This is a genomic window from Kitasatospora sp. NPDC002543, from assembly GCF_053594915.1.
Genome location: NZ_JBSFWR010000061.1, coordinates 1 through 50101, shown reverse-complemented (window position 1 = coordinate 50101; position 50101 = coordinate 1). Strand labels below are relative to the sequence as shown.

19 protein-coding genes and 1 pseudogene are annotated in these 50101 nt (G+C 76.0%); 16 read left to right on the top strand and 4 right to left on the bottom strand.

The genetic code is table 11. The annotated features are described in order from the left end of the window. Window positions 1-18 precede the first annotated feature (18 nt). Both ACWD4P_RS23960 and ACWD4P_RS23955 read left to right on the top strand, forming a co-directional pair. Window positions 19-3651 (top strand): SDR family NAD(P)-dependent oxidoreductase, encoded by a 3633-nt coding sequence (locus ACWD4P_RS23960; protein ID WP_449780989.1) that lies wholly within the window; start codon window positions 19-21, stop codon window positions 3649-3651. Continuing rightward, window positions 3648-9851, top strand: coding sequence for a type I polyketide synthase (locus ACWD4P_RS23955; RefSeq protein WP_449780988.1), 6204 nt, complete (start codon window positions 3648-3650; stop codon window positions 9849-9851). The genes ACWD4P_RS23960 and ACWD4P_RS23955 overlap by 4 nt, the downstream gene beginning before the upstream one ends. Here ACWD4P_RS23955 and ACWD4P_RS23950 read toward each other — a convergent pair. Then, window positions 9835-10629, bottom strand: a complete 795-nt coding sequence (locus tag ACWD4P_RS23950) for a TetR/AcrR family transcriptional regulator (RefSeq protein ID WP_449780987.1) — start codon at window positions 10627-10629, stop codon at window positions 9835-9837. The genes ACWD4P_RS23955 and ACWD4P_RS23950 overlap by 17 nt on opposite strands. 196 nt (window positions 10630-10825) lie before the next feature. Here ACWD4P_RS23950 and ACWD4P_RS23945 point away from each other — a divergent pair, with 196 nt between their 5' ends. The 7 genes and pseudogenes from ACWD4P_RS23945 (at window position 10826) to mftD (ending at window position 21442) form a co-directional block, all read left to right on the top strand. After that, window positions 10826-12406 carry an MFS transporter gene (locus ACWD4P_RS23945; RefSeq protein WP_449780986.1) on the top strand — a complete coding sequence of 527 codons (1581 nt, stop codon included), beginning with the start codon at window positions 10826-10828 and terminating at the stop codon, window positions 12404-12406. A gap of 926 nt (window positions 12407-13332) precedes the next feature. Next, window positions 13333-16119, top strand: coding sequence for a helix-turn-helix transcriptional regulator (locus ACWD4P_RS23940; protein WP_359830462.1), 2787 nt, complete (start codon window positions 13333-13335; stop codon window positions 16117-16119). A gap of 316 nt (window positions 16120-16435) precedes the next feature. Beyond that, window positions 16436-17176, top strand: a pseudogene (locus ACWD4P_RS23935) (thioesterase II family protein); the annotation flags it as partial. Further along, the gene (gene mftE, locus ACWD4P_RS23930) at window positions 17150-17974 is read left to right on the top strand and encodes a mycofactocin biosynthesis peptidyl-dipeptidase MftE (RefSeq protein ID WP_449780990.1); all 825 of its coding nucleotides are present in this window, start codon (window positions 17150-17152) and stop codon (window positions 17972-17974) included. The pseudogene ACWD4P_RS23935 and the gene mftE, both read left to right, overlap by 27 nt. Next, window positions 17971-18768 (top strand): mycofactocin-coupled SDR family oxidoreductase, encoded by a 798-nt coding sequence (locus tag ACWD4P_RS23925; RefSeq protein ID WP_449780985.1) that lies wholly within the window; start codon window positions 17971-17973, stop codon window positions 18766-18768. The genes mftE and ACWD4P_RS23925 overlap by 4 nt, the downstream gene beginning before the upstream one ends. Beyond that, window positions 18765-20258 carry a mycofactocin biosynthesis glycosyltransferase MftF gene (gene mftF / locus ACWD4P_RS23920; RefSeq protein ID WP_449780984.1) on the top strand — a complete coding sequence of 498 codons (1494 nt, stop codon included), beginning with the start codon at window positions 18765-18767 and terminating at the stop codon, window positions 20256-20258. The genes ACWD4P_RS23925 and mftF overlap by 4 nt, the downstream gene beginning before the upstream one ends. Beyond that, the gene (mftD, locus tag ACWD4P_RS23915) at window positions 20255-21442 is read left to right on the top strand and encodes a pre-mycofactocin synthase MftD (RefSeq protein ID WP_449780983.1); all 1188 of its coding nucleotides are present in this window, start codon (window positions 20255-20257) and stop codon (window positions 21440-21442) included. The genes mftF and mftD overlap by 4 nt, the downstream gene beginning before the upstream one ends. Window positions 21443-21550: 108 nt before the next feature. Here mftD and ACWD4P_RS23910 read toward each other — a convergent pair whose 3' ends face one another. Next, window positions 21551-21799: an acyl carrier protein gene (locus ACWD4P_RS23910; protein WP_359831129.1), complete on the bottom strand. Its 249-nt coding sequence runs from the start codon at window positions 21797-21799 to the stop codon at window positions 21551-21553. Between the two features lie 39 nt (window positions 21800-21838). Then, entirely contained in the window at window positions 21839-22684 is an 846-nt protein-coding gene (locus ACWD4P_RS23905; protein ID WP_359831131.1) for a mycofactocin-coupled SDR family oxidoreductase, read from the bottom strand. Window positions 22685-23012: 328 nt separating this feature from the next. Between ACWD4P_RS23905 and ACWD4P_RS23900 the strand changes: the two genes are divergently transcribed. From ACWD4P_RS23900 to ACWD4P_RS23880, 5 genes are all read left to right on the top strand, one after another. Then, a complete protein-coding gene (locus ACWD4P_RS23900; protein ID WP_359831133.1) occupies window positions 23013-24308 on the top strand; it encodes an LLM class flavin-dependent oxidoreductase in 1296 nt (431 codons plus the stop codon). A 193-nt stretch (window positions 24309-24501) separates the two neighbouring features. Continuing rightward, window positions 24502-25839 (top strand): KamA family radical SAM protein, encoded by a 1338-nt coding sequence (locus tag ACWD4P_RS23895; protein WP_449780982.1) that lies wholly within the window; start codon window positions 24502-24504, stop codon window positions 25837-25839. Window positions 25840-25951: 112 nt separating this feature from the next. Beyond that, window positions 25952-27217: a pyridoxal phosphate-dependent aminotransferase gene (locus ACWD4P_RS23890; RefSeq protein ID WP_359829177.1), complete on the top strand. Its 1266-nt coding sequence runs from the start codon at window positions 25952-25954 to the stop codon at window positions 27215-27217. Between the two features lie 28 nt (window positions 27218-27245). Then, window positions 27246-28193 (top strand): ACP S-malonyltransferase, encoded by a 948-nt coding sequence (locus tag ACWD4P_RS23885; RefSeq protein WP_359829178.1) that lies wholly within the window; start codon window positions 27246-27248, stop codon window positions 28191-28193. Beyond that, complete coding sequence (locus ACWD4P_RS23880; protein WP_359829179.1) at window positions 28190-29695, top strand: AMP-binding protein; 1506 nt, start codon at window positions 28190-28192, stop codon at window positions 29693-29695. The genes ACWD4P_RS23885 and ACWD4P_RS23880 overlap by 4 nt, the downstream gene beginning before the upstream one ends. Before the next feature lie 101 nt (window positions 29696-29796). Here ACWD4P_RS23880 and ACWD4P_RS23875 read toward each other — a convergent pair whose 3' ends face one another. Beyond that, window positions 29797-31383, bottom strand: coding sequence for an AMP-binding protein (locus ACWD4P_RS23875; RefSeq protein ID WP_359829180.1), 1587 nt, complete (start codon window positions 31381-31383; stop codon window positions 29797-29799). Between the two features lie 253 nt (window positions 31384-31636). Here ACWD4P_RS23875 and ACWD4P_RS23870 point away from each other — a divergent pair, with 253 nt between their 5' ends. Beyond that, window positions 31637-48157 (top strand): type I polyketide synthase, encoded by a 16521-nt coding sequence (locus tag ACWD4P_RS23870; RefSeq protein WP_449780981.1) that lies wholly within the window; start codon window positions 31637-31639, stop codon window positions 48155-48157. A 16-nt stretch (window positions 48158-48173) separates the two neighbouring features. After that, window positions 48174-50101: type I polyketide synthase (locus ACWD4P_RS23865; protein WP_449780980.1), on the top strand; the 1928-nt coding region annotated here is incomplete at its 3' end.

Genomic DNA, 50101 nt, shown 5'->3' with positions numbered 1-50101 from the left:
CTGCCGGGCGGCGGCGCCATGACCGCCATCGAGGCCACCGAGGACGAGGTCACCCCGCACCTGACCGACGGCGTCGACATCGCCGCCCTCAACGGCCCCCGCTCCGTGGTCATCTCGGGCGAGACCGCCGCCGTGGAGGCACTCGCCGAGCGCTTCGCCACCCAGGGCCGCCGCACCTCGCGCCTGCGCGTCTCCCACGCCTTCCACAGCGCCCTCATGGAGCCCATGCTCGCCGAGTACGCCACCGTGGCACGGGAGTTGGCCTACAAGGAACCCACCATCCCGCTCGTCTCCACCGTCACCGGCACCCTCACCACCACCGAACTCACCGACCCGCAGTACTGGGTCAACCAGGTCCGCGCCGCCGTCCGCTTCACCGACGCCGTCCGCACCCTGACCGGCAACGGAGTCACCACCCTGCTCGAGGTCGGCCCCGACGCCGTCCTCACCGCCATGGCCCAGCAGACCCTCGACGACACCACCGTCATCCCCACCCAGCGCCGCGACCGCGACGAGACCCGAACCCTCCTCACCGCCCTCGGCACCCTCCACACCCACGGCACCGCCGTGAACTGGACGAAGGCCTTCACCGGCCTCGACGCCCGCCACACCGACCTGCCCACCTACCCCTTCCAGCACGAACGCTTCTGGGTCAACGCCGTCAGCACCACCACCGACGTCTCCGCCGCCGGCCTCGACACCGCCGACCACCCGCTGCTCGGCGCGGCCGTCGCGCTCGCCGACAGCGACGGCGTCGTCCTCACCGGCCGTCTCTCCGTGGCCTCCCAGCCCTGGCTGGCCGATCACCGGCTCGGGGACACGATCCTCTTCCCGGGCACCGGCTTCGTCGAGCTGGCCCTGCGGGCCGGGCAGCAGGTGGACTGTGACGTCCTCGCCGAGCTTGCTCTCCAGGCACCCCTCGTGCTCCCCGAGCACGGCGGTGTCGCCGTCCAGGTCGCCGTCACCGGCGCCGACGACAACGGCGACCGCACGGTGACGATCCACTCCCGCACCGACGACGCCACCACCTGGACCCAGCACGCGGAGGGCCTGCTCTCCGGCAAGCCGTCGGTCGCCGCGACCTCCGGGGCCGGGCTGGCCCAGTGGCCGCCGGCCGGCGCCGAGCAGATCGACGTCACCGACGCCTACACCGTCCTCACCGAGGTCGGCTACGGCTACGGCCCGGTCTTCCAGGGGCTCAAGGCCGCCTGGCAGCGCGGCGACGAGACCTTCGCCGAGGTCGTGCTCCCCGAGGACGCCCACGCCGACGCCGCGCGTTTCGGTGTGCACCCCGCGCTCCTCGACGCGTCCCTGCACGCCCGCCTCCTCGCGGGCGGCGGGTCGGAGGAGGCCGACGGACGGGCGGTGCTGCCCTTCCTCTGGAACGGTGTGTCCATCCACGCCGTCGGCGCCACCGCGCTTCGGATCCGGATCGCCTCCACCGGCCAGGACAGCATCGCGCTGACGGTGGCGGACGGCGGCGGCTCGCCGGTGCTGACGGTGGACGCGCTGGTGTCCCGTCCGGTGGACCTCGCCGCGCTGGCGCCGGCCGCCGGGGCGGGGACGGACTCGCTCTTCCGGGTGGAGTGGGCCGAGGTGTCCCGGCCGACCGCCGAGCCGGTGCCGTGGGTGGAGTGGGCCGAGGTGGCGCGGCCGGGCGCTGCGGCCGTTCCGCCGGTCGTGGTCCTGCCCTGCTTCGGGACGGACCCGGCCGCCGGTCAGCCGGCCACCGGTCGCGTCGCCGATCCGGCAGCCGGGGCCCACGCCCTGACGCGGCGGTTGCTCACCGTCCTGCAGGACTGGTCGGCGGATTCCCGGTTCGGCCGTGCTCGTCTGGTCGTGGTGACCCGGACCGGTGACCTGGCCGGCGCCGCCGTGCGCGGCCTGGTCCGTGCGGCGCAGGCCGAGCAGCCGGACCGCTTCGTCCTGGTGGAGTCCCCCGCCGTCACCGACCCCGTCACCGAGCCCGTCACCAACCCCGTCACCGAGCCCGTCGACGCGGTCGTCACCGACGTCCTGCGCTCCGCCCTGGGCGCGGTGCTCGCGCTGGAGGAGCCGGAGGTCCGGCTGGCCGCCGACGGCGGGCTCGCCGTCCGCCGGGTGGTCCGGGCGGGCGCGGCGCCGGTGGCCGAGCGGCCGCTGGGCGACGGCGCCGGGACGGTGCTGGTCACCGGTGGTACCGGTGCGCTGGGCGCGGCGGTGGCCCGTCATCTGGCGGCCGAGCACGGCGTGCGCCGGCTGGTGCTCGCCAGCCGCCGGGGCCCGGATGCCCCCGGCGCGAGCGAACTCGTGGCCGAGCTCGCCGCGTTGGGAGCCGAGGCGACCGTCACCGCCTGCGACGCCGCGGACCGCGAGCGGCTGGCGCAGGTGCTTGCCGAGGTCCCGGCCGAGTGGCCGCTGATCGGTGTGGTGCACACTGCGGGTGTGTTGGACGACGCCCTGGTGACGGCACTGACGCCGGAGCGGCTGGACGCGGTGCTCGCGCCGAAGGCGACCGCCGCCTGGCACCTGCACGAGCTGACCGCCGGGCTGGACCTGCGCCTGTTCGTGCTGTTCTCCTCGGTCGCGGGTGTCTTCGGGAACCCGGGCCAGGGCAACTACGCGGCGGCCAACGCGTTCCTGGACGAGCTGGCCGCCCGGCGCCGGGCGGACGGTCTGGCGGGCCACTCGCTGGCGTGGGGCCTGTGGGACGGCGCCGGCATGGGGACCGGCCTGGGCGACGCGGAGCGGCAGCGGATGCTGCGTTCCGGCATCGGGGCGTTCTCTGTGGCGCAGGGCCTGGCGGCCCTGGACGCGGCGGTCCGCCGACCGGAGGCGGCGCAGGTCGTGGTCCGGTTGGACGTGCGGGCGCTGGCTTCGGCCGGTGCGGCGCTGCCGCCGGTGCTGCGGGCGCTGGCCCCGGCCGGGCGGCGGCAGGCGGCGGGTGCCGCCGACGCGGGGGCCCTGAAGCGCCGACTGCTCGGCCTGTCCGGGGAGGAGCGCCGCGAGGAGCTGCTGGAGCTGGTGCGTACGCAGGTGGCCGCGGTGCTGGGGCACGCCTCGGCGGACGCGGTGGCGGCGGAGCGGCCGTTCCAGGAGCTGGGCTTCGACTCGCTCTCGGCGGTCGAGCTGCGCAACCGTCTGAACGCCGTCTCCGGTCTGCGCCTGCCCGCGACGCTGGTCTTCGACTACCCGACGGCGCAGGCCGTCGCGGACCAGATCGAGGAGGAGCTGCTGCCCGAGCTGGGCGCGGACGGGGCCGCGGAGGCGGAGTCCCAGGTGCGCCGGGCGCTGCAGGAGATCCCGCTGGCCCGTCTGCGGGACGCCGGGCTGCTGGACGTGCTGCTGGAGCTGAGCGGGGTGCGGCTGCCGCAGGCCGCCGACGCCTCGGCGGGTGCGGCCGGGACCGCCGCGGGTGGCGCGTCGGCCGGCGGGAGCGCGGCCGGCGCCCCGGGCGCGATCGACGACGCGATCGACGCGATGGACGCCGACAGCCTGATCAGCATGGCGCTCGACGGGCTGGACCTCGGCGGCCTGGGCCTCGACGGTTCCGACGGCGCCGGGGAGCTCGACGACCCGGACGGCCTCGGCGGCCTGGACGACTTCGACGGCCTGGACGGCCTGGACGACCTCGGCGCCTACGGCGACGACACCGCAACGGAGACTGAGTGATGAGTACGACCGATCAGAAGCTGGTCGACGCCCTGCGCGCGTCGCTGAAGGAGACCGAGCGGCTGCGCGGCCAGAACCGGAAGCTGGTCGCGGCCGGCCGGGAGCCGATCGCCATCGTCGGCATGAGCTGCCGCTACCCGGGCGGGGTGGACTCGCCGGAGGGCCTGTGGCGGACCGTCACCGACCGGGTGGACGCGATCTCGCGGTTCCCGGCCGACCGGGGCTGGGACGTCGACGCGTTGTACGCGCAGGAGCCGGGGACGCCGGGCCGGACGTACACCCGGGAGGGGGGCTTCCTGGACCGGGCCGGGGACTTCGATCCGGCGTTCTTCTCGATCGGCCCGAACGAGGCGATGGGCATGGACCCCCAGCAGCGCCTGCTGCTGGAGACCTCCTGGGAGGCGCTGGAGCGGGCCGGCATCGACCCCACCACCCTCAAGGGCTCGGCGACGGGGGTGTTCGCGGGCCTGATGTACCACGACTACCCGTTCAACACGAGCTCCGGTTCGTTCGCCTCGGGCCGGCTGTCGTACTTCCTCGGGCTGGAGGGGCCGTCGGTCACCCTCGACACCGCCTGTTCGTCGTCGCTGGTGACCATGCACCTGGCGGTGCAGGCGCTGCGCAACGGTGAGTGCTCGCTGGCGCTGGCCGGCGGGGTGACGGTGATGGCGAGCCCGGACGTCTTCGTCTACTTCGGCAGCCAGCGCGGGCTGGCCCCGAACGGGCGGTGCAAGGCGTTCTCGGACGACGCCGACGGGTTCGGCTGCGCGGAGGGCGTCGGCCTGGTGGTGCTGGAGCGGCTCTCCGACGCCCGGCGCAACGGGCACCGGGTGCTGGCCGTCATCCGGGGGTCCGCGGTCAACCAGGACGGCGCGTCCAACGGCCTCACCGCCCCCAACGGTCCTTCCCAGCGGCGGGTGATCCGGCAGGCGCTGGCCAACGCGCAGGTGTCCGCGGACCAGGTCGACGTGGTGGAGGCGCACGGGACGGGCACCACGCTGGGCGACCCGATCGAGGCGCAGGCGCTGCTCGCGACGTACGGCAAGGACCGGCCGGCGGGCCGCCCGCTCTGGCTGGGTTCGGTGAAGTCGAACATCGGCCACACCCAGGCGGCCGCCGGGGTGGCGGGTGTGATCAAGATGGTCGAGGCGATGCGGCACGGGGTGCTGCCGCCGACCCTGCACGCGGGGCGGCGCTCCTCGAAGGTGGACTGGTCGGCGGGCTCGGTGGAGCTGCTGACCGAGGCCAGGGAGTGGGTGCGGGGCGACCATCCGCGCCGGGCCGGGGTGTCCTCGTTCGGGATCAGCGGGACCAACGCCCACCTGATCCTGGAGGAGGCCCCGCAGTCGCCGGCCGCCGAGCCGCCCGCGCCCGCCGCCGAGCCGTCGGCGGTGCCGTGGCTGCTGTCCGCGCGTTCGCCGGAGGCGCTGCGCGCCCAGGCCCGCCGGCTGGCCCTGTTCGCCACGGAGGAGTCCCGGGACACCCAGGACTCGCCGGGGACGCCGGAGACGCCGCGGTCGCACGGGCTCCCCGTGCCGCGTCCGGCGGACGTGGGAGTCTCGCTGTGGCGCCACCGGGCCGCGCTGGAGCACCGCGCGGTGGTCGCCGGCGGCACCCCGCGGGAGCTGGCGGACGCGCTGCTCGCGCTGGCCGACGGCGTCCCCTCGGCGCGGGCCGTGCAGGGCCGGGCCGACGTGACCGGCCGGACGGTCTTCGTCTTCCCCGGCCAGGGTTCGCAGTGGCAGGGCATGGCGGCCGAACTGCTGGTCTCCTCGCCGGTGTTCGCCGCGGAGGTCGGGGCGTGCGCGGAGGCCGTCGACGCGCTGACCGACTGGTCGCTGCTGGACGTGCTGCGCGGGGCGCCGGGCGCGGCCTCGCTGGAGCGCACCGATGTGGTGCAGCCCGCGCTGTTCGCGGTGATGGTGGGCCTGGCCGCGCTGTGGCGCGGGCACGGGGTGGAGCCGGACGCCGTGGTCGGCCACTCGCAGGGCGAGATCGCCGCCGCGTACGTGGCCGGGGTGCTGTCGCTGCCGGAGGCGGCCCGGCTGGTGGTGCGGCGCAGCCAGGCGATGGCCACCCTGAAGGGCACCGGCGGGATGGCCTCGGTGTCGCTGCCGGTGGAGCGGGCGCTGGAGCTGATCGCCCCGTTCGGGGACCGGCTGGGCGTGGCGGCGGTGAACGGGCCGCACGCGACCATCGTCTCGGGGGACCTGGACGCGGTCGACGAGCTGCTGGCGGGCTGCGCGGCCGACGGGGTGCACGCCCGGCGGGTGCCGGTGGACGCGGCGAGCCACAGCCCGCACGTGGAGGCGCTGCGCGGGTGGGTCGAGGAGGCGGTGGCGGGGTTCGAACCGCCGCGGGCCGCCACGACGGCGTTCTGCTCGACGGTCACCGGGGGCCTGCTGGACACCGCGGCGATGCCGGCCGACTACTGGTACCGCAACCTGCGCGAGCCGGTGCGGTTCGCGGACGCCGTACGGGAGTTGCACGGGCAGGGGTTCCGCTGGTTCGTGGAGATGAGCCCGCACGCGGTGCTGGTCTCCAGCGTGCAGGGCACCCTGGAGGCGCTGGCGGAGTCGGCGGCGCCGGGCGCCGCGGTGGGGGCCGGCGCGGCCGTCGGGTCGCTGCAGCGCGACGACGGTTCGTTGGCGCGGTTCCTGGTGTCGCTGGGCGAGTACCACGCGCGCGGCGGGTCGGTGGACTGGTCGGTGCCGTTCGAGGGTTCGGGCGGCCGGTTCACGGAGCTGCCGACGTACCCGTTCCAGCGGCAGCGGTTCTGGCTGCTGGAGGAGTCGTCGGCGGGCGATCCGGCGGGGTTGGGGCATCCGCTGCTGGCGTCGGCGGTGCCGTCGCCGGAGTCGGCGGGGTTCACCCTGACCGGTCGGCTGGCGCTGGGCCGGCAGGCCTGGCTCGGGGACCACGCGTTGCTGGGCACCGTTCTGCTGCCGGGGACGGCGTTCGTGGAGCTGGCGCTGCGGGCGGCGGACCACGCGGGCTGCGACCGGGTCGAGGAGTTGGTGCTGCACGCGCCGCTGGTGCTGCCCGACCGGGGCGCGGTCTCGGTGCAGGTGCTGGTCGGCGAGCCGGACGCGGCGGGCGGGCGGCCGGTGTCGGTGTACGCGCGGGCGGAGGACGCGGAGCCGGCGGCGCCGGGCGCGGACGAGCCGTGGACGCTGCACGCCGAGGGGCTCCTGGCGGTCTCGTCGGGTGCTCCGTCGGTGGACCTGTCGCAGTGGCCGCCGGCCGGGGCGCAGGCGGTGCCGCTGGACGGCGCCTACGAGGCGATGCGCGAGCACGGCTACGAGTACGGGCCGTCGTTCCGCAATCTGACGGGCGTGTGGCGGCGCGACGGCGAGCTGTTCGCCGAGGTGGTGCTGCGCGAGGACGCGCCGACCCAGGTGGACGGCTTCGGCCTGCACCCGGCGCTGCTGGACGCCTGTCTGCACGCGCTGGCCTTCGACGGGCGGGAGCGGGCCGGGGCGGAACTGCCGTTCGCCTGGAACGGGGTGGAGCTGCACGCGGTCGGCGCCGGGGCGCTGCGGGTGCGGATCGCCCGGACCGGGGAGGACACGGTGGCGCTGGAGCTGGCGGACCGTTCGGGCGCCCCGGTGGCCACGGTGGACGCGCTGACCCTGCGGACGGTGTCGCCGGAGCAGCTGGCGACGGCCCGTTCGCCGCGCCGGGACCAGGTGTTCGAGGTGGTCTGGGAGCCGGTGGCGCCGGCTGCCGCGGCCGGTGCTCCGGACTGGCTGGACTGGTCGGCCGTCGGGGCGGCGTCGACCGTCCCGGAGGTGCTGGTGCACCACGCCGTTCGCGGGGAGTCCGCACCGGCGGTGCGGGCCTCGGTCGCCGGGACGCTGGCGGCGGTGCGGGAGTTCCTGGCCGAGGAGCGGTTCGCGGCCTCGCGGCTGCTCGTGGTGACCAGGGGCGCCGTGTCGGCGGCCGGTGAGGAGCTGACGGATCCGGCGGGCGCCGCGGTCTGGGGTCTGGTGCGCTCGGCGCAGTCGGAGAACCCGGACCGGATCGTGCTGGCGGACGTCGCGGACTCGCTGGACGTGGGCGCCGTGCTGGCGGCGGGCCGGGCGCAGCTCGTGGTCCGGCCGGGCGCGCTGTACGCGGCCCGGCTGGAGCGGGTGGCGCTCGGCACGGCGGGCGAGCCGGCGGGCGATGCGGCCGCCGGGGCTGCGGACGGAGCCGCGGAGGCGGCCCGGCCGGTGTTCGACCCGGCGCTCCCGGTGCTGGTCACCGGTGCGCTGGGCGGTCTGGGCCGGGTGCTGGCCCGTCACCTGGTGGAGGTCCACGGGGTGCGCCGGCTGCTGCTGACCGGCCGCCGGGGCGCGGCGACGCCGGGCGCCGAGGAGCTGCGCGGGGAGCTGTCCGCGCTGGGCGCCGAGGTGGAGATCGCCGCCTGTGACGTGGCGGACCGCGGGTCGCTGGCGGAGCTGCTGGCCGGGGTCGAGCTGGGCGCGGTGGTGCACGCGGCCGGGGTGCTGGACGACGGGCTGGTCGGCTCGCTGACGCCGGAGCGGCTGGACACGGTGCTGCGTCCGAAGGTGGACGGGGCGCTGAACCTGCACGAGCTGACGGCGGGGATGCCGCTGAGCGCCTTCGTGCTGTTCTCCTCGGCCTCGGGCGTGCTGGGCACCCCGGGGCAGGCCAACTACGCGGCGGCGAACGCGTTCCTGGACGCGCTGGCGGTGCGCCGCCGGGCGGCCGGGCTGCCCGCCCAGTCGCAGATCTGGGGGCTGTGGGCGGCGGACAGCGCGATGGCGAGGACCGACTCCGAGGTGCTGGCCCAGGGCGGGATCCGGGCGCTGGCGGCCGAGGAGGGGCTGGCGCTGTTCGACGCCGCGGTGGCGGGCGGCCGGACCGCCGTGCTGCTGGCCGGGTTCGACCTGCGGGCGCTGCGCGAGCGCGGTGACGAACTGCCGGAGCTGCTGCGCGGTCTGGTTCCGCGCTCCCGGCGGCGGGCCGCGGTCGGCGAGGTGGACGCGCAGGCGCTGCTGGGCCGGCTGGCGGGCCTGTCCTCCGCCGGACGGGAGGAGGTGCTGCGCGAGCTGGTGCTCGGTCACACGGCGGCGCTGCTGGGCTTCGGCGGGCCGGATTCGGTGGATCCGGAGCGGGACTTCCTGGAGTCGGGCCTGGACTCGCTGGGTGCGATGCGGCTGCGCAACGGCCTGAACGCGGCGACCGGGCTCCGGTTGCCGCCGATGGTGGTGTTCGAGAGCAAGAGCCCGGCCGGGCTGGTCCGGCTGGTGCACGAGCGGCTGGCGGAGCGGCTGGACGACGGTGCCGGGGCTGCCGGGGCGCAGGAGCCGGACGCGGGCCGGTCGGCCTTCGCGGGCCAGTCGGCCGAGTACGGCGAGACGCTGAGCGGGGTGTTCCGGCAGGCGGTGGTCTCCGGCGGGCTGGGGCTCGGCTACGGGATCCTGTCGGCGGTGGCGAACTCGCTGCCGCAGTTCGAGTCGGTCGCGGAGCTGGAGCGGGTGCCGTCCGCGGTCCGGCTGGCGGACGGGCCGGTCCGGCCGGTGCTGATGTGCCTCAGCACCACGATGGCCACCGGCGGCACCTACCAGCAGGCCCGGCTGGTGGGGCGGTTCCGTGACCCGCGCCGGGTGTTCGCGGTGCCGTTGCCCGGGTTCGCGCGCGGCGAGAGCCTGCCGGCGACGCCCGAGGCGGCCGTGGAGGCGCTGGCCGAGTGCGTGCTGCGGGCCGCGGACGGCGCGCCGTTCGTGCTGGAGGGCTACTCGGCGGGCGGCGTGCTGGCGTACGCGGTGGCGCAGTACCTGGAGCGGCGCGGGGTGTCCCCGGCCGGGGTGGTGCTGCTGGACGCCTTCCGGATCGTCGACATGGGCAAGGCCCTGCCGATCGAGGAGGCGGTGCTGGCGATGCTGGACGCGGAGAAGCAGTTCGGCCGGTTCGACACCGCGCGGCTGGCGGGCATGGGCCGGTACACCGAGCTGCTGCCGTCGGTGACGACGGAGGGCGGGGTGGCGGCGCCGGTGCTGTTCGCGCAGTGCGCCCGGCCGTTCTACCGGCTGCCGGACGGCTCGCTGCCGGAGGCCGAGGCCTGGCAGGCGCAGCCGTGGGACTCCACCCAGACGGTTCGCCGGGTGGAGGCCGATCACTTCTCGCTGCTGGGCGAGGACGCCGAGGCCACGGCCGCCGTGGTCGAGGACTGGCTCAGGTCGCTGTCCTGACGTCGGCGGGCTCCCCGCCGGGTGCGTCCGCCGTCGGGTCCTCCGCCGCGGCGGGCGGGCCCGGCGGCGGGCCGGGCGGGAGTCCTCCGGGCGGCCCGTCCGGGAAGCCGCCGGGAGGGAGGGCGCCGGGAGGGAGGGCGCCCGGGGGGAGGCCGCCGGGAGGGCCCGCCGGACCGCCCGCCGCGGGCTTCCGGGTGCCGGGTTCGACGTCCTTCCAGTCCTGCAGGACGCGCAGCGCCTCGGCCAGCCCGTGGCCGGTGGGCGAGTTCTCCGGGTCGACCAGCCATTGCGTCATGATCCCGGTCATCAGCGCCTGGAAGAAGGAGCCGAGCGCCTGCCGGGTCTCCTCCGGCAGCCCCACCGACTCGGGGTGGAAGAGCATGGCGAGGCCCTGCCGCCCCTGTTGGATGGTGGCGGCGAGCGCCTCCCGCACCATCGGTGCCCGGTCGACCTGGGCGAACACCTCGAAGGTGCCGAGCCAGATCGTGCGGTGGCTGTTGAAGTTGTCCACCACCACGGTCCAGATGTTCTCGAATCGCTCCATCGGGCCGCCGCTGTAGTCGACGGCCGCCATCGCCATGGCGAGCTGTTCTCCCTGGCTCTCGATCGCCCGGATGAGCGCCTCGTTGAGCAGCGCCTCCTTCGAGCCGTAGTGGTAGCCGATCGAGGCGAGGTTGGTGCCGGAAGCGGCCACGATGTCGCGCGTGGTCGTGCGCGCGTACCCGATCTCGATCAGGCAGCGCTGCGCGCCGGCCAGGAGATCCTCACGATGTCCCATGTTCCGACCCTAACTGAGGGGTCCGCCTCCTGGCGGACCGGTTCATACAAGCGTATGGGACAGGCGATCTACACGGGCGACCAATGCGGATGATCCATACGAGTGATCTACACGGGCGATCCATACGCTCGATCTACACAAGCGACCTATACGCCTGATCTATACAGTCGTATGGGACGTGTGTATATTCCTCCTCGTGACTACTTCGCCTGTGCCGTTGGCCGGCCGCAAGGAATGGCTCGCTCTCGTCGCCCTGATGTTCCCGCCGCTGCTGATCGGCATGGACATCACGGTCCTCTACTTCGCGGTCCCCCAGATCGCCGAGCACCTCCAGCCCAGCAGTGCCCAGCAGCTGTGGATCATCGACATCTACGGCTTCATCCTGGCCTCGGCCGTGATCACCATGGGCAACATCGGCGACCTGATCGGCCGCCGCCGGCTGCTCGTCGGCGGCGCGGTGGTCTTCGGCCTCGCCTCGGTGATGGCCGCCTACGCGAGCAGCGCCGAGATGCTCATCGCCGCCCGCGCCATCCAGGGTCTGGCCGCCGCCACCCAGATGCCGTCGGCACTGGCCCTGGTCCGCTCGCTCTTCCACGACCCCAAGCAGCGCCGCTCCGCCATCGCCACCTGGTCGATCGGCACCGCGGCCGGCCTGAGCCTGGGCCCGGTCCTGTCCGGCGTGCTGCTGCAGAACTTCTGGTGGGGCTCGATCTTCCTGATCAACGCCCCCGTGGTCGTCGTCCTGATCGTCCTGATCCTCGCCCTGGCGCCCGAGGCCCGCCGCAGCCGCGACGACCTCGGCAAGTTCGACGTGCTCAGCTCGGTGCTGTCGATCGCCGCGATGGTCGCCTTCATCTGGGGCGTCAAGGAGCTGGCCATCAACGGCTTCGCCGCCGTCCCGGCCGGCAGCGTGGCGCTCGGCCTCGCGATCGGCGCGGCCTTCCTGTTCCGCCAGGCCCGGCTGGCCAAGCCGATGGTCGACCTCAAGATGTTCCGTCACCGCGGCTTCGCCCCGGCCCTGACGCTCAGCGGCGTGGCGTTCTTCTGCGTCATCGGCTTCGGCCTGTTCAGCATGCAGTACCTGCTGGTCGTGATGGACCTCGAGCCGCTGACCACCGCGCTGTGGACGCTCGCCACCCTGCCGCTGACCGGCATGGCGTCCCCGCTGGCCGCCCAGCTCGTCAACAAGGTGAAGCCCGCCTACGTCTTCGCCGCCTCCTTCCTGATGATCGCCGCCGGCTTCGGCTGCATGACGATGCTGACCACCGGCAAGAACCTGGTCCTGTGCCTGGTCGGAGTCGCCCTGATCAGCGCCGGCTCCTCCAGCGTGCTGGCCCTGATGACCGACTTCGTCGTCGCGGTCGGCCCCGCCGACCAGTCGGGCTCGGTGGCCGCGCTGCAGAAGGCCTGCCAGGAACTGGGCGGTGCGCTCGGCATCGCGCTCTTCGGCACCATCGGCGCCGCCCTGTACCGCGACGGCTTCTCCTCGGCGGCGCTCAACGCCCTGCCCGAGGCGGTGCGCGGACCGGCCCAGGACACCCTGGGCGGCGCGGTCGCCGTCGCGCAGAACCTGCCGCCGGCCGTCGGCCAGGGCGTGCTCGACGCCGCGAAGAGCTCCTTCGTCGACTCGCTCGACTTCAACGCCTGGATCGGGATCGGTGTGGCGGTGGCCGCCGCGCTGTTCACCCTGGCCCGGCTCCTGCACGTCAGCTACTCGGGCGAGGAGGGTGCGGCCGAGGACGAGAGCACCGCGGCCGCCGAACTCGCCGCCCGCTGACCACCTCCGCCGCCCGGCCCCCTGCCGGGCGGCGGACTCCGACGGACGATCGCACACCCCCGGGTGATCGTCCCCGCCGGCGGCGGGTGCCCCGCACCCGCCGCCGCCGCGTTCACCGGCCCCGCACCGCGCCCCGCTCCCCCCGCCCGACGCTCCGCACCCGACACTCCGCCGCCGCGCCCAGCGCGGCGGCTTCTTCGTTTGCACGCGAAGCCGGGCCGCCGGAACGGACTGGTCACCCCCGCTTAAGGACGGCTTTAGGCCGCCGCAAACCCGACGCTGCACAATGTGGGCTTGCTTCAGCTGGCCCACGAATGAACAGACGGCGTCGGTGATCGCATGACCGAGGAACCGCTCGCTCCGGCGGCACCGCCCGCCGCGCCCGGGCGACGCCCGCGAGCCACCGCGCCACCGCCCCGCGGAGCGACCCTCCCTCCGGCCGCGGCGGCGCCCCACGCGCACGACCCCCGGCCGATGCCGACCGCTCGATCCACCACCCGTCGCTGACTGTCCGTCACATTCGACGAACCGGGTGCGACACGCCGGGCGAAGTCACGCATCCACTCGCATCCCGTTGATTCGTGCCTTTCACAAACAGTTGACAACCCGCCAGGAACCTCCCAACAATACGCACTGTTCGAACCCGGAACGCTGTGACCGCCGGACGGGGGAGACATGGCGACGCCCGGGGGTGACGACGGTGAACGGGGCAGAGAGATTGAACGCGCAACCAATGGGCAGGGGAGGTCACCTGCCCGGCGACCAGGGAGATTGGCCGACGCGTCCATGCCAATGAGGGCGCCGGGAAGTGCGTCGATCGCGAGTCAGGGTGTCGAGTCAAATATCGATAATATTAACGAGATTGATACTCGGGCGCACCTTACGTTCATTTGAAATATTTCTAGGATAACGGGGGAAAGGGAGCGATGAGGCTAGTCGAGCGCGATGAGGAAATACGGATACTGGACGGGCTGCTGGGCGAATGCGCCCGGGGATTCGGCAGAGTGGCCGTAGTCCGCGGGGCCGTCGCCTCCGGCAAGACGGAGCTACTCTCCGTGTTCGCCGCTCGCGCCGCGGAGTCCGGCGCACAGGTCGTCGGCGCCCGTGCCTCCCGCGCCGAACAGGAACTCCCCTTCGGCGTCATCGGCCAGCTCGTGCCCGACGCCGACGCCTGTCCCGACGGCGAGCTGTCCCGGCTGCTGGAAGAAGGCCGGACCGCCGTCTGGGGACAGCCCGAGGACAGTCGGCGTGCACTCGCGCCCACCCTCTACGGCATCTCCCGGGCCGTCATCGACCTGGCCGGCCCCGGACCCCTGGTCATCGTCGTCGACGACGTCCAGTACGCCGACCCCGCCTCGCTCCAGTGCCTCGCCTACGTGGTTCGGCGGATCACCGCCGCCCCGGTCATGCTCGTCCTCGGCGAGTGCACCTCCGTCCGCTCCGCCCACCCCGAACTCCACCTCGAACTCATCCACCAACCGCACTGCCGCCGGCTCCCGCTGCGCCCGCTCAGCCCGGCCGGCACCGCGGCGATGCTCCGCGCGCACCTGCGCGGCGAGGCCACCGAGGAACTCGTCGCGGGCGTGCACGCGGCCGGCGGCGGCAACCCGCTGATGACCAAGTCCGTGATCGACGACGTCCAGGAGAGCGGCGGCCGGGAGGTCGTCGCCGGCGAGGCCTACGCCCGCGCCGTCATGGCCACGCTCTACCGCAGCGAGCCGTCCACCCTGCGGTACGCCCAGGCACTGGCCGTCCTCGGCGGCGGCTCCGCCACCGTCCAGGCCCAGCTCGCCGGCCTCTCCCAGAGCGTCGCCCAGCACGCCGACCAGCGGCTGCGGATGATCGGACTCACCGACGAACGCGGCATCCGCCACCCGCGCGCCGTCCAGGCCGTCACCGACAGCATGGACCTCGGCCAGCTGCGCGAGATGCACGAGCGGGCCGCCTACCTCCTCTACCTGGAGGGCGCCTCCGCCGGCGAGGTCGCCGTCCACCTGGTCGCCGGGCCGGGCAACCCGCCGTGGGCGGTGCGGGTGCTGCGCGACGCCGGCCACGAGGCCTTCCGCAAGGGCGACACCGCGACCGCCGTCCGCTTCCTGCGCGCCGCCCAGACCGCCGCCGCGGGCACCGAGGACATCCGGATCCGCGCCGACCTCGCCCGCATCGAGTGGCACCGGGACCCGCTCGGCGTCACCCGCCACCTCGACACCCTCGCCGCGGCCGGCGGCGACGGCCGGCTCGACCCGCCCGCCGCGCTCGCCCTGGTCGAGTACCTGCTCTGGCACGGCCAGTTGGAGCGCGCCACCGCCCTCGTCGAACAGCTCGCCGGCACCACCGTCCGCACCGACCCGCAGACCGCCGCCCGGTTCCGGGCCACCTGCCTCTGGCTGGCCGGCCTCTGCCCCCGCCACGCCGCCCGGCTCCAGCACCTGGTCGGCAACCCGCCGGCCGCCGTGCCCTCCGCCCGCCCGATCGGCCGGCCGCAGGACGCCACCGCGCTGCTCATCGCCCTGCGCCACGACCGGCTCACCGGCGAGAACCTGGCCGCCGCCGAGGAGACCCTGCAGCAGACCCGGATCAGCGACGAGAGCCTCGCCGGCACCGTCACCGCGCTGACCACGCTCGTGCTCGGGAACCGGCTGGAGAAGGCCGAGACCTGGTGCCGCCGCCTCGCCGCCCTCGCCGACGAGCGCGAGTCGCCGACCTGGCTCGCCGTCCTCACCTCGATCACCGCCGAACTCGCCTACCGCCGCGGGGACCTGGCCACCGCCGAGGCCGAGGCCCAGCGCGGCCTGCAGCTGCTCTCCCCGGAGGCCTGGGGCGTGGCCATCGGCTTCCCGCTCGCCGCCCTGCTCTCCACCGCCACCGCCGCGGGCAAGCCCGAGCTCGCCGCCCACCACCTGGCCACCCCGCTGCCGGCGGCCGTGTTCGAGACCCTGCCGGGCCTGCTGTTCCTGCGCGCCCGGGGCCGGCACTACCTCGCCACCCGCCGCTACCGCAGCGCGCTCAACGACTTCCGCACCTGCCAGCAGCTGGTCACCGACTGGAACATCGACGCGCCCGGCGTGCTGCCCTGGCGCACCGACTGCGCCCAGGCCTACCTGCGGATCGGCGACCAGCAGCGCGCCCTGAGCCTGGTCAACGAGCAGCTCCAGCTGCTCCAGGAGGCCCAGCCGCAGCACCAGCGGGTGCGCGGCAGCGCGCTGCGCGTCCTCGCCGCCGCCAGCGACGTCAAGAAGCGCCCGCAGCTGCTGGAGGAGGCCGTGCAGGTCCTGGAGCAGTGCGGCGACCAACTCGAACTGGCCCACGCCTACGCCGACCTGGGCACCGCCCTGCACGCGCTGGGCGAACCGCACGAGGCCCGCAACCGGCTGCGCAGCGCCCAGTTCATCGCCAAGCAGTGCAGTGCCGTCGGCCTGCTGCGCACCCTGACCCCGCAGTCCCGTTCGGCCGTGCGCCCGGCCGGTGCGGAGCAGCGCGCCGCCGAGGCCCAGCCCGAGGGGGTGCCCTCCGCCAAGCCGCGGACCAACGAGCTCAGCAGCGCCGAGCAGCGGGTGGCCGCCCTCGCCGCGCAGGGCCACACCAACCGGGAGATCGCCGGCAAGCTGTTCCTGACCGTCAGCACGGTCGAGCAGCACCTGACCCGCGTCTACCGGAAGCTCAACGTCGCCGGCCGCAGCTCGCTCTCCGCCGACCTCGCCGTGGGAGCGTGAACCCGCCGCAAGCTTTCAACGCTCCGTACCCGAGGTCAACCCCCTATGGGGTGGCACGACGCCCCGCCGCGGCGGCCGCCCCACGGATGGCTGCCCCGGCGGCGGGGCGGCCAAACCCCTGGGTCACGGACGAATTCCGGAGGGTCGTCGGCCGCGCCACCCTTGACCGCCCGTCAGCGGGTTAGGGGTCGTCCGGGCCAGGTGTGGGGTGGGCGGCCGCTCCCCCGCCCCCCTTGAATGGACCGGACGGCCCGCGCCTTCGCCGCGCGGGCCGGCGACAGCCGTTCGGCGACACAGGGCAGGGGACGACACGACCATGGCAGTAGCGAGCGCCCGCGCCGGGGGCTGGATCCGGCGGTTCCACCCCGCCCCCGAGGCCGCGACCCGGCTGGTCTGCTTCCCGCACGCCGGCGGCTCGTCCACCTACTACTTCCCGGTCTCCCGTGCCCTGTCACCCGGCCTGGACGTGCTCGCCGTGCAGTACCCGGGCCGACAGGACCGGCGGTCCGAGCCGTTCGTCGACGACCTCCACGAGCTCGCGGGGATCGTCGCCGGGGAGCTGGAGGAGTTCCTGGACCGCCCGCTGGCGCTGTTCGGCCACAGCATGGGTGCCACGCTGGCGTTCGAGGTGGCGCTGCTGCTCCAGGAGCGCGGCCACGCCCCGGTCGCGCTGTTCGCCTCCGGGCGGCGCGCGCCCTCCTGCCACCGGGACGAGCACGTCCACGAGTCGAGCGACGAGGCCGTGGTGGCGGAGCTGGCCCGGGTCGGCGGGACGTACGGGGACATGCTCGACGACCCCGAGGTGCTGAGCATGATCCTCCCCGCGATCCGCAACGACTACCGCGCCGCCGAGACCTACCGGTACCGGCCCGGGCCGGTCCTCGGCTGCCCGGTGGTGGCGCTGACCGGGGATCAGGACCCCTACGTGACGGCGGACGAGGCCGCCGCGTGGCAGCGCCACACCGGCTCCGGGTTCGAGCTGCGGGTGCTGCGGGGCGGTCACTTCTTCCTCGCCGAACGGGCCCCCGAGGTGCTGCGGACCATCTCCGACACGCTCGGCGAGGACGGTCTCGTCGCCCGTTCGGCGGCGGCCGCGGCGAAGGCGACGGAGCCGGCCGCGCAGGCCCCCGAGGCACCCGCCGGGCCGCTCGGCGAACTCGCCTCGCCGCAGGCCGGGTCCCTGGGCGACGCGGCGATCCTGGCGATCCCGCTGGGCGCCACCGAGCAGCACGGCCCGCACCTGCCGCTGAGCACCGACACCGACATCGCCGAACGGCTCTGCCGCCGGCTGGCCGCCGAACGGCCCGGCGTGCTGGTCGCCCCCGCCCTCCCGTACGGGGCGAGCGACGAGCACGCGGGCTTCCCCGGAACGCTCTCGATCGGCCAGGAAGCCCTGGAACTGGTGGTCCTCCAGCTCGCCCGGTCGGCCGCGGCGACCGCCCCGCGCGTACTGCTGGTGAACGGGCACGGAGGCAACGCCGAGCCGCTGCACCGCGCCGTCGCCCGGCTGCGCGCCGAGGGCCTCGACGTACGGGCGCACTCGCCCCGCTGGGACGGCGACGCGCACGCCGGGCACGTGGAGACCTCGCTGCAGCTCGCCCTCGACCCGGACCGGGTGCGGATGGAGCACGCCACCGCCGGGAACGGCCGGCCGCTCGCCGAGCTGATGCCGCTGCTGCGGGCCGGCGGGGTGCGCGCGGTGGACGCCACCGGCGTGCTGGGCGACCCGACGACGGCCGCCGCCGAGGACGGCCACGCGCTGTGGCGCACCCTGGAGTCCGCCCTGGCTGCCGCCGTCGAGGCCTGGTGGCCCGCCCGGCCGGCGACCGCCGCACCCGCCGGGGAGCCGGCATGACCCCGAGGGTGGCGCTGGTCACCGGCGCCGCACGGGGCATCGGCGCCGCCACCGTCCGCGCCCTGCTGGCCGACGGCTGGTCGGTGCTGGCGGTGGACGCGGCGGCCGACGACCCCGCGCTCCCCTACGCCCTGGGGACCCGTCAGGAACTGGACGGGCTGGTGGCGGCCGAACGGCCCGCCGCGCCCGGCCGGATCCACCCGTTCGTCGCCGACGTGCGGGACGGCGACGCGCTGCGCGCCGCCGTCGCCGAGGCGGTCGACCGGTGGGGCGGGCTGGACGCGGCGATCGGCTGCGCCGGGGTGATCGGCGGCGGCGTCCCGCTCTGGGAGATGCCCGAGGACCGGCTGCGCGCCGTGCTCGACGTCAACCTCGGCGGCATCGTCGAGCTGGCCCGGGCGGCCGTCCCCGCGCTGCTGGAGCGGCCCGCCCCGCGCAGCGGCCGGTTCGTCGCGGTCGCCTCCGCCGCCGCGACCCGGGGCCTGCCGATGCTGGCGGCGTACTGCGCGGCCAAGGCCGGGGTGGCCGGCCTGGTGCGGGCGCTCGCGGTGGAGCTGGGAGAGAGCGGGGTGACCGCCAACGCGGTGAGCCCCGGCTCGACGGACACCCCGATCCTCGCCGAGAGCGCCCGGCTGTACGACCTGGCGGACCCCCAGGTCTTCGCCGCCCAGCAGCCGTTGAGGCGGCTGCTGGAGCCGGCCGAGGTCGCGGCCGCGATCGCCTTCCTCGCCTCCCCGGCCGCCGGCGGGGTGACCGGGGCGGTCGTTCCGGTGGACGCCGGCCTGGCCCTGTGAGCACGGCCCCGGGGCCGCTGCCCCCCGGATTCGGGGTCCGCTTCGACCCGGGGGCCGTACGGCTCGGCGAGGCCGTCCTGTACGGCGGCTCGCCGGCCCGGGTCCTGCGGCTCTCCCCCGCCGGGGTGCGCGCTCTCGACGAGCTGCGCGCCGGCCGGGTGCGCACCCCGGCCGGCGGGGTGCTGGCCCGGCGGCTGTGCGACGCCGGCCTGCTGCACCCGTGCCCGCCGGTCGGCGGGGCCCGGCCGGACGTCACCGTGGTGGTGCCGGTGCGCGACCGCGCCGGCGCGCTGGACCGCTGCCTGCGCGCGCTCGGCGCCGGGTACCCGGTGGTCGTGGTCGACGACGCCTCGCGCGACCCGGCGGCCGTCGCCCGGGTGGCCGCCGCGCACGGCGCCCGTCTGGTGCGCCGCGAGGAGAACGGCGGACCGGCCGCGGCCCGCAACACCGGACTGGCCCTGGTGACGACGGAGTTCGCCGCGCTGCTGGACAGCGACTGCGCGCCCGGGCCGGACTGGATCGAGCGGATCGCGGCCCACTTGACGGATCCTCGGGTCGCGGCGGCCGCACCGCGGATCGTGCCGTTGGCCGGGCCGGACGACGCCTCGGCGCTCACCCGCTACGGCGCGGTGGCCGGCAGTCTGGACCTCGGGCCCGCCGAGGCCCCGGTGGCGCCGCTGACCCGGGTCGCCTACGTGCCGACCGCCGCCCTGGTGGTCCGGTGCGCCGCGCTGGCCGAGGTGGCGGGCCCGGACGGCGCCTTCGACGAGTCGCTGCGCTACGGCGAGGACGTCGATCTGCTCTGGCGCCTGCACACGGCCGGCTGGCGGATCCGCTACGACCCGGCGGTGCGGGTGGAGCACGAGGAGCCCGGCAGCTGGCGCGCCCTGCTGGAGCGGCGGTTCCGGTACGGCACCTCGGCGCCCGCCCTGGCACTGCGCCACCCGGGCCGGGTGCCGCCGGTGGTCGCCGCCCCGGGGGCGGCCGCCGCGGTGGGCGCGGCCCTGCTGGGCCGCCCGGCGGCGGCCGGTGCGGCGGCGGCGCTGCAACTGGCGCTGAGCGCACGGTCCGCCCGGCGGGCCGGGCTGCCCGCCGGGCGGGCGGGCGCGGTGGCCCTGCGCGGTCTCGGGCACACCTGGCTGGGCGCCGGCCGCTACGCGGCGCAGTTCGCCGCGCCGCTGCTGGCCGCCGCCCTGCTCGCCCCGGGCTCCGCGCGCACCCCGGCGGGCCGGACGGCGGCCCGGCGGCTCGCCGCGGCGGGACTGCTGCTGGCGCCCGGCCTGCACACCTGGGCGACCCGCCGCCCGCGGCTGGACCCGGTCCGCTTCACGCTGGCCGCGCTCGCCGACGACCTGGCGTACGGCGCCGGCGTCTGCCGGGCGAGCGTGCGCCACCGCACCCTGGCCGCGGTGACGCCCGCGCTTCCCCCCGCGCCGCACCGGCGGACGGTGCGCGCCCGACCGTCTGGAAACAAGGAGAAGTCCCGATGAGCAACGGCTGGTTCGAGACCGTGGCGCAGGCCCAGCGACGGGCCCGGCGGCGGCTGCCGCCCTCGGTGTACGGCGCGCTGCTGGCCGGCTCCGAGAAGGGGCTGACGGTGCGCGACAACTACCGCGCGTTCGACGAGCTCGGCCTGGCCCCGCACGTCGCCGGCCAGCAGGCCGCGCGTGACCAGGCCACCACCGTGCTGGGGCAGCCGGTCTCGCTGCCGGTGATCATCTCCCCGGCCGGGGTGCAGGCCGTGCACCCCGAGGGGGAGGTGGCGGTCGCCCGGGCGGCGGCGGCGCGGGGCACCGCGATGGGGCTGAGCTCGTTCGCCTCCCGCCCGGTGGAGGAGGTGGTGCGGGCCAACCCGAGCACCTTCTTCCAGCTGTACTGGATGGGCTCGCGCCGGCAGATGGCGGAGCGGATGGAGCGGGCCCGGGCGGCCGGGGCGGCGGGGCTGATCGTCACCACCGACTGGTCGTTCTCGCACGGCCGGGACTGGGGCAGCCCGCACATCCCGGAGCGCCTGACGCTGCGCGAGGCGGTGCGCTTCGCCCCGCAGGCGCTGTCCCGCCCCTCCTGGCTCCGGGACTTCCTGCGGGCCGGGCGGCTGCCGGACCTGACGGTGCCGAACATGGCCGACGGCGGCGGCCCGGCGCCGACCTTCTTCGGCGCGTACGGCAGCTGGATGCAGTCGGAGCCGCCGAGCTGGGCGGACATCCGCTGGCTGCGCGAGGAGTGGGGCGGCCCGTTCATGCTCAAGGGCGTGACCAGGGTCGACGACGCGCTGCGGGCGGTGGACGCGGGGGTGGACGCGATCTCGGTGTCCAACCACGGCGGCAACAACCTGGACGGCACCCCGGCGTCGATCCGCTGCCTGCCGGCGGTGGCCGGGGCGGTCGGCGGCCAGGTCGAGGTGCTGCTGGACGGCGGGATCCGGCGCGGCAGCGACGTGGTGAAGGCGCTGGCGCTGGGGGCGCGGGCGGTCATGATCGGCCGCTCGTACCTGTGGGGGCTGGCGGCCAACGGGCAGGCCGGTGTGGAGAACGTGCTGGACCTGCTGCGCGGCGGCATCGACTCGGCGCTGATGGGGCTGGGCCGTTCCTCGATCCGCGAGCTGGTCCCGGAGGACCTGGTGGTCCCGGCCGGCTTCACCCGGACGCTCGGCGCCCCGGCCGACCGGCGCTGACCGCCCGGACACACGGGAACGCCGTGGCCGACCGCGAGGGGCATCGGGTGCGGTCGGCCACGGCGGGTCGGCCCGGCGCGGCCCCTCGGGGCCGCGCCGGGTGAGCGCTCAGCGAGCGGTGTCGACGAGCTCGGACAGCTGCTTCCACAGGGTCGCGGCGGTCGCGAAGGTCTCCATGCTCAGGGCGTCGTCGAGGAAGCGGACGTCGTACCGCTTCTCCAGCGAGGCCAGCAGCTCGACGGTGCTCATCGAGTCCAGCCCCAGGTCGGCCAGGGCGACGTCGGCGCCCAGCTCGTCCTGCGCCGGCAGGTAGGGCAGGTGTGCCCGCAGCAGCTGCTCGAACTGCTCGTCCCACATGGGCGGGTCCTCCTCGTGCGTAACGGGTGCGGCGCGGCGTCAGCGGCCGGCGTTGACCACGGCGCCGGCGTCGATCTTGAGCTGGAGGCCGGTGACGAAACGGGACTCGTCGGAGACCAGGTAGGTCACCGCGTGCGAGATCTCGATCGGGTCCAGGTAGGGGATCGGCATCGCGTGGAAGTCCTGGAAGGACGGCGCGACGTCCTCACGGGTGGCGGTCTGGAGGTCCGGGCGGAAGATCCGGTACATCGGCGCGTTGTGGATCATCGCGGTGTCGACGTTCGACGGGTGGACGACGTTGACCCGGATGCCCTTCGGCGCGAGCTGCGGCGCCAGCCAGTTGGCGTACATCGCGAGGGCCTGCTTGGCGAAGACGTAGCCGGCGCCGCCCGGCCCCATCGGCCCGGCACCGTAGTTGGAGAGCAGGCCGGCGGCGGAGCCGACCATGATGATCGAGCCGCCCTCGCCCAGGTGCGGCAGCGCGGCGTGCGCGGTGTGCAGCGCGCCGTTGAGGTTGGTGTCGACGGTGTCGCCGAAGACCGTGACCGGGCGGTCGGCGCCGACCGGGCTGATCCCGGCGTTGGCCACCACCGCGTCCAGGCGGCCGAGTTCGGCCACGCCCGCGTCCACGGCCCGCTGCACCGCGGCGCGGTCGCGGACGTCCGTCTTCGAGACGAACACCCGGCGGCCGGCCTTCTCGACCAGGCGGGCGGTCTCCGCCAGGTCCTCCTCGGAGGCCATCGGGTACTCCGCGGCGTCGACGTCCTCGCAGATGTCGATCGCGATGATGTCGGCGCCCTCCTCGGCCAGACGGACCGCGTGGCTGCGGCCCTGTCCACGACCGGCTCCGGTTACGACGACGACCTTGCCTTCCACACGGCCCACAGGGCCCTCCTTCGTCGGGAAATCCGCCGGTGGCACCCCACCGTCGTTCAACAAGGTCGTTTGTACCGCCGGGATCGGGACAGTCGGGCCCGAGCCGCCCCCTAAGGCCGCGCACCGCGCGGACTTAGGGGAACCCCCTTACGCTCCTCGCCGCGCCGCCGCGCACCGGCGGGCCCGCGCCCCTAACCTCCCCCGGCGGCGGCCCTAACCTGCCCCGATCTCCTTGCCCGGCCCGGACGGTGGCCCGAATACTCCAGAACGGCCCGACGGGCCCGGCGACCTCGACCCGGGCTCCGCGGCGAACCCAGCGAGGAAGAGGCAACCAACCATGCGTTTCGGTCTCCAGTACCACCACCAAGTACCGCGTCCGTGGGCGGCCGACAGCGAGGAGCGGGTGCTCCGCGAGTCGCTCGAACAGATCGAGCTCGCCGACAAGTTGGGCTTCGACTGCGCCTGGGCGACCGAGCACCACTTCATGGAGGAGTACTCGCACTGCTCCGCGCCCGAGGTCTTCCTCGCCGCCGCGGCCGCCCGCACCAGCAACATCCGGCTGGCCCACGGCATCGTCTCGCTGCCGCCCGCGATGAACCACCCGGCCCGCGTCGCCGAGCGGATCGCCACCCTCGACCTGGTCTCCGGCGGCCGCGTCGAGTTCGGTACCGGCCAGGGCAGTTCGCAGATGGAGCTGGACGCCTTCGGCGTGGTCAAGGCCACCAAGAAGGACCAGTGGCGGGAGGCGTTGCAGGTCATCACCCGGATGATGACCGAGGCCCCGTTCACCGGCCACGAGGGCACCTGGGTCAACGTGCCGCCGCGCAACGTGCTGCCCAAGCCCAAGCAGACCCCGCACCCGCCGCTCTGGCTCGCCTGTTCCAACCCGGACACGGTGGAGTTCGCCGCCCGCAACGGCCTCGGCGCCCTCGCGCTGGCCTTCGTCTCCATCGAGGAGGCCAAGGCCTACACGGACGCCTACTACGCGGCGTTCGCCTCCGAGGACTGCGTGCCGCTCGGCAAGGCGGTCAACCCGAACCTCGCCGTCGTGATGCCGATGCTGTGCGCGCCCGACGACGAGACGGCGCTGGACCGGGCCCTGGACGGCGCCCACTTCTTCGCCTACACGTTCATGCACTACTACTTCATCGGCGAGCACTTCCCCGGCACCACCAACATCGCGGAACTGTTCGAGCAGGGCCGGGAGATGTTCGCCATGGTGCGCGAGCCGAACCCCGAGGTGCTCGCGGCGATGGCCGCGATGGACCCGACGCTGGAGGCGCGGCTGGACGCGCTGCGCCGGGGCATCGGCTCCCCGGGGAAGCTGGTCGAGATGATCCGCGCCTACGAGGAGGCCGGCATCGACCAGATCATCTTCCAGGTGCAGCTCGGCAACACCAAGCACGAGCACATCATGGAGTCGCTGGAGCTGTTCGCCCGCGAGGTCATGCCGGAGTTCGCCGAGCGCCGTCCGGCCCGTGACGCGGCCAAGAACGAGCGGCTCAAGGCGGCCGTCGAGTCGGCCCTGGCCCGCATCGAGCACAAGGACGTCGACGTCTCCGGCTACTCCGTCGACGCCGACATGGGCACCATCCAGTACAACGCGCCGGCGCCGGGCACCACCAGCGCCTGACCGGCCGGCCACCGGGCGCGCGACCGGCGCGGCCCGGCAACCACCCCTTCTCCGGGCCGTGAGCCCACCCGGCCCCGCCCGCCGGCTCCCACCGCCGGCGGCCGGGGCCGGGCCGGGGCCGACCCCCGCCCGGGCGACCGGCCCGGTGCTCCGCCCCCGCCGGCACGAGGGGGACCACCGACCCGAGGTACGCATGAATCTCCTGGCTCCCATACCGTCCGCGACGGAGCGGTTCCGCGCCAAAGGACCGCGCCAGATCGCCGAGATAGCCGCCAAGTACGGCCTCTCCCCCGAGATCCGCGAGGCGCTCGACATCGCCTCCCTGGTCCTGCCGTTCCGGGTGAACGACTACGTCCTGCAGCAGCTGATCGACTGGTCGGCGATCCCCGAGGACCCGATCTTCCAGCTCGTCTTCCCGCAGCGGGGCATGCTCCGCGCCGAGGACGAGCGCCGGCTGGCCGAACTGTCCCGGGACAAGGCCGACGCCCCCCTGCTCCGGGCCGAGGTGCAGCGCATCCGCGACGCGCTCAACCCGCACCCCTCGGGCCAGAAGCAGCTCAACGTGCCCCGCGAGGACGGCGAGGAGATCCCGGGCCTGCAGCACAAGTACCGCGAGACGGTGCTGTACTTCCCGAGCCAGGGCCAGACCTGCCACTCGTACTGCACCTACTGCTTCCGGTGGGCCCAGTTCGTCGGCGACGCCGACCTGAAGTTCGCCGCGCCCTCGCCGGAGGGCCTGGTCCGCTACCTCGGCGGCCACCCCGAGGTCAGCGACGTGCTGGTCACCGGCGGCGACCCGATGGTGATGTCCACCGAACGGCTGCGCTCGCACCTGGAGCCGCTGCTCGGGCTGGAGAGCGTGCGCACCATCCGGATCGGCACCAAGTCGGTGGCCTACTGGCCGTACCGCTTCCTGACCGACCCGGACGCCGACGAGCTGCTGCGGCTGTTCGAGCGGATCGTCGCCGGCGGCCGCAACGTCGCCGTGATGGCCCACTTCAGCCACCCGCGCGAGCTGGAGAACGACGTCGCCCGCCGGGCGATCGCCCGGATCCGCTCGACCGGCGCGCTGGTGTACGGGCAGGCGCCGCTGATCGCCAAGGTCAACGACTCGGCCGCGGTCTGGGCCCGGATGTGGCGCGCCGAGCTGGCGGCCGGCATCGTCCCCTACTACCTTTTCGTGGAGCGCGACACCGGCCCCTACGACTACTTCAAGGTGCCGCTCACCCGGGCCCTGGAGATCTTCCAGGGGGCCTACCGGGACCTCCCGGGCCTGGCCCGCACGGTGCGCGGCCCGATCATGTCCGCGACCCCCGGCAAGATCGTGGTGGACGGCGTCGAGGAGGGGCCCGACGGCCGGTTCTTCCGGCTGCGGATGCTCCAGGCGCGGGACGCCTCGCTGGTCGGCCGGCCGTTCCGGACCCGGTACGACGAGGACGCCGCCTGGATCGACGGCCTGGAACTCGACCCGGCCACCCCCGCCGACCTCGCCGCCGCGCTGCGCCCCTACACGGCGCCGCCCCGCGGCTGAACAGCCCCCGTCCACCGGGCGGTTCCGCCGCCGAGCGCCCCCGCTCCGCACGGCCCGCCGCACCGAGGACCCCGCTCCGAGCACCCGCTCTGACCCCAGGAAGGAGCCGACGATGGCGGGCCGCGTCATGTCCCCCAACCTCGCGCTCAACCAGCTCGTCGCCGAACGCCAGGCGGCGGGCGAGGAGATCGTCCACATGGCGTTCGGCGAGGCCCGGCTGCCGGTGCTCCCCGAGATGGCGGAGCAGCTGGCCCGGGCCGCCGGCGACAACGCCTACGGCCCGGTGGCGGGCGGTGCGGCCGTCCGCGCCGCCGCGGCCGGCTACTTCGGGCGCCGCCGACTGCCCACCGACCCCGGGCAGGTGGTGCTCGCGCCGGGCAGCAAGCCGCTGCTGCTGGCCCTCCAGATGGTCGTCGGCGGCGATCTGCTGATCCCCGCGCCGGCCTGGAACTCCTACGCCCCGCAGGCCCGTTACGCGGGCAAGAAGGTGTTCGGGGTGCCGATCCCGGCCGAGTGCGGCGGGGTGCCGGACCCGGCGGCGCTGCGCGAGCGGATCCGCACCGCCCGGGCCGCCGGGGACGACCCGCGGATCCTCGTGCTGACCCTGCCGGACAACCCGACCGGCACCCTCGCCCCGCCCGCCCTCGTCCGGGAGCTGTGCGCGATCGCCGAGGAGGAGGACCTGCTGGTCGTCTCCGACGAGGTGTACCGCGACATCGTGCACGACCCCGAACTGCCCTACCTCTCCCCCGCCGAGGTGGTGCCGGAGCGCACCGTCGTCACCAACGGCCTCAGCAAGAGCTTCGGCCTCGGCGGCTGGCGCTGCGGGGTGGCCCGCTTCCCGGCCGGCCCGCGCGGCGAGGCGATCCTGCGCGACGTCCTCACCTTCGCCAGCGAGGCCTGGTCGTCCCTGGCCGCTCCGCTGCAGGCGGCGACGGCGTTCGCGCTGTCCGAGCCGCCGGTGATCCGCGAGCGGCTGGCGGCCAGCGCCCGGCTGCACGGCGCGGTGGCCCGGGCGGTGCACACCGTGTTCACCGACGCCGGGGCGCTCTGCCGCCCGCCGGCCGGCGGCTTCTACCTCTACCCCGACCTGGAGCCGCTGCGCGACCGCCTGGCGGCCGACGGCGTCACCGACTCGGACTCGCTCCAGCGGCGCCTCTTCCGGGACTTCGGCGTCGCCGTGCTGGCCGGGCACCTGCTCGGCGACGACCCGGGCGCGCTGCGCTTCAAGGCCGCCACCAGCCTGCTCTACGGCGCCACCCGCGCGGAGCAGCAGGCCGCCCTGGACGCCGCCGACCCGGTCCGGCTGCCGCACGTCGCCCGGACGCTCGACGTCCTGGCCGACGCCTTCGGCAAGCTCTGCGGCCCGCGCCCGTGACCCCCTGCACCGACCAGACAGGATGCCCATGACCACCGAGCCGCGCCCGCACACCGCGTTCGTCTTCCCCGGGATGGCGCCGTCCCAGTTCTCCGACGTCGCCAAGTTCATGATGATCAACCCCCATGCGCGGGAACTGCTCGCGGTGGCCGACGAGGTCCTCGGCTACTCGCTGTTCGCGCGCTACCGCGACGGGCGGAGCGACTACTCCGAGCACGCCCAGATCGCGTTCTTCCTCAACAGCCTCGCCTCCGCCCGGTGGGCCGAGGAGCGGTACGGCCGGCCGCAGGTGATCGCCGGGCCGAGCTTCGGCAGCAAGGCGGCCGCCGTCTACAGCAACGCGCTGGACCTGGCGGACGCCATCCGGCTGACCGCCGAACTGGCCCGCCACGAGGACGAGTACTTCGCCGCCGAGCACCGCGACATCGTCACCCACTCCTTCGCCCGCACCCCCGCCGACCGGCTCGCCGAGATCCTCGCCGAACTGGACGCGCTGGGCGGCTGGTACGAGATCTCCTGCTACATCGACGACGACTTCCACATGCTGTCGCTGGAGGAGAGCCGGGTCGAGTGGCTGGAGGGGCGGCTGCGCGCGGCCGGCGGGCTGCCGCTGTACTCGATGCGCCCGCCGATGCACTGCGCGGCCTTCGCCACCCTGCGCGACACCGTGGAGCGGGAGGTGTTCGCCGGCCTCACGTTCGCCGACCCCGAACTGCCGGTCGTCGCCGACCAGGACGGCGCGCTGCTCACCACCGGCGAGGGGGTGCGCACGATGATGCTGGAGGGCTACGTGAAGCCGGTGCGCTGGCCCGACACGGTGGCCGGACTGCAGGCCGCGGGCGTCGGCCGGGTCGTCGTCACCGGGCCGGACAAGCTGTTCGGCCGGGTGCCGGTCACCACCTCCTCCTTCGAGACACTGGCGGCCAACCCGCGGACGGCGATGATGCCCGAGCCGCAGCGGACCCCGGCCCGGTGAGCGCGCCCGCGCTGTACGAGCGCTTCCTGCGCGGGCTGGCCCGGGCACCGCACCGGCCGGCCGTCCGGGTCGGCGACCGCTCGCTGACCTACCGGGAGCTGCACGAGCGGGCGCTGCGACTGGCCGGTGCGCTGTCGGTCCGCTGCGAACGGCCGCCGGCGGCGGTGGCGGTGCTGGCCGGCAAGGGCTTCGAGGGCTACGCCGGGGTGCTCGCCGCGCTCTACACCGGCGCCGCGGTGGTGCCGCTGAACCCGGCCTTCCCGCCGGAACGCACCGCCCGGATGCTGGCGCTCTCGGACGCCGGGGCGGTCCTGGCGGACGCCGCCGGGACGGCCGTCCTGGCCCGGCTGCCGCAGCCGCTGCCGCCGGTGCTGTCCGTCACCGCGGACGGCGAGCCCGGGGAGGCCGGGCCAGCGCTGGAGCGGCCGCGGCCGGTCACGGCGGACGCGGTGGCCTGCGTGCTGTTCACCTCCGGGTCGACCGGCGTGCCCAAGGGGGTGCCGATCCGGCACTCGGCCTTCGACCACTACTTCCGGCTGTCCGACCGGCGCTACGACTTCGGCCCGCGGGACGTCTTCTCGCAGACCTTCGACCTGAACTTCGACTGCGCCTTCTTCGACCTGTTCAGCGCCTGGGGCGCGGGCGCCGCCGTGCACCCGGTGCCGCCGCACGCCTACCGGGACCTCGCCGGCTTCGTCGCCGAGCGGGGGGTGACGGTCTGGTTCTCGGTGCCGGGCACGATCGGTCTGGCCCGGCGCACCGGGGTGCTCACCCCGGGTTCGATGCCCTCGCTGCGCTGGAGCCTGTTCGCCGGTGAGGCGCTGCGCGACACGGACGCGGCGGACTGGCTGGCCGCGGCGCCCGGTTCGACGCTGGAGAACCTGTACGGGCCGACCGAGCTGACCGTCACCGTCGCGGCGTACCGCTGGCGGCCGGACACCTCGCCGGGCCTGTGCGTCAACGGCCTGTCCCCGATCGGGGCGGTGCACGAGGGGCACCGGCACCTGCTGCTGGGCGAGGACGGCGAGCCGGTCGCCGACGAGGGCGAACTGTGCGTCAGCGGACCGCAGATGGCCGCCGGCTACCTCGACCCGGCGGAGGACGCGGGCCGGTTCACCGAGCACGACGGACTGACCTGGTACCGCACCGGGGACCGGGTGCGCCGCCTGCCCGACGGCGACCTGGTCTACCTCGGCCGCCGGGACGGCCAGGTGCAGGTCCAGGGCTGGCGGGTGGAGCTCGCCGAGGTGGACCACGCGGTCCGCTCCTGCGCCGGCGTGGCCGAGGCCGTGACGGTGACCAGGCCGGGGCCCGGCGGGCTGGAGCTGGTGGTCTACTACACCGGCCGGCCGGCCACCGCCGCCGTGCTCGCCCGTGAGCTGCGCGAGCGCGTCCCGGCGGGCATGATGCCGCGTCACTTCGAGCACGTCGCGGAGTTCCCGCTCAACGCCAACCGGAAGGTCGACCGGAAGGCCCTGGCCGCCCGCGCCGCCGGCGGCTGACCCGGACGGGCGACGACGACGGGCCGGGGCCCGCGGTACCAGGTGTACCGCGGGCCCCGGCCCGTTCCGTCCCCTCCGGCCGGGATCCGGGGGGACGCCCCCTACGCCCCGGCCAGCGCGGCGAGCGCCGCCCGGTCGGTCTTGCCGTTGTGCGTCACGGGCAGGGTGGGCAGCTGCCGCAGCTCACCGGGCACCATGTACGAGGGCAGCGTCGCCCGCAGGTGGGCCCGGACTCCCGCCTCGATCGCCTCGGCGCCGGGCTCCGGCGCGACGAAGGCGCCGAGCACGTCCTCCTGCCCGGGGCGGCTCAGCACCAGCACGGCCGCCTCGGCCACCCCGGGGCAGCCGCGCAGCGCCCGCTCGACCTCGCCCAGTTCGATCCGGTTGCCGCGGATCTTCACCTGGGAGTCGGTCCGGCCCACGAAGAACAGCTCGCCCGACGGCCCCCGGTAGGCGAGGTCGCGGGAGCGGAAGACCAGCTGGCCGGTGCGCGGGTCGACCGGGTCGCGCACCAGGGCGGCGGCGGTGGCCTCCGGGTCGTTCCAGTAGCCGGAGAACAGCGAGGGGCTGCGCAGGTGGATCTCGCCGACCACGCCGTCCTCCTCGACCGGCCGGCCGTCCTCGTCGATCAGCAGCATCTCGGCGCCCTCGAAGGCGAAGCCGATGGAGAGCCGCTCCAGGTCGTCCGGGATCGGGTCCGGCACGTCGGTGAGCGAGGAGGCCATCGACTCGGTGGCCCCGAAGCAGTTGACCACCCGGATGCCGGGCAGCAGCTTGCGCAGTTCGCGCAGTTCGGCGATCGGGAAGGCCTCGCCGGAGAACAGCGTGCCCCGGATGTGGGTGAGTTCGGCGAGCCGGTCCGGCTCGTGGCGCAGCGCGCCCCGCCAGATCGAGGGGACGCCGTCGACCTGGGTGGCCCGGGTGGCGGCCAGGTGGCCCAGGAAGCGCCGGGGCCAGGGCAGCAGGGCGCGCGGCACCGGGACGACGGCGGCGCCGCTGGCCAGCGCCAGGCCGATGTCCAGCAGCGAGAAGTCGAACTGCAGCGGCGAGGTGGTGGCGACCCGGTCCGCCGAGGTGACGATCCGGTGGGCGAGCAGCCCGCGGTAGAAGGCGAGCACCCCGCGGTGGCTCATCACGACGCCCTTGGGGCGGCCGGTGGTGCCGGAGGTGAAGATCATGTACGCGGTGTCGGTGGTGACGACCGTGCGGCGGTGCCGGGTCCGCGGCTCGGGGGCCCGCTCCGCCGTCAGCCCGGCCGGCCCGAAGCGGGCGGTGGCCAGCGCCTCCGGGAGGCAGCCGCGCGGGGCCTCGGCGGCCCTGGTGTGCAGCGCCGCCCCGGACAGCTCCAGGATGGTGAGCAGCCGCTGGTCGGGGGTGTCCGGGCTGACCGGCACGAAGGTCAGCCCGAGCATCGAGCAGGCGAGGTACATGGCGATGGCCGGGCCGCTGTTGTCGGCCTCCACCACCACCCGGTCGCCGATGTCCAGGCCGAGCCGGTCGAGTCCGTCGGCGCAGGCGCCGGCCAGTTCCTCCAGCCCGCGGTAGGTCAGGACGACCGGCGTGCCGTCCTCGGCCGTCTCGATGACCGCGGGCGCCTGCGGGGTCACCCGGGCCGCGGCGAGCAGCAGTTCGTGGACCTTCTGCGCGGGGGCGTCCGCCGGCGTGAAGGCCGTTGGTGTCTCAGGCAACGTGGTACTCCCATGGGTCGCCTCTCGGCTCTGCGGACGCGGCCGGTCGTGGGCGTGTTCGCAATGTAGGCGGGCCGCGGAGGGGCGGGCAAGCGGGCGGACCCCACACCCGGGGCGGCGGCCGCCCGGCGGGCCCCAACTAGGGGTGCGTAGGGGTTAGCCAGCGCTTTTGCCTGCCGTACGGTGCGGTTCTGATCCCACCGGTGTGCCCTGCGGGCCGGTACGCATCCCCAAGGTTATGGAGTCAGCGTCGATGTCCGAGTCCAACCTCGCCCCGACCGGCGGCCCGGTGTCCGACCTCCGGACCGACCTGCTCCGGGACCTCGCGGGACGGCCGGCCTCCGAGCAGGACCGGGCCCTGGTGGAACTGGTGCGCGGCGAGATCCGGGCGGTGCTCGGCCGGGTCCGGCCGGACCTCGGGCCCGAGGTGGCGACCGACCGGACCTTCCGCGACCTCGGCCTGGACTCCCTCGGCCTGGTCGAGCTGCACGCGCGGCTGAACGCCGCGACCGGGCTGGCCCTGGAGATCCCGGCGCTGTTCGACCACCCGACGCCGCGGGCCATGGCCCGCCGCCTCGGTGACGACCTGTTCGGCGCCCGCGAGGAGCCGGTGGCCCCGGCCCCGGAGCCGGTCACGGCGGACGACGACGACCCGGTCGTGATCGTCGGCATCGGCTGCCGCTTCCCCGGCGGGATCGGCTCACCGGAGGAGCTGTGGGACGTCGTCGCGGAGGGCCGCTCGGTGATCGGCGGCTTCCCCACCGACCGCGGCTGGGACCTCGGCGCGCTGTTCGACGACGACCCCGACGCGCTCGGCCGCAGCTACGCCCGGCACGGCGGATTCCTGGCGGAGGCCGCCGAGTTCGACGCCGACTTCTTCGGCATCTCCCCGCGCGAGGCCCTCGCGATGGACCCGCAGCAGCGGATCGTGCTGGAGACCGCGTGGGAGGCGCTGGAGCGGGCCGGCATCGACCCGGACGCGCTGCGCGGCTCGCGCACCGGCGTCTTCCTGGCGGCGGGCCTGCACGAGTACGGGGTGCGGATGGCCGACGCGCCGGCCGGCGTCGACGGCTACGTGCTGACCGGCACCTCGCTGAGCATCCTGTCCGGCCGCACCGCGTACGTGCTGGGCCTGCACGGCCCGGCGCTGACCATCGACACCGCCTGCTCCGGCTCGCTGGTCGCACTGCACCTGGCCGTGCAGTCGGTGCGGCGCGGCGAGTGCTCGCTGGCGCTGGCCGGCGGCGTGAGCGTGATGGCGAGCCCCGGCCTGTTCACCGAGTTCAGCCGGCAGCGCGGACTCGCCCCCGACGGCCTGATCAAGGCCTTCGCGGCCGGCGCCGACGGCACCGGCTTCGCCGAGGGCGCCGGCGTGCTGGTGGTCGAGCGGCTCTCCGCCGCCCGCCGGGCCGGGCGCACCCCGCTCGCCGTGGTGCGGGCCTCCGCGATCAACCAGGACGGCGCCAGCAACGGGCTCACCGCGCCGAGCGGCGCCGCGCAGCGCCGGCTGATCCGCGACGCGCTGGCGCTCGGCGGCCTGCGGCCGGAGGACGTCGACGCGATCGACGCGCACGGCACCGGCACCACCCTGGGCGACCCGATCGAGGCCCAGGCGATCATCGCCACCTACGGCCAGGGCCGGGCCGAGGACCGCCCGCTGCGGCTCGGCTCGGTGAAGTCCAACATCGGCCACACCCAGGCCGCGGCCGGTGTCGCCGGCATCGCCAAGATGGTGATGGCGATGCGCCACGGCGAACTCCCCCGCACCCTGAACGTGGACGCGCCGACCCCGAACGTCGACTGGACGGCCGGGCACGTCGAACTGCTCACCGAGGCGCTCGCCTGGCCCCGCGGGGAGCGGCCGCGCCGGGCCGCCGTCTCCGCCTTCGGCATCAGCGGCACCAACGCCCACGTCGTCCTGGAGGAGCCCGAGCCGGTCGAGCCCGGGGCGGCGCCGCTGCCCGTCGCCGCCCCGGACGCCGCCACGGTGGTGCTGCTGTCCGCGCGCGGGGAGCAGGCGCTGCGGGCCCAGGCCGGCCGGCTGGCCGACCTGCTCGACCAGGAGCCGGGGCTGACCCCCGCGGACCTCGGCCGCTCGCTCGCCGCGACCCGGGCCACCCACCCGGACCGGGCCGCCCTGGTCGCCGCCGGGCGCGCCGAACTCCTGGCCGGGCTGCGCTCGCTGGCCCTCGACGAGGGTTCGACCGCCGCCGTCCGCGACCGGGCCGACGGGGGCCGGCTGGCGTTCCTGTTCACCGGCCAGGGCAGCCAGCGCCTGGCGATGGGCCGCGAGCTGTACCAGCGTCACCCGGTCTTCGCCCGGGCCCTGGACGCCGCCGCCGGCCACCTCGACCTCCAGCTCGAACGGCCGCTGCGCGAGGTGCTGTTCGGCACCGGCCCGGAGGCCGAGGAGCTGCTCGGGCGCACCGCCTACGCCCAGGCCGCGCTGTTCGCCGTCGAGGTCGCGCTGTTCCGGCTGCTGGAGTCCTGGGGCGTGCGCCCCGACTACCTGGCCGGCCACTCGGTCGGCGAGCTCGCCGCCGCCCACTGCGCCGGTGTCCTGTCGCTCGACGACGCGGCCACCCTGGTCGGCGCCCGCGGCCGCCTGATGCAGGCCCTTCCGGCCGGCGGCGCGATGGTCGCCGTCGAGGCCGCCGAGGACGAAGTCCTGCCGCTGCTCGCCGGGTTCGCGGACCGGGCCGCCCTCGCCGCGGTCAACGGCCCGGCCTCGGTGGTGGTCTCCGGCGCCGCCGACGCGGTGCGCGCGATCGCCGACCGGCTCGCCGCGCTGGGGCGCCGCACCAAGGAACTGCGGGTCAGCCACGCCTTCCACTCGCCGCTGATGGAGCCGATGCTCGCCGAGTTCGGCATGATCGCGAGCATCCTCGACTACCGCGAGCCGCGGCTGCCGGTGGTCTCCAACGTCACCGGCCGGGTGCTGAGCGCCGAGGAGATCCGCTCCCCCGAGTACTGGGTGCGCCACGTCCGTGCCACCGTCCGCTTCCAGGACGGTCTGGACTGGCTCGTCGGTCAGGGCGTCACCACCTTCCTGGAGCTCGGCCCCGACCCGGTGCTGTCCGCACTGGGCCGGGAGAGCCTCGGGGAGCGCGCCGGATTCGCCTGCGCGCTGCGCCGCGGCACCGACGAGGAGCGTCAACTGCTCGGCGCCGTCGCCGCCACCTGGGCCCGGGGCACCGGACCCGACTCGGCCGCGTTCCACACCGGCGGCCGGGTCGTCGAGCTGCCCACCTACCCTTTCCAGCGCCGCCGTTACTGGCTCAGCGCCCCGGCCGCCGAGGGCGACCCGGCGGACCTCGGCCAGACCCGCACCGACCACCCGCTGCTCGCCGCCCTGGTCGGCGTCGCCGGCACCGGGGCCACCGTGCTCACCGGCCGGCTCTCGCTGCGCAGCCACCCGTGGCTGGCCGACCACACCATCGCCGGGGTCACCCTGCTGCCCGGCACCGCGCTGCTCGACCTCGCCCTGCACGCGGGCGCCCGCCTCGGCTGCGAGCAGGTCGAGGAGCTCACCAACGAGGCTCCGCTGGTGCTGCCCGCCCACGACGACCTCGACGTCCAGGTGGCCGTCTCGGCCGCCGACGCCAGCGGGCTGCGCGGCATCGAGATCCACTCCCGGCCCGCCGGGGCGGTGGACGGCACCCCGTGGCGCCGCCACGCCGGCGGCACCCTGGCCCCGGCCCGGCTGTCCGGCGCCCGCGCCGACTGGGCCGAGCCCGCCGTCTGGCCGCCGGCCGGCGCCGAGGGCGTCGACGTGGACGGGCTCTACGCGGCCATCGCCGCCCAGGGCTACGGCTACGGCGAGACCTTCCAGGGCCTGCGCGCGGTCTGGCGGCGCGGCACCGAGGTGTTCGCCGAGGTCGCGCTGCCCGAGGCCGCCCGCGCCGACGCCGGCGCCTTCGGCGTCCACCCGGCCCTGCTGGACGCCGCCCTGCACGCCGCCGACTTCCTGCCCGGGGCGGCCACCGAGGGCGTGCGCGTCCCGTTCGTCTGGCACGACGCCGTCCTGCACTCGGTCGGCGCCGCCACCGTCCGGGTCCGGATCACCCCCGCCGGAGCGGACGGCATCACCGTCGCGCTCGCCGACCCGGCCGGCGCGCCCGTCGCCGAGATCGCCGCCGTGGTGCTGCGCACCGCCTCCGCCGCCCAGCTCGGCGACGCCGGGAGCACCGGTCGCGGCGCCCTGCTGGCCGTCGACTGGACCCCGTTCGAGCTGCCCGCCGGCTCGGCGGGAGAAGCCCCGGTCCGCTACGACGACCTGCCGGACGGCGCCGAGGCGCCCGCGACCCTCTGGCTGCCGCTCGACCCGCCGGCCGCCGCCGACCCCGCGCCGGCCGCCGCCCGCGCCCTGCTGGACACCGTCCTCGGCCTGCTGCACCGCTGGCTGGCCGACCCGCGCTGCGCCACCGGCCGGCTGGTGCTGGACACCCGCGGCGCGGTCGCCCTCGACGGCGCCGGCCACCCGGCCGCGGCCGCCGTCTGGGGCCTGGTCCGCTCCGCCCAGGCCGAGCACCCCGGCCGGATCCTGCTGCTCGACACCGACGGCACCGACGCCTCGCGGGCCGTCGCCCCCGGCGCCGCGGCCGCCGCCTTCGCGGCCGGCGAGTCCGAGCTGGCGCTGCGGCGCGGCGCCGCCTCCGTGCCCCGCCTCGCCGCCCTCGCCCCGGCCGAGCCCGGCGACCAGGGCGAGCCGGCCGCCGCGCCCTGGCGGCCGGACGGCACGGTCCTGGTCACCGGCGGCGCCGGCGGCATCGGCGCCGTGGTCGTCCGCCACCTGCTCACCGCCCACGGCGTGCGTCGGCTGCTGGTCGCGAGCCGGCGCGGCCCGGACACCCCCGGGGCCGCCGAGCTGGCCGCCGAGGCGGCCGCCCTCGGCGCCGAACTGCGCGTCGTCGCCTGTGACGTCGCCGACCGCGAGGCACTCGCCGCGCTGCTCTCCGCCATCCCCGCCGAGCACCCGCTGAGCGCCGTCGTGCACGCCGCCGGCGTGGTCGCCGACGGCCTCGTCGACTCCCTCACCGCCGAGCAGGTCGACCGGGTGCTCCGGCCCAAGGCCGACGCCGCCTGGCACCTGCACGAGCTGACCGCCGGCCTCGACCTGTCCGCCTTCGTGCTGTTCTCCTCCGGCGCCGCCCTGCTCGACGCTCCCGGCCAGGGCAACTACGCCGCCGCCAACACCTTCCTCGACGCGCTCGCCGAGCTCCGGCACGCCCGGGGCCTGCCCGCCACCTCGGTGCGCTGGGGCCTGTGGACCGGCGTCGGCGGCATGGGCGACCGCCTCGACGCCGCGGCCCTGCGCCGCATCGAGCGGGCCGGCTTCGCCACCCTCACCGCCGCCGAGCAGCTCGCCCTGTTCGACCGGGCCCTCACCGGGGGCGATCCGGTGGTGCTGCCCGCCCAGGTGGACGCCCGCGCCGTGCGCTCCCGGGCCGACGGCATCCCGCCGCTGCTGCGCGCCATGGTCCGCCCGGCCGCCCGCCGCGCCACCGGCGCCGCCGTCAACGCCCCGGCCGGCACGCCCGCCGAGGCCTTCGCCGCGCTGCCCGCCGCCGCCCGCCCCGACGCCCTGCTCGACCTCGTCCGCGCCCAGGTCGCGGACGTGCTCGGCCACGACAGCGCCGCCGCCGTCAGCCCCGGCCGGGCCTTCACCGAGATCGGCTTCGACTCGCTCGCCGCCGTCGAACTGCGCAACCGCCTCACCGCGGCGACCGGACTGCGGCTGACCGCCACCCTGGTCTACGACCACCCCACCCCGGACGCGCTCGCCCGCCACCTCGCCGAGCGGATCGCCGGCACCCCCGCCCGGACGGCCGCCGCACCGGCCGTCCCCGCCGCCCGGGCCCTGGACGACGAGCCGATCGCGATCGTCGGCATGGCCTGCCGCTACCCCGGCGGCATCGGCTCGCCCGAGGAACTCTGGCGTCTGGTCGCCGAGGGCCGCGAGGCGGTCGGCCGCTTCCCGGCCGACCGCGGCTGGGACGAGGACCTCTACCACCCGGAGCCCGGCCGCCCCGGCCGCAGCTACTCGCGCGACGGCTCGTTCCTCTACGACGCCGCCGACTTCGACGCCGAGTTCTTCGGGATCAGCCCGCGCGAGGCCCAGGCCATGGACCCGCAGCAGCGCCTGCTGCTGGAGACCGCCTGGGAGACCGTCGAGCGCTCCGGCATCGACCCGCTCTCGCTGCGCGGCAGCGACACCGGCGTCTTCGCCGGCGTCATGTACCACGACTGGGCCACCCGGATCGGCCGCGTCCCCGAGGAGGTCGCCGGATACCTCGGCAACGGCAGCCTCGCCAGCGTCGTCTCCGGCCGCGTCGCCTACTCGATGGGCCTGGAGGGCCCGGCCATCACCGTCGACACCGCCTGCTCCTCCTCGCTCGTCGCGATGCACTGGGCGATGCGCGCGCTGCGCCAGGGCGAGTGCTCGCTGGCCCTGGCCGGCGGCGTCACCGTGATGTCCACCCCCGACACCTTCGTCGACATGAGCCGCCAGCGCGGACTGGCCCCCGACGGCCGCTGCAAGTCCTTCGGCGCGGACGCCGACGGCACCGGCTGGGGCGAGGGGGTCGGCCTGCTGCTGCTGGAGCGGCTCTCCGACGCCCGCCGCCACGGCCACCGGGTACTCGGCCTGCTCCGCGGCTCCGCCGTCAACTCCGACGGCGCCTCCAACGGCCTCACCGCCCCCAACGGCCCCTCCCAGCAGCGCGTCATCGAACAGGCCCTGGCGGCCGCCGCGCTGACCCCCGCCGACGTGGACGCGGTCGAGGGCCACGGCACCGGCACCACCCTCGGCGACCCGATCGAGGCCCAGGCGCTGCTCGCCACCTACGGCCAGGACCGCGCGGACGGCGGGGCACCGCTGTGGCTGGGCTCGATCAAGTCCAACCTGGGGCACACCCAGGCCGCGGCGGGCGTCGCGGGCGTCATCAAGATGGTCGAGGCGATGCGGCACGGCGTCCTGCCGCGCACCCTGCACGCCGAGCAGCCGTCCCCGCAGGTCGACTGGGAGTCGGGCGAGGTCGAGCTGCTGGCCGAGGCCCGGGACTGGCCGCGCGGGCGGCGCCCGCGCCGGGCCGGTGTCTCCTCCTTCGGCATCAGCGGCACCAACGCGCACGTGATCGTCGAGGAGGCCCCGGCGGCCGAGCCCACGGCCGCCGCCACCGGCTCGCCGGTCGTGCCGGCGGCCGGGCTGCCGGTCCTGCTGTCGGCGCGCACCGCGCCGGCCCTGCGCGCCCAGGCCTCCCGGCTGCGCGAACTGCTCGCCACCGCCGAACCCGGGCTGCTGCCCGCCGTCGCACTGGCCTCCGCCACCACCCGGGCCGCCCTGGAGCACCGGGCCGTCGTCCTGGGCGCCGACCTGCCGGGGCTGCTGGACGGCCTGGACGCCGTCGCCGCCGGAACGGCTCCGGCGGCGGGGGCGGTCGGAGCCGTACGGGAGGGGCGGCTCGCGCTGCTCTTCACCGGCCAGGGGGCGCAACGCCTCGGCATGGGACGGGAGTTGTACGAGGCCCACCCCGTCTTCGCGGCGCGTTTCGACGAGGTCTGCGCGGAGCTGGACCGGTGGTTGGAGCGGCCGCTGCGCGAGGTGATCTGGGGCGAGGACGGTGACCTCCTCGACCGGACCGCGTACACCCAGACCGCGCTGTTCGCCGTCGAGGTCGCGCTCTTCGCGCTCCTCGACTCCTGGGGCGTGCGCCCGCAGTACCTCGCCGGGCACTCCATCGGCGAGCTGGCCGCCGCCCACGTCGCGGGCGTCTGGTCCCTGCCGGACGCGGCCCGACTCGTCGCCGCACGCGGCACGTTGATGCAGGCCCTGCCGGGCGGCGGCGCCATGACCGCCGTCGAGGCCACCGAGGACGAGATCTCCTCGCACCTGACCGAGGGCGTGGACGTCGCGGCCCTCAACGGGCCGCGCTCCGTGGTGATTTCGGGCGAAGCCACCGCGGTCGAGGCGCTCGCCGAGCGCTTCGCCGCCCAGGGCCGCCGCACCTCCAGGCTCCGTGTCTCGCACGCCTTCCACAGCGCGCTCATGGAGCCCATGCTCGCCGAATTCGAGTCCGTGGCCGCCGGGTTGACCTACCACGAACCGACCGTCCCGGTCGTCTCGACCGTCACCGGCGCCGCCGTCTCCACGGAACTGACCGAACCGCGGTACTGGGTCGACCAGGTCCGCGCCGCCGTCCGCTTCACCGACGCCGTCCGCACCCTGACCGACCACGGCGTCACCACCCTGCTGGAGATCGGCCCCGACGCCGTCCTCACCGCCATGGCCCGGCAGACCCTCGACGACCTCGACACCGACGCCGCCACCGGGACCGTCACCTCGATCGCCGCCCAGCGCCGCGACCGCGACGAGAACACCACCCTCCTCACCGCCCTCGCCGCCCTCCACACCGCCGGCGCGCCCGTCGACTGGGCCGCCCACCTCGGCGCGCTGGACATCACCGGCACGCCCCGCGAGCTGCCCGAACTGCCCACCTACGCGTTCCAGCGCAAGCGGTTCTGGATCGACGCCGAGGGCGGCGCCGACGCCGCCGTCATGGCCGATGCCGGCCTGGAGGCCGCCGAACACCCGCTGCTGCGCGCGGTCGTGGCCACGCCGGACAACGGCGGCCTGGTGCTCACCGGCCGGCTGTCGGTCTCCGCCCAGCCCTGGCTGGGCGACCACGACGTGCTGGGCCGGCTGATCCTGCCCGGCACGGCCTTCGTGGAGCTGGCCGTCTCGGCCGGCGCCCGGATCGGCTGCGGCCGGATCGAGGAGCTGGCCCTGGAAGTACCGCTGATCGTGCCGCCGCAGGGCGGAGTCGCGATCCAGGTCGTGGTGGCGGCCGCCGACGCCTCCGGCGCCCGCCAGGTGACCGTGCACTCGCGCCGCGGCCCGGCCGAAGAAGGCTGGATCCGGCACGCCACCGGTGTGCTGACCGCCCCCGCCGGGGCCCCCGGCTTCGACCTCGCCCAGTGGCCGCCGCACGGCGCCACCGCCGTACCGGTGCGGGGCGCCTACGAGCGGATCGCCGGCCGCGGCTACGGCTACGGTCCGACCTTCCAGGGCCTGAAGGCCGCCTGGCGCCAGGGTGACGACGTGTTCGCCGAGGTGGCGCTGCCCACCGAGGCCCACGCCGACGCCGCCGCGTTCGGGCTGCACCCGGCCCTGCTGGACGCCGCCATGCACGCCGACCTGCTCGACGAGAGCGGCGGGAGCAGCGGTGCGACCCTGCTGCCGTTCGTCTGGAACGACGTGACCCTGCACGCCGCCGGAGCCCCGGCGGTCCGCGTCCACCTGCGCCGGCTGCGCGGCGAGGAGGCGGCCGCGATGTGGATCGCCGACACCGAGGGCCGCCCGGTGGCCACGGTCGGCACGATCGTGACCCGCGAGGTGTCGGACCGTCAGCTGGCCGCCGCCCCCGGCGCGGACACCGGTTCGCTGCTCCGGACGCAGTGGTCCCGCTCCGCGGCCGACCGCGCCTCCACCGACCGGCCCGTCGCCGGGGCCCTTCCGCGGCTGGACGCCCTGGACGCGGCGGCCGGGACGGACGCCGTGCCGGCCCTGGTCCTGCTCCCGGTCACCGCGGCCGACGGGCCGGTGCCGGAGGCCGCCCGCGCGACCGCCCGTACCGTGCTGGCCGCCGTCCAGCGCTGGCTGGCCGACGAGCGGTTCGCCGCCTCGACGCTGGTGGTGCTGACCCGCGACGCCGTCGCCGTCCGCGAGGACCGCGGCGACGGCGCCACCGCGCTCGGCCCGGTCGACCCGGTGACCGCCCCGATCTGGGGCCTGGTCCGGGCCGCGCAGGCCGAGAACCCGGGCCGCTTCCTGCTGCTCGACACCGACGGATCCGACGCCTCGGCCGCCGCCGTGCCCGTGGCCGCCCTGGCCGGGGAGCCGGAGGCCGCGCTGCGCGCCGGCGAGCTGTGGCTGCCGCGCCTGGCGGCGCTCCCCCAGCCGTCCGCCGAGCGGCCCGCGCCCTGGCGCACCGACGGAACGGTCCTCGTCACCGGCGGCACCGGCGGGCTGGGCGCCCTGGTCGCCCGGCACCTGGCCACCGAGCACGGCGTGCGCCGCCTGCTGCTCACCAGCCGCCGCGGCCCCGACGCCCCCGGCGCGGCCGAACTCGTCGCCGAGCTGGCCGAGTCGGGCGCCGAGGCGACCGTCGCCGCCTGCGACACCGCCGACCGGGAGGCGCTGGCCGCGCTGCTGGCCGCCGTCCCCGCCGACGCGCCGCTCACCGGCGTGGTGCACGCCGCCGGCGTGACGGAGAACGCCCTGGTCGGCGCCGTCACCGAGGCCGGGCTGGACGCCGTGCTGCGTCCGAAGGTGGACGGCGCCTGGCACCTGCACGAGCTGACCGCCGGGCTCGACCTGTCGGCGTTCGTCCTGTTCTCCTCGGCCGGCGGCACCGTGCTCGCCGCCGGGCAGGCCAACTACGCCGCGGCCAACGTCTTCCTGGACGCCCTGGCCGAGCACCGCCGCGCCGCCGGGCTGCCCGCCACCGCGCTGGGCTTCGGCCTCTGGGCGGTCGACACCGGTCTGGGCGCCGTCACCGAGGCCGACACCGCGCGGATGGCCCGGCTCGGCCTGCCCGCGCTGACCGTCGAGGAGGGCCTGGCCCTGTTCGACCGGGGTACGGCCTGCGGCGAGCCCGCCGTCCTGCCGCTGCGGGTGGACCGGGCGGCGCTGCGCTCGCGCGGCGACGGGGCGCCGGCGCTGCTGCGCGGCCTCCTGGGCGCCGACCGCGCCGACCGCGCCGGTCGCGGCCCCCGGCCCGGCCGCCCGGCCGCCGTCGCGGGCGCGGACCCCGTCGGCACCGCCCTGGCCGTCCGGCTGGGCGCCCTGGAGCCGGCCGAGCGCGCGGCCGAGCTGGTGGAGCTGGTGCGCCGGAACGTCGCCACCGTGCTCGGCCACGCGGACGAGTCGGAGATCGACCCGGACCGCGCCTTCCGCGACCTCGGCTTCGACTCGCTCGCCGCCGTCGAACTGCGCAACCTGCTGGGCACCGAGACCGGCCTGCGGCTGCCCGCCACGCTGGTCTTCGACTACCCCACCGCCCGTGCCGCGGCCGGTTTCCTGGCCGACCGCTGGGGCACCGCGGCCCCGGCGGCCGCCCCCGCCGCCCCCGCGCCGCGTCCGGCCGCCGGCGGCGGCGGCGAGGACGACCCGATCGCGATCGTCGGCATGAGCTGCCGCTTCCCGGGCGGGGTGCGCTCCCCCGAGGACCTCTGGCGGCTCGTCCTGGCCGGCGAGGACGTCATCACCGACTTCCCCGCGGACCGCGGCTGGAACACCGAGGGGATCTTCGACCCGGAGCCGGGGACGGTCGGGCGGACCTACGTCCGCCAGGGCGGCTTCCTGCACGACGCGACCGAGTTCGACGCCGAGTTCTTCGGCATCATGCCGCGCGAGGCGCTCGCCATGGACCCGCAGCAGCGGCTGCTGCTGCAGGCGTCCTGGGAGGCCTTCGAGCGGGCCGGCATCGACCCGTCCACCGCGCGCGGCAGCCGCACCGGCGTCTACGCGGGCATCATGTACCACGAGTACGGCAGCCGCCTCGCCCAGGTGCCGGACGACCTGACGGGCTACCTGGGCAACGGCAGCGCCGCCAGCATCGCCTCCGGCCGGGTCGCCTACACCCTCGGCCTGGAGGGCCCGGCGGTGACCGTCGACACGGCCTGCTCGTCCTCGCTGGTCGCCCTGCACCTTGCCTGCCAGGCGCTGCGCCAGGGCGAGGTCGAACTGGCCCTGGCCGGCGGCGTGACGGTGATGCCGACCCCGGAGATCTTCGTCGACTTCAGCCAGCAGCGCGGCCTGGCGCCCGACGGGCGCTGCAAGGCGTTCGCCGGCGCCGCCGACGGCACCGCCTGGTCCGAGGGCATCGGCATGCTGCTGGTCGAGCGGCTCTCCGACGCCCGCCGCAACGGCCACCCCGTGCTCGCGGTGATCCGCGGCTCGGCGATCAACCAGGACGGCGCCTCCAACGGCCTGACCGCCCCCAACGGCCCCTCCCAGCAAAGGGTCATCCAGGCCGCGCTGGCCGCCGCGGGCCTCTCCCCCGCCGAGGTCGACCTGGTCGAGGGCCACGGCACCGGCACCCGCCTCGGTGACCCGATCGAGGCCCAGGCGCTGCTCGCCACCTACGGCCGGGACCGCGCGGAGGACGACGAGCCGCTGCGGCTCGGCTCGATCAAGTCGAACATCGGCCACGCCCAGGCCGCGGCCGGTGTCAGCGGTGTCATCAAGGCCGTCCTCGCCGTCCGCAACGGCGTCATGCCCCGCACCCTGCACGTCGACGAGCCTTCGCCGCAGGTCGACTGGACGGCGGGCAGCATCCGGCTGCTCACCGAACAGGAGGAGTGGCCGCGCACCGGCCGCCCGCGCCGCGCCGCCGTCTCCTCCTTCGGGCTGAGCGGCACCAACGCGCACCTGATCGTCGAGCAGGCCCCGGCGGCCCCGTCCGGGCCCGCCGGGCAGGAGGGCCCCGACCCGGTCGGCGGGCCCGTCCCGCTGCCGCTGTCGGCCCGCACCGAGGGCGCGCTGGCCGACCAGGCGACGGCCCTGCTCGCCCACCTGGACGCCCACCCGGACTCCCGGCTGCTCGACCTCGGCCACTCGCTGGCCACCACCCGGGCGGTGTTCGACCACCGCGCCACCGTGCTCGCCGACGACCTCGACGGCGCCCGGCGGGCGCTGACCGCCCTGGCCCTGGGCACCGGTTCGGCCGACGCCGTCACCGGCCCGCGCACCGCCGCCGGGCGGACCGCGTTCCTCTTCTCCGGCCAGGGCGCCCAGCGCCTCGGCATGGGCCGCGAACTGCACGCCGCCCACCCGGTGTTCCGCGACGCCTTCGACGAGGTGTGCGCGCTGCTCGACCCCCGGCTGGAGCGCCCGCTGCGCGAGGTGATGTGGGGCGAGGACGCCGAGGCCCTGGAGCGGACCGGGTACGCCCAGTGCGCCCTGTTCGCCCACGAGGTCGCGCTGTACCGCCTGGTGACGTCCTGGGGCGTCGTCCCCGACGTGCTGCTCGGCCACTCGATCGGCGAACTGGCCGCCGCCCACGTGGCCGGGGTGCTCTCGCTCGCCGACGCCTGCGCCCTGGTCGCCGCGCGCGGCCGGCTGATGCAGGCCCTGCCGGCCGGCGGCACGATGGTCGCCGTCCAGGCCACCGAGGCCGAGGTCGCCGGGCTGCTGGTCCCGGGCGTCGACATCGCCGCCGTCAACGGCCCCCGCTCGGTGGTGCTGTCCGGCGGGACCGAGGCCGTCCGGGCGGTCGCCGGACAGCTGCGGGCACAGGGCCGGCGCACCACGCGCCTGCGCGTCTCGCACGCCTTCCACTCCTCGCTGATGGAGCCGATGCTGGCCGAGTTCGAGGCCGTGGCACGGGAGTTGACCTACCACCGGCCGACCGTCCCGGTGATCTCCAACGTCACCGGCGCACCGGCCGGCGACGAACTGCTCGCCACCCCCGAGTACTGGGTCCGGCACATCCGCTCGGCCGTCCGCTTCGCCGACGGCGCGGCGGCGCTGGCCGCCGCGGGCGTCACCCGGGTCGTCGAGCTGGGCCCGGACCGGGTGCTCAGCGCGCTCGCCGAGACCTGCCTGGACGGCAGCGGCGCGCTGGTCGTCCCGACCGCCGGACGGGACGCCGACGAGCCGCGCGCGCTGCTGCGGGCCGTCGCCCGGCTGCACGCCGCCGGCGGCACCGTCGACTGGGCCCGGTTCCTGTCCGGCCGCGGCGCCCGCCGGGTCGACCTGCCGACCTACGCCTTCGACCGCCGCCGCTACTGGCTGACCGCCGCTCCGGCGGTCCCCGACCCGACCGGCTCCGGCCAGGGCCCCGCCGGTCACCCGCTGCTCAGCGCCGTCGTGGTCGCCCCCGACGCGGACCGCCTGGTGCTCACCGGGCGGCTGGCCGTGGAGACCCAGGCCTGGCTGGCCGACCACGCGGTGCTCGGCACCACCGTGCTGCCCGGCACCGCCTTCCTGGAGCTGGCGATGCGGGCCGCCGAGGAGTCCGGCTGCGACCTCGTCGAGGAACTCACCATCGAGGCCCTGCTGCCGCTGAGCACCGTCAGCGGCACCGCGATCCAGGTGCTCGTCGGCGAGGCCGACCGCACCGGGCGCCGGTCCGTCTCGATCCACTCGCGGCTGGAGAGCGCCCCGGCCGGGGTCGGCTGGACCAGGCACGCCTCCGGGTTCCTCGCCGCCACCCCGGCGGCGGAGCTGCCGGCCCCGCCCGCCCCGTACACGGGCGCCTGGCCGCCGGCCGGCGCCGAGCACGTCGACATCGGCGACGTGTACGAGTACCTGACCAGCCAGGGCTACCACTACGGCCCGATGTTCCGCGGCCTCAAGGCGGTCTGGCGGACCGCCGACGAGGTGTTCGCCGAGGTGGCGCTGCCCGCCGACGCCACCGAGGACGCCGCCGGCTACCGGGTGCACCCCTCGCTGCTGGACGCCGCGCTCAGCGGTGCCGACTTCCTCGGCGGCCACCGCCCGCAGGACGTCGGCGCCTCGATGCTGCCGTTCGCCTGGAGCGGGGTGCGGCTGCACGGCGGCGGTCAGGCCCGGCTGCGGGTGCGGCTGCGGTCCGTCGGCCAGGACGCCGTCCGCCTCGAACTGTCGGACACCACCGGCCTGCCGGTCGCCAGCGTCTCCTCGCTGGTGGTCCGCGCCGTCACCCCCGACCGCCTCGCGGCGGCCGCCGACGCCTCCACCGGCACCCGCGCGCTGGAGTCCCTGCACCGGGTCGTCTGGCGGTACCTGCCGCTCGGCGCCGCCGGCGAACGCGGCACCGCCGGCTGGGCGGTGGTCGGCGAGCGGCCGCTCGACCTGCCCGGCGTACCGGTGCTCGCCGACCTGGCCGCGCTCGGCAAGGAGGTCACCGACGGGGACCTGCCCGTCCCGGAGCTGATCGTCCACCCCTGCCCGGCCCCGGCCGGCGACCGGCCCGGCGACGTCCGCGCCGTCCTGGACGGCGTGCTGACCCTCCTCCAGGACTGGCTGGCCGACGACCGGTTCGCCGACTCCCGGCTGCTGGTCGCCACCCGCGGCGCGGTCGCCGCCGAGGAGGACGAGCCCGTCGACCCGGCCCACGCCGCCGTGTGGGGCCTGGTACGGGCCGCCGCCCAGGAGAACCCCGGCCGGGTCCTGCTGGCCGACCTCGACGGACCCCGGGTGCCCGCCGCCCTCGCCGACCTCGGCGAGCCGGAGACCGCGGTGCGCGGGGGCGACGTCCGGGTGCCGCGCCTGACCGGGGTGCCGGCCGCCGCCGCCCCGGACGGCGGCCCCTGGCAGCCGGACGGCACGGTGCTCGTCACGGGCGGCACCGGCGGCCTCGGCGCGATCGTCGCCCGCCACCTGGCCGAACGGCACGGCGTGCGCCACCTGCTGCTCACCAGCCGCAGCGGAGCCGGACCGCGCACCACGGAGCTGGTCGCCGAACTCGCCGCGCTCGGCGCCGAGGCGACCGTCGCCGCCTGCGACGTCGCCGACCCTCGGGCGCTCGCGGCGCTGCTCGCCGGCGTCCCGGCCGACCGTCCGCTGCGCGGCGTGGTGCACGCGGCGGGCGTCAGCGACAACGCGCTCGTTCCCGGGCTCACCGCCGAGCGCATGGACACCGTGCTCCGCCCGAAGCTGGAGGGCGCCTGGAACCTGCACCAGCAGACCGCCGGCCTCGACCTGACGGCATTCGTCCTCTTCTCCTCCTGCGCCGGCCTGCTGGTCGGCGCGGGCCAGGGCAACTACGGTGCGGCCAACCGGTACCTGGACGCCCTCGCCCGCACCCGCCGGGCCGCCGGACTGCCCGCCACCGCGCTGGCGTTCGGGCTCTGGCGGACGCCGACCTCACTCGGCGGCGGCGTCACCGAGGACGACCTGGGCCGGATGGACCGGCTGGGCATGCCCGCGCTCACCACCGACGAGGGGCTGGCGCTCTTCGACGAGGCCCTCGCCGCCGACGAGGCCGTCGTGGTGCCGATGCGGCTCGACCCGGTGGCCCTCGCGGGCGCCGGGGACCAGGTCTCGGCGATGTTCCGCGAACTGGCCCGGCGTCGGCCCACGACCGCCCGGACGGACACCGCCAGGCCGTCCGGCCGGACCGCCCCGGCCCCTGCCACCGCCTCCCCCGCCTCCGGCGCTGACGGCGGGAGCCTGGAGGAGCGGCTCGCCGGCCTCGGCCACGAGCAGCAGGGCCGGATCCTGCTCGACCTGGTCCGCACCCACGTCGCCGCCGTCCGGCACGACGAGCCGGCCGGCATCGACCTCGGCAAGGGCTTCACCGAGCTCGGGCTCGACTCGCTCGCCGCGATCGAGCTGCGCAACCGGCTCTCCACCGCCACCGGGCTGCGGCTGCCCGCCACGCTGATGTTCGACTACCCCAACCCGCGTGCGCTGGCCGAGTTCCTGCACGAGGAGCTGCTCCCGGGCATCCCGGCGGCCGCCGGGCCGGCGGGTACGGCCGGCCCGGCGCGGAGCGTGCCCGCCGCCGCCCCCGAGGGGGCCGCCGGGGCCGGTGACGAGGAGGTCCGGCGCCTGCTCGGCACCGTCGACCTCGCGGCGCTGCGTGCCTCCGGGCTGCTCGACCGGCTGCTCGAACTGGCGGCCCCGGCACCCGCCCAGGGCACCACCTCGGCACCGGCGACAGCCGCGCCCGCCACGCCCGTCACGCCCGCCGGCGACCAGGGCACCGACCAGGGCGACTCCATCCTGACCATGACGATCGACGACCTGGTGCGCGCGGCGCTCGGGCGCGACGGCGACAACTGAGCAACTGAGGGTTCACGTGGACACGAACGTCGACCGGATCGTCGAGGCGCTGCGCCGCTCGATGCTGGACAACGAGCGCCTGCGCCAGGAGAACGGCCGGCTCACCGAGCTGGTGGGCGAGCCGATCGCCATCGTCGGCATGGGCTGCCGCTACCCCGGCGGCGCCGGCTCACCCGAGGAGCTGTGGCGGCTGGTCGCCGACGGCGTCGACGCCGTCGACGGCTTCCCGGCCGACCGGGGCTGGGACCTCGACGGGCTCTACGACCCGGAGCCCGGCCGGCCCGGCCGCTCGATCGCCCGCGAAGGCGGCTTCCTCCACGACGCCGCGCAGTTCGACGCCGACTTCTTCGGCATCTCGCCGCGCGAGGCGCTCGGACTGGACCCCCAGCAGCGCCTGTTGCTGGAGACCTCCTGGGAGGCCATCGAGCACGCGGGCATCGACCCGGCCGTGCTGCGCGGGAGCCGGACCGGCGTGTTCACCGGCCTGATGTACCACGACTACGGGTTCGGGACGAGCGACGGCAGCCTCGCCAGCGGGCGGGTCGCCTTCAGCCTCGGCCTGGAGGGCCCGGCGGTGACCGTCGACACGGCCTGCTCGTCCTCGCTGGTCGCCATGCACTGGGCCGTCCAGGCGCTGCGCCGGGGCGACTGCACGCTCGCGCTGGCGGGCGGCGCCACGGTCATGGCGACGCCCGACATGTTCGTCTACTTCAACACCCAGCGCGGCCTCGCCCGCGACGGCCGCTGCAAGTCCTTCTCGGACGCCGCCGACGGCACCGGCTGCTCGGAGGGCGTCGGCGTCGTCGTCCTCGAACGGCTGCGGGACGCCCGACGCAACGGCCACACCGTGCTGGCCGTGATCGCCGGCTCGGCCGTCAACCAGGACGGCGCCTCCAGCGGGATGACCACCCCCAACGGCCCCGCCCAGCAGCGGGTGATCCGCCGGGCCCTCGCCGACGCCGGCCTGACCACGGCGGACGTCGACGTGGTCGAGGCGCACGGCACCGGCACCCGGCTCGGCGACCCGATCGAGGCCCAGGCCCTGCTCGCCACCTACGGCCGAGGCCGGGGCGACGGCGGCGCGCCGCTGTGGCTCGGCTCGATCAAGTCCAACCTGGGCCACACCCAGGCCGCCGCCGGCGTCGCGGGCGTCATCAAGATGGTCGAGGCGATGCGGCACGGCGTCCTGCCGCGCACCCTGCACTCGGAGCGGCGCACCACCCAGGTCGACTGGGAGGCCGGCGCGGTCGAGCTGCTGACCGAGGCCCGGGAGTGGCCCCGCGGCGAGCGGCCGCGCCGGGCCGCGGTCTCCTCGTTCGGGCTCAGCGGCACCAACGCGCACCTCATCCTGGCCGAACCGGAGGAGTGGTCGCCGCCGGTCACGGCGGACGGGCCGGACACCCCGGTTGTGCCCGTCGTCCTGTCGGCGAAGTCGGCGCCCGCGCTCCGCGACCAGGCGGCCCGGCTCCACCGGCACCTGGCGTCCCGTCCGGACGTCCGGGCGCTGGACGCCGCGTTCAGCCTGACGACGCGTTCCGCGTTCGAGCACCGGGCCGTCGTCGCGGCCGCCGGACGGGAGGAACTGCTCGCCGCCCTCGCCGCCCTCGCCGAGGGCGCGCCGGCCGCCGGCACGGCGGTCGGCCGGGCCGGCGGCGGGTTCGCGGAGACGGCCTTCCTGTTCACCGGGCAGGGGGCGCAACGGCTCGGTATGGGACGGGAGTTGTACGAGGCCCACCCGGTGTTCGCCGCGCGCTTCGACGAGGTCTGCACCGAACTCGACCGGTGGTTGGAGCGGCCGCTGCGCGAGGTGATCTGGGGTGAGGACGGTGACCTCCTCGACCGGACCGCGTACACCCAGACCGCCCTGTTCGCCGTCGAGGTCGCGCTCTTCGCCCTCCTCGACTCCTGGGGCGTGCGCCCGCAGTACCTCGCCGGGCACTCCAT

Excerpts from the sequence above, each read along its gene's own strand:
- ACWD4P_RS23910 (WP_359831129.1), bottom strand. The coding sequence starts at position 21,799 with ATGTGGGACGAGCAGTTCGAGCAGCTGCTGCGGGCACACCTGCCCTAC.
- ACWD4P_RS23960 (WP_449780989.1), top strand. The coding sequence starts at position 19 with ATGACCGCCATCGAGGCCACCGAGGACGAGGTCACCCCGCACCTGACC.
- ACWD4P_RS23925 (WP_449780985.1), top strand. The coding sequence starts at position 17,971 with ATGACCCCGAGGGTGGCGCTGGTCACCGGCGCCGCACGGGGCATCGGC.
- mftD (WP_449780983.1), top strand. The coding sequence starts at position 20,255 with ATGAGCAACGGCTGGTTCGAGACCGTGGCGCAGGCCCAGCGACGGGCC.
- ACWD4P_RS23895 (WP_449780982.1), top strand. The coding sequence starts at position 24,502 with ATGAATCTCCTGGCTCCCATACCGTCCGCGACGGAGCGGTTCCGCGCC.
- ACWD4P_RS23900 (WP_359831133.1), top strand. The coding sequence starts at position 23,013 with ATGCGTTTCGGTCTCCAGTACCACCACCAAGTACCGCGTCCGTGGGCG.
- ACWD4P_RS23885 (WP_359829178.1), top strand. The coding sequence starts at position 27,246 with ATGACCACCGAGCCGCGCCCGCACACCGCGTTCGTCTTCCCCGGGATG.
- ACWD4P_RS23870 (WP_449780981.1), top strand. The coding sequence starts at position 31,637 with ATGTCCGAGTCCAACCTCGCCCCGACCGGCGGCCCGGTGTCCGACCTC.
- ACWD4P_RS23890 (WP_359829177.1), top strand. The coding sequence starts at position 25,952 with ATGGCGGGCCGCGTCATGTCCCCCAACCTCGCGCTCAACCAGCTCGTC.
- ACWD4P_RS23940 (WP_359830462.1), top strand. The coding sequence starts at position 13,333 with ATGAGGCTAGTCGAGCGCGATGAGGAAATACGGATACTGGACGGGCTG.
- ACWD4P_RS23950 (WP_449780987.1), bottom strand. The coding sequence starts at position 10,629 with ATGGGACATCGTGAGGATCTCCTGGCCGGCGCGCAGCGCTGCCTGATC.